Source organism: Hymenobacter psoromatis, assembly GCA_001596155.1.
Taxonomy (GTDB): Bacteria; Bacteroidota; Bacteroidia; order Cytophagales; family Hymenobacteraceae; genus Hymenobacter.
In genome coordinates, this window is sequence record CP014771.1 from 922740 (window position 1) to 980410 (window position 57671).

Annotated in this window: 47 protein-coding genes and 1 pseudogene (2 of these 48 cut by a window edge); 27 read left to right on the plus strand and 21 right to left on the minus strand. The window is 62.9% G+C overall.

Features of this window, described 5'->3' with window-relative positions; translation table 11 throughout:
- The 4 genes from A0257_03950 to A0257_03965 all read left to right on the plus strand — a co-directional run.
- Positions 1–38, plus strand: partial view of a hypothetical protein gene (locus A0257_03950; protein AMR26335.1) — the end only. The gene continues 823 nt to the left of window position 1, outside the view; the window shows 38 of its 861 coding nt (coding positions 824–861); the start codon falls outside the window, past its left edge; it ends in the stop codon at positions 36–38.
- Between the two features lie 255 nt (positions 39–293).
- Complete coding sequence (locus A0257_03955; protein AMR26336.1) at positions 294–1514, plus strand: hypothetical protein; 1221 nt, start codon at positions 294–296, stop codon at positions 1512–1514.
- Between the two features lie 11 nt (positions 1515–1525).
- Positions 1526–2968, plus strand: a complete 1443-nt coding sequence (locus A0257_03960; protein ID AMR26337.1) for a hypothetical protein — start codon at positions 1526–1528, stop codon at positions 2966–2968.
- Between the two features lie 38 nt (positions 2969–3006).
- Entirely contained in the window at positions 3007–7818 is a 4812-nt protein-coding gene (locus A0257_03965) for a hypothetical protein (protein ID AMR26338.1), read from the plus strand.
- Between the two features lie 62 nt (positions 7819–7880).
- On the opposite strand, the gene A0257_03970 is transcribed toward A0257_03965, so the two are convergent.
- Complete coding sequence (locus A0257_03970; GenBank protein ID AMR26339.1) at positions 7881–9149, minus strand: hypothetical protein; 1269 nt, start codon at positions 9147–9149, stop codon at positions 7881–7883.
- A gap of 315 nt (positions 9150–9464) precedes the next feature.
- On the opposite strand from A0257_03970, the gene A0257_03975 reads away from it, so the two are divergent.
- The 3 genes from A0257_03975 (at position 9465) to A0257_03985 (ending at position 12664) form a co-directional block, all read left to right on the plus strand.
- Positions 9465–10250: a GntR family transcriptional regulator gene (locus A0257_03975; protein ID AMR26340.1), complete on the plus strand. Its 786-nt coding sequence runs from the start codon at positions 9465–9467 to the stop codon at positions 10248–10250.
- Between the two features lie 108 nt (positions 10251–10358).
- A complete protein-coding gene (locus A0257_03980; GenBank protein ID AMR26341.1) occupies positions 10359–11324 on the plus strand; it encodes a pectin esterase in 966 nt (321 codons plus the stop codon).
- An 80-nt stretch (positions 11325–11404) separates the two neighbouring features.
- The gene (locus A0257_03985; GenBank protein AMR26342.1) at positions 11405–12664 is read left to right on the plus strand and encodes an aminotransferase; all 1260 of its coding nucleotides are present in this window, start codon (positions 11405–11407) and stop codon (positions 12662–12664) included.
- Positions 12665–13181: 517 nt separating this feature from the next.
- Here the strand turns inward: A0257_03985 and A0257_03990 are convergent.
- The gene (locus A0257_03990; protein ID AMR26343.1) at positions 13182–14183 is read right to left on the minus strand and encodes a short-chain dehydrogenase; all 1002 of its coding nucleotides are present in this window, start codon (positions 14181–14183) and stop codon (positions 13182–13184) included.
- Between the two features lie 141 nt (positions 14184–14324).
- On the opposite strand from A0257_03990, the gene A0257_03995 reads away from it, so the two are divergent.
- The 3 genes from A0257_03995 to A0257_04005 all read left to right on the plus strand — a co-directional run bounded on the left by A0257_03995 (position 14325) and on the right by A0257_04005 (position 17681).
- A complete protein-coding gene (locus tag A0257_03995; GenBank protein AMR26344.1) occupies positions 14325–15500 on the plus strand; it encodes a 1-deoxy-D-xylulose-5-phosphate reductoisomerase in 1176 nt (391 codons plus the stop codon).
- Positions 15501–15655: 155 nt separating this feature from the next.
- A complete protein-coding gene (locus A0257_04000; protein AMR26345.1) occupies positions 15656–16999 on the plus strand; it encodes an RIP metalloprotease RseP in 1344 nt (447 codons plus the stop codon).
- 202 nt (positions 17000–17201) lie between these two features.
- Complete coding sequence (locus A0257_04005) at positions 17202–17681, plus strand: hypothetical protein (GenBank protein AMR26346.1); 480 nt, start codon at positions 17202–17204, stop codon at positions 17679–17681.
- A 92-nt stretch (positions 17682–17773) separates the two neighbouring features.
- Here A0257_04005 and A0257_04010 read toward each other — a convergent pair whose 3' ends face one another.
- The 6 genes from A0257_04010 to A0257_04035 all read right to left on the minus strand — a co-directional run bounded on the left by A0257_04010 (position 17774) and on the right by A0257_04035 (position 25519).
- Positions 17774–20287 (minus strand): colicin receptor, encoded by a 2514-nt coding sequence (locus A0257_04010; GenBank protein ID AMR26347.1) that lies wholly within the window; start codon positions 20285–20287, stop codon positions 17774–17776.
- A 93-nt stretch (positions 20288–20380) separates the two neighbouring features.
- Positions 20381–21112 carry a ribulose-phosphate 3-epimerase gene (locus A0257_04015; protein ID AMR26348.1) on the minus strand — a complete coding sequence of 244 codons (732 nt, stop codon included), beginning with the start codon at positions 21110–21112 and terminating at the stop codon, positions 20381–20383.
- 188 nt (positions 21113–21300) lie between these two features.
- Positions 21301–21612, minus strand: coding sequence for a hypothetical protein (locus tag A0257_04020; GenBank protein ID AMR26349.1), 312 nt, complete (start codon positions 21610–21612; stop codon positions 21301–21303).
- A gap of 106 nt (positions 21613–21718) precedes the next feature.
- Positions 21719–23413: a hypothetical protein gene (locus A0257_04025; protein ID AMR26350.1), complete on the minus strand. Its 1695-nt coding sequence runs from the start codon at positions 23411–23413 to the stop codon at positions 21719–21721.
- 115 nt (positions 23414–23528) lie between these two features.
- Positions 23529–24278 (minus strand): hypothetical protein, encoded by a 750-nt coding sequence (locus A0257_04030; GenBank protein ID AMR26351.1) that lies wholly within the window; start codon positions 24276–24278, stop codon positions 23529–23531.
- Positions 24279–24400: 122 nt separating this feature from the next.
- The gene (locus A0257_04035) at positions 24401–25519 is read right to left on the minus strand and encodes a tRNA(5-methylaminomethyl-2-thiouridine)-methyltransferase (GenBank protein AMR29614.1); all 1119 of its coding nucleotides are present in this window, start codon (positions 25517–25519) and stop codon (positions 24401–24403) included.
- A gap of 253 nt (positions 25520–25772) precedes the next feature.
- Here A0257_04035 and A0257_04040 point away from each other — a divergent pair, with 253 nt between their 5' ends.
- The 5 genes from A0257_04040 to A0257_04060 all read left to right on the plus strand — a co-directional run bounded on the left by A0257_04040 (position 25773) and on the right by A0257_04060 (position 29168).
- Entirely contained in the window at positions 25773–26381 is a 609-nt protein-coding gene (locus A0257_04040) for a hypothetical protein (protein AMR26352.1), read from the plus strand.
- 785 nt (positions 26382–27166) lie between these two features.
- Complete coding sequence (locus A0257_04045) at positions 27167–27562, plus strand: peroxiredoxin (protein ID AMR29615.1); 396 nt, start codon at positions 27167–27169, stop codon at positions 27560–27562.
- A gap of 214 nt (positions 27563–27776) precedes the next feature.
- On the plus strand, positions 27777–28004 hold the full coding sequence (locus tag A0257_04050) for a hypothetical protein (protein AMR26353.1): 228 nt from the start codon (positions 27777–27779) through the stop codon (positions 28002–28004).
- The gene (locus A0257_04055; GenBank protein AMR26354.1) at positions 28001–28543 is read left to right on the plus strand and encodes a hypothetical protein; all 543 of its coding nucleotides are present in this window, start codon (positions 28001–28003) and stop codon (positions 28541–28543) included. Before A0257_04050 ends, A0257_04055 begins: the two co-directional genes overlap by 4 nt.
- A complete protein-coding gene (locus A0257_04060) occupies positions 28533–29168 on the plus strand; it encodes a hypothetical protein (protein ID AMR26355.1) in 636 nt (211 codons plus the stop codon). The genes A0257_04055 and A0257_04060 overlap by 11 nt, the downstream gene beginning before the upstream one ends.
- 20 nt (positions 29169–29188) lie before the next feature.
- Here A0257_04060 and A0257_04065 read toward each other — a convergent pair whose 3' ends face one another.
- From A0257_04065 to A0257_04110, 10 genes are all read right to left on the minus strand, one after another.
- Positions 29189–29854: a tRNA (guanine(46)-N(7))-methyltransferase gene (locus A0257_04065; GenBank protein ID AMR26356.1), complete on the minus strand. Its 666-nt coding sequence runs from the start codon at positions 29852–29854 to the stop codon at positions 29189–29191.
- 84 nt (positions 29855–29938) lie between these two features.
- On the minus strand, positions 29939–30622 hold the full coding sequence (locus A0257_04070) for a hypothetical protein (protein AMR26357.1): 684 nt from the start codon (positions 30620–30622) through the stop codon (positions 29939–29941).
- Between the two features lie 171 nt (positions 30623–30793).
- Positions 30794–32116, minus strand: coding sequence for a dihydrofolate synthase (locus A0257_04075; protein AMR26358.1), 1323 nt, complete (start codon positions 32114–32116; stop codon positions 30794–30796).
- Between the two features lie 130 nt (positions 32117–32246).
- Positions 32247–33167: a hypothetical protein gene (locus A0257_04080; protein AMR26359.1), complete on the minus strand. Its 921-nt coding sequence runs from the start codon at positions 33165–33167 to the stop codon at positions 32247–32249.
- Between the two features lie 155 nt (positions 33168–33322).
- A complete protein-coding gene (locus A0257_04085) occupies positions 33323–33733 on the minus strand; it encodes a biopolymer transporter ExbD (protein ID AMR26360.1) in 411 nt (136 codons plus the stop codon).
- Positions 33734–33815: 82 nt separating this feature from the next.
- Complete coding sequence (locus A0257_04090) at positions 33816–34523, minus strand: biopolymer transporter ExbB (protein ID AMR26361.1); 708 nt, start codon at positions 34521–34523, stop codon at positions 33816–33818.
- 116 nt (positions 34524–34639) lie between these two features.
- Entirely contained in the window at positions 34640–36322 is a 1683-nt protein-coding gene (locus A0257_04095) for a hypothetical protein (protein AMR26362.1), read from the minus strand.
- 120 nt (positions 36323–36442) lie between these two features.
- Positions 36443–38185 carry a hypothetical protein gene (locus A0257_04100; protein ID AMR26363.1) on the minus strand — a complete coding sequence of 581 codons (1743 nt, stop codon included), beginning with the start codon at positions 38183–38185 and terminating at the stop codon, positions 36443–36445.
- A gap of 50 nt (positions 38186–38235) precedes the next feature.
- Positions 38236–41451, minus strand: a complete 3216-nt coding sequence (locus A0257_04105) for a hypothetical protein (GenBank protein AMR26364.1) — start codon at positions 41449–41451, stop codon at positions 38236–38238.
- Between the two features lie 272 nt (positions 41452–41723).
- On the minus strand, positions 41724–42644 hold the full coding sequence (locus A0257_04110; GenBank protein AMR26365.1) for a hypothetical protein: 921 nt from the start codon (positions 42642–42644) through the stop codon (positions 41724–41726).
- A gap of 101 nt (positions 42645–42745) precedes the next feature.
- Here A0257_04110 and A0257_04115 point away from each other — a divergent pair, with 101 nt between their 5' ends.
- Genes A0257_04115 through A0257_04130 form a run of 4 tightly spaced genes read left to right on the plus strand, consistent with a single transcriptional unit; the run spans position 42746 to position 45834 of the window.
- Positions 42746–43678, plus strand: a complete 933-nt coding sequence (locus A0257_04115) for an AraC family transcriptional regulator (GenBank protein AMR26366.1) — start codon at positions 42746–42748, stop codon at positions 43676–43678.
- Positions 43679–43687: 9 nt separating this feature from the next.
- The gene (locus tag A0257_04120) at positions 43688–44425 is read left to right on the plus strand and encodes a short-chain dehydrogenase (protein AMR26367.1); all 738 of its coding nucleotides are present in this window, start codon (positions 43688–43690) and stop codon (positions 44423–44425) included.
- 45 nt (positions 44426–44470) lie between these two features.
- On the plus strand, positions 44471–45346 hold the full coding sequence (locus tag A0257_04125; protein ID AMR26368.1) for an NAD-dependent dehydratase: 876 nt from the start codon (positions 44471–44473) through the stop codon (positions 45344–45346).
- 47 nt (positions 45347–45393) lie between these two features.
- Positions 45394–45834 (plus strand): hypothetical protein, encoded by a 441-nt coding sequence (locus A0257_04130; protein AMR26369.1) that lies wholly within the window; start codon positions 45394–45396, stop codon positions 45832–45834.
- A 69-nt stretch (positions 45835–45903) separates the two neighbouring features.
- Here the strand turns inward: A0257_04130 and A0257_04135 are convergent, their stop codons facing one another.
- Positions 45904–46764 carry an oxidoreductase gene (locus A0257_04135; GenBank protein AMR26370.1) on the minus strand — a complete coding sequence of 287 codons (861 nt, stop codon included), beginning with the start codon at positions 46762–46764 and terminating at the stop codon, positions 45904–45906.
- Between the two features lie 282 nt (positions 46765–47046).
- Between A0257_04135 and A0257_04140 the strand changes: the two are divergent.
- The 5 genes and pseudogenes from A0257_04140 to A0257_04160 all read left to right on the plus strand — a co-directional run bounded on the left by A0257_04140 (position 47047) and on the right by A0257_04160 (position 51494).
- Positions 47047–47775, plus strand: a pseudogene (locus A0257_04140) (glycine/betaine ABC transporter ATP-binding protein).
- Positions 47776–48165: 390 nt separating this feature from the next.
- Entirely contained in the window at positions 48166–48795 is a 630-nt protein-coding gene (locus tag A0257_04145) for a chloramphenicol acetyltransferase (protein AMR26371.1), read from the plus strand.
- A gap of 162 nt (positions 48796–48957) precedes the next feature.
- A complete protein-coding gene (locus tag A0257_04150; protein AMR26372.1) occupies positions 48958–50529 on the plus strand; it encodes an ABC transporter permease in 1572 nt (523 codons plus the stop codon).
- A 192-nt stretch (positions 50530–50721) separates the two neighbouring features.
- Entirely contained in the window at positions 50722–51285 is a 564-nt protein-coding gene (locus A0257_04155) for a hypothetical protein (protein ID AMR26373.1), read from the plus strand.
- Complete coding sequence (locus tag A0257_04160; protein ID AMR26374.1) at positions 51282–51494, plus strand: transcriptional regulator; 213 nt, start codon at positions 51282–51284, stop codon at positions 51492–51494. The genes A0257_04155 and A0257_04160 overlap by 4 nt, the downstream gene beginning before the upstream one ends.
- Here A0257_04160 and A0257_04165 read toward each other — a convergent pair.
- The gene (locus A0257_04165; GenBank protein ID AMR26375.1) at positions 51491–52294 is read right to left on the minus strand and encodes a hypothetical protein; all 804 of its coding nucleotides are present in this window, start codon (positions 52292–52294) and stop codon (positions 51491–51493) included. The two genes, A0257_04160 and A0257_04165, sit on opposite strands and share 4 nt — an antisense overlap.
- Before the next feature lie 86 nt (positions 52295–52380).
- A complete protein-coding gene (locus A0257_04170) occupies positions 52381–53565 on the minus strand; it encodes a hypothetical protein (GenBank protein ID AMR26376.1) in 1185 nt (394 codons plus the stop codon).
- A gap of 452 nt (positions 53566–54017) precedes the next feature.
- Between A0257_04170 and A0257_04175 the strand changes: the two genes are divergently transcribed.
- The 3 genes from A0257_04175 to A0257_04185 form a co-directional block, all read left to right on the plus strand.
- Complete coding sequence (locus tag A0257_04175; protein AMR26377.1) at positions 54018–55367, plus strand: L-fucose transporter; 1350 nt, start codon at positions 54018–54020, stop codon at positions 55365–55367.
- Between the two features lie 83 nt (positions 55368–55450).
- Positions 55451–56044 (plus strand): hypothetical protein, encoded by a 594-nt coding sequence (locus A0257_04180; protein ID AMR26378.1) that lies wholly within the window; start codon positions 55451–55453, stop codon positions 56042–56044.
- Positions 56045–56209: 165 nt separating this feature from the next.
- Positions 56210–57671: the 5' portion of a sugar hydrolase gene (locus A0257_04185; protein ID AMR26379.1), read on the plus strand. It continues 842 nt past the right edge of the window; the window shows 1462 of its 2304 coding nt (coding positions 1–1462); its start codon is at positions 56210–56212; the stop codon falls past the right edge of the window.

Genomic DNA, 57671 nt, shown 5'->3' on the forward strand with positions numbered 1-57671 from the left:
CGGAACCGATTATATTGAATCAGCATCTGCTACTTTAGTAGGATTGCTACTTGCAGGCGCTAGTTACTGAGCTATTCTGAAACGGCGGGGCGTGTGGGAACATATATGCCAGCGCCCGCGACCAGCCCGAATTAGTAGCCGAATTACAAGCCGCCGCAGCGGCTGGGCAGCCGGTATTACTGGCCATTAATGAAGGGCCGTTGCGGCACTTATTGGCGACTGCACCCGACTTCATAGACCGGCCAACTTTACAAGCCGCCCTGGACCAGCCATTTGCCTACGTAGGGGCCGGGGTGCCGGCCGCCCTACCCGACCAACGCCCACTGGTACCGGCGGCCCTACTACTAAACCTGGGGGAACGCCAGGTACTAACGCACCGCTTTATGGCGCAGGCCCTGGACACTGCCCTCAACCAAGTAGAGTGGGAGAACGCACCAGATGAGGTGCAGACTAATTGCGCGGCGTTGCGCCAAACGTTGGTGCAAAACCGGCTTTACGAGTTGCTGACGGTGGTGCGTGAGGGGGGGCTACACGTAACCATGCACCAGTTGCTGGGGCTGCTGGCCCGCCTGCTTACGGGCGGCTACACTACCCACGAGCGGGCAAAAAAATATGCCCGGCCATACTACGAAACCGCCTTTGAGGAGCGGGCAGATAATGCCCTGGCGACCGCCCTGGCCGAACTTGACCCGGCCCGCCTACCCCACGCCCACCTCGACACGCACCAACTATGGGACGACCCGGCCGCGGTAGGCACTTGGCTACCCGGCCGCCGCCCCGACCAAAACACGCCTGGCCAAGCCTCCGATAAAAAAACGGCTATGCAGTGGTTCGAGCGCATTAAACGGCAGTTCTACTTTGAGAACCAGGACGGCGGGAAACTGCTGCAAGTGCTGCCTGCCGACCGATTCACGTTTAAATTACTGCTGGAAGAAGCCCGGGATGCCCCTGATACGGCACGGCGCAAGTTGCTGGGCGCACTGGCGCGGTTTGCCCACCAAACGGGCATGGCGGGCCGCGCCAGCCAACGGCCGGGGGCCTTGGCGACTACCGACCTGTATTTGTGGAGCGGACTACGCTATGATGCTGACCGCCCCCCGACGGTGCTGGTAGCCGGAGCCAGGGTAGCGGGCAAAGAACTGGCGGTTCAGTTGCCCGAATTGCTGCCGGCTGCTTACTACTTATTGGTGGGCGAAGACTATTCCCCCGACCATTTGCGGCTGGCCTGGGGCAACCCACCCGGCGAGCAAAGCCCAGCGTTGCGCATTGACCTGGATTTGTGGCGCGACCTGGAGAGTGTGCGGCGGGGGCTACCCGCCGAGCGGCGACCGGAGCAAGCCAGCCGGCGAATAGAGCGTTTTCTGGCGGCGTTAGCGGCGGCTCAGTCTGACGCGCCTACTTCCGAAATATGGATACTGAATATTGCCACCGGCCGAGCGGAGCTTATTCAGCTGGAAGCTAACGCGCAGGCACCCAATAAGCTCAAATACGTTTTGGCCGACCCTAACGCTTAATTAATTGTTTTATGGCTGAAAAGCATCCGTTTTACCCCATTGCTTATTTGGTTATTCAAGCGGCTTGGGGGTTTCGCCCCGACCGTGATATCAAGTCGGTGCATTTGGCTAATGGTTTTTTTCGTTATTTGTGTGACAGCGGACCTAGCGAAGTCAAGTTACTAAAAGAAGTGGTAGCCAGCCGGCGCGGTAATTCGCGCATTACGGCAAGCGATGTCTTGCGAATGCCCGCTTTCCGCAAGGTAATTGAAAACTCCGCTCCGCTACCAGTAGCGGAAGAAGCCACCGAGCGGCTACGGCTGGCCCTTGATGACGTGCTGAATCAGGATGGCGCATTTTATGCGGCTGCCCGTAATTCTACGCTCACCTTGACCCACCGCCAGCACCTGACTGACGACACCTATGACCAGGGCGCGGGCAGTTTATTAGCGCAGATACTGCTAGCCGCGCCCGACCAAACGGCTGTCGTGGCGCTTCGCACAGCACTCGACACCCCAGATAACACTACCTATCGGCTTACAGAACCTCTACTTACCCCACAAACGGGTAGTCTAGGAATATCCACCAAACAAGCAACGGCCGAGGTGCGCGAGCGGCTGGCGAAATCGTGTGTTTTGCCCGGTTGGCAAGCCAGCTTCACTACCCTGGCTGCCCACTACCTTGACCCCGCACCGGGTAAACCGCCGCTCGAAAAAACGGCTTTTCTGCAACGCGCCGTTAGTTTGGCCGGGCTGGGACTGCTGCTGCACCTTTATAACAGCGGCCCTGGCAACGGCTGCCAACCATTACTGCTGTGCGCCGATAACCCCCTGCCAACGGTACGGGAAGTGAGCCGTCATACGCTGGGGCTGGCCCGAGGGCGATTACGCGGGGCCTTTCAAGAAGCGCTACGTACTGAATTAGCGCGAAGTGGTGATGCTACTCGTAGCCCCGATGAGTATCAGGCGTGGGCTACTAGTTGGCTCCAGGAGAAAGAACGAGCGCAGTACTTGGATGCGCTGGCGCTGGAAAAGGCTCTTGGGACTTCTGATTTTGAAGCGGCGGTACGGGCTTTGACCGGGCCGGGACTAAAGGCGGCGGGGTCAAAATCGGCCGAGAGTTGCGCGTCAAGTTTAGGGCAGCGGCTAGGCATTCAATGGCCCCGGCGGCAAGGCGTTGGCCAGCCCTATCTATCGCCGGTCGCGGCCGTGTACGATGCCTTGGTAGGCGGCCTGCTAGCGCCGGGCCAGGTGGTGCCAATCGAGGACTTTTGGCAACTTGCTTATGAGCGTTTTGGCTTGCTGTGCGGGGCTTTACCGCTCGATGACCAGCGCCACCTGGGCAGCGTGGGCATCCTCAACTTGTCGCTCGATGACTTACAAGCCAATGCTCGCGCCGTGCTCGACGAATTGCGTCGCCTGGGCTATGCCCGCACCTACGCCGATGAGGTAACGCTCATCAGCGCGGGCTGGTAGGAGGCGGCTTTATTTTTTTACTGATTCTACGCCTTGTTATGCCGCTTGCTACTTTGTTTGACGAAGCCCTTCTTGCTACCCTGGAGGCGGCTTTTGAGGCGCTACCCCCCGGCATTATCATGGCCGGAATGCCGGCCGAGCCAACTGGTTGGCTGGCGCGTTTGGTAGCGGCTTTGCAACCGGACGAGCGGTACTACGTGAGCGTGGTTGGGGCTGATGCGGAACTGCGCGCCACGTTGCCCGCAGCAGCACCGGGCGACTTGCGTTTTGGGCTGGGCGCTACCCACGCGGTAGCGGTGCGCAATGCGGCCGAGGTGCCGACTACGGCCCGGCGCGTGGTAATCATGCTGCGCGCTGAAGCCCGCCTGCACTCGTTGCGCCAGCGCAATTACTTATCCTTCAGCCCGGCCGATGTAGTGCGGCACCTGGCGCAGCAGCAGGCTGGGATGGACCTTCCCCTACCTCAAAAACAGTTTTGGCAGTGTTTGGCGCAAGGTCAGCCGCCGGTAGCCCTGCTGGCCTTTCTGGATTTTTACCAAGCGGTAACCGGGGCGAGTCCGGCAGCCAGCCCCCGCGACGAGTTATACCGGCTGGGCTTGTTGCCCGACCCTTCCTTATTTAACGACAGCAAACCCCGCGGCGTAGCCGAACGCCTGGCCGAAAACGCCGACCTTACTCAAAAGCTCCTGCTGGGCGACCCGGCCCACCAGGAAACTGCTTATAAGCAGTACCAGGCCGCCGCCACCGTTGATACGCGCCTGGCCGAACGCTTACTAGCGGCATTCGCGGCCCTGCGCGCGATGGACCCGGCCGCGCCCCTGCCGCCGCAGTTGCAAGGGCTTGATTTGCCACTGGTGCGGCAACTTTTGGGCGGGCAGCTACCGACGACCGGGATTCTCACCAACCTGCCGGGCGGGTCCGCCAGCGTTCCAATCGCCGCGGGACCAGCGCCGGATTTTACGGGTACGAGCAACCCGGATGGGAGCGGGGCCGGCGCGGACAACTCTGGCGGCGCGGCTGACCCTGACGAAGAGGAGGACCCCGAACCAACCCCGGCTACCGGCGGGCGCTCGGGCGCGGCGGGCGGCCAGCGCGGCAGCACCGGCCCCAAAAAAAAGTATAATTTCGGCCTGGATGATGCCGTGGTGCATCTGGCTACCGGGGAGGTACCCGACCTGCCCGGCGGCTGGCAGGCCACGGCAACTAAGTTACTGGCCAAGTTGCGCATCCGGCTCGCTAAAACTCCCGAAGAAACCAAGCCGCTGGAAGTAGGCCGGGTGCAGGTAGTACATAGCAGTAATGCCGTGGCCCTGGCCCTCACCAATGGGTTACTAGGCCCCGAGCAATTGGGCGGCGTGCTTACCCTACCCCACCTAACCACGGCGGAGGAAGCGCTGGATGCCCTGACCGCCGACCAGCTACCCCCCGCCGCGCCGGCCTGGGATGCCGCTTGGCTGGCCGAGTTGCGGCGTTACCTGCGCACCGCCGATGGTTTGCTAGCCGGCCTGGATAGTGAACTCGCCCTGGAAGCCTACCTGACGGCACGGGCGGCACTACTGCCTTTCGGGGCGTTGCTGACTTCGGCTCCGCTCAGCGCGGTACTGCTCGATACCACCTTGCAAGCGGCCGCCGCGCAAGCCGTGGCTACCTACCACCACTTGCTGCGTACCGTGGCCGACCACTACGCCGACTTGCAGCGCCACAACAGCGCCGGGCAGCGCATTGCCAGTCTGCTGCTGCGCCTAGACGTGGTAGAAGTGCGGGCTGGCACCACCCACCGGGCCGCCCTGCTGGCTCCGTTGCACCCGCTGGCCCTTTGGAAATATCTGGAGTTGGCCCGCTTAGTCCTGGCTGGTCCTGCGCAGGCCCGCACCCTGCTCGACATTTTCACCGACCGGCGCGAGCTGACGCGCGAACCGTTGCGGGCCTTGGTGCTGCCGCCCGATGGCTCGTTTCCCACGGTGGCGTTGGCGCAGGCCGAGCGGCTGGGCGCGGCGTGGCCCGTGTACCGGCCCACGGGCCTGGTGCGCGTCACGGTTTCGGCGAAAATCCTGGTGCAGGCCGCTCGCAAGCTGGCGGTGCTGTACCCAGCGGTGCATCGCTGCCTGCGCGTATTCGTGCAGCACCCGGAGCACCTGGATACGGTGGCCGAAGCGCTGGAAGAACTACGGCACGAAACGAAGGACGACCGGGTAAAGTACGAGCGGTTTGAGGTGCTGATTGGCTTTTTGCCGGGCCGGCCGGTGTCGCTGCTACCCCTCGACCGGCTGCTGAATGAGGGCTTACTGACGCTGGAAACCCGCTTCGTAGCATCCGTAGCCGACGCGAGCGAGTGGCTGCGCGAGCAGCCGGTGCATTTGCTGGTGCTGGCAGGGCAGCGTCACCTGCACCCGCTGCCTATTGGGCGCGAGGCTACGCACCTGCACCCCTTGAGCCTACCCCAAGTGCTGGAGTATGACCAGTTCGACCCCGGCAATCCGCTGGTCCTGCGGCCCCGTGGCCAGCAGCCCAACCCCGACGATGAGGCCCTCAACCGACCGTTCGCGGCTTTCCATACGCTGGCCGCCGAGGTGGCCGGGCAGCCCGGCCGCGAGTGGTCGGGCAGCCGCAGCAAGCCCGCGCCCGATGGCACGCAGCCCGCGCTGCTGCCGCTGACGGTTTTCCTGCTCCTGTCGGCCGAAATCCCTACCTCGGCCGACCCCGACCACGTGTTGGTGCTGGCCCGGCAGGGCGGCCTCGGCGGCGATGCTGTGCTCACGCGCTGGAACCAGCGCTACGTAACCGGCGTGCGGGAGGCCGTCCTGAGCGGCCTCAACTACGCCAGCAATGCCGATGCCACCAAATTGCTGCGCCGCCTCGAAGCCACTGGTCACACCAACCTGCTACGGGCCATTAGCAATAAGAAGGAGGCTAAAAATGGCTTTTTGCCCACCGAACTCAACGGGCAGCTTGGTTTGGCCGTGGCCCTGCGCTGGTACGAAGACCAGGCCACTGACCATTTTCACCTCACCGTAAGCCTCGATTCGACGCTGGCAAGCCGCTGGCTGGCCCGCCGCGCTACCGGCCTGCGCCCCGACCTGCTGGGCATCCGCCGCCGGGCCAGCGATGGCGGCCTGAGCTTCGACCTTATCGAAGTGAAAGCCTACGCCGTGGCGGGCGACCTGGAGGCCCCCAACCAGCCCGGCCCCCAACTCCGGGCCGCCGCCCACGCCCTGCTCCCCATTCTCACCCAAACCGGCGGCGACTTATTTACCGACTGCCGCCGCGAGTTATTGCGCGAGCAAATTTTCCACGAGGGGAAACTGAGTCTGCCGCCCGGCGTAATTCCCGCGGAGTGGGCGGCCTGGGTTCAGCAAATCAGCACTGCCCTGGATGGAAAAACCAAGCCGGAAATCAACCTGCGACTGATTGAGGTAATCAAAGGCGAGTATTTCGAGCCCGACCCGCAGGAATCCTTTTCACCTGGTAATCCTACCGGCGATACCCTGGCCGAGCAGACTGGTATTCAGCGAACTAAGTTGGGTGAAAACAACATTCAGCAATACCTCAAGAACTCACCACCCCCTAGCCCGAGCACGGGCCGGCCGGTACCGCAAGTTCCTACGCCCCCACCAGGCCCGGCCGCTCCTGCTGAGCCTGTCTCATCTCCGGTGGCTATTTCACCGCAGAATACTACTACCCCTTCAATGCTGCCCGAAGCTTCGAGTCAGCCAACCTTGGCAGCCGCCGAACCCGCAGTTGCTGCGGTAACCGCCAGCGCTACCCCCGTCTTAACCCGGCCCGCTGACCTGGCCCAATTAGCGGGTGACTTATATGCCACGTTGCGGGATTTCAATATTCGCCTGGCCCGGCCCGTTGACCCGATGCTAGCCGATATAGGGCCGAGTTTGGTACGATTCAAAGTAGAACTAGCCAGAGGCCAGGGCGATAAGCCGGTGCGCAGTATGGCTTCGGATATCCAGCGGGGAATGCGGTTGCATTTTCTGCCTCGTATTGAGAACCTACCCGGCACGCAGTTCTTATTTGTAGAGGTACCGCGGGCCGACGCGCAGTTAGTACCCTTGCTGCCATTACTGGCGCACGAGGCCGCGCAGCCCTCCCGGCCCATTGGCTCGTTTCCGGCCGGTATGGCCCCCGATGGTACTATCCGCTGGCTCAACCTGCCTGATGTGCGCCACATGCTGGTAGGCGGCTCCAGTGGCTCGGGCAAGTCCATGTTTCTTAATGCCTTGATTGTCTCGCTAACAAGCCTTCAGCCGGCTACCCGGATGCAATTGATTTTAATTGACCCTAAGGGAGCTGAATTTACCTTTTTCAAACGCCTACCCCACCTGCGCACGCCCATCATCCGCGAGCCGTCATCGGCTATCGAAACCCTGGAGGCCCTTATGGCTGGCGAATACCTTCGGAGGCGCGACTTACTAGAGCAGTATCAGTGCCTCAATATTCAGGACTACTACCAAATTCAGCCCCCCGAAACCATGCCCCTCATCGCCGTGGTGGTTGATGAGTTGGAAACATTCCTGGGTTCCATGAACAAGGTTGACCGGGCAACCTTTGAAAACCTGCTTGGCAGTATTGCCCGGCTCACGCGCTACGTCGGTATTCATCTGGTAGTGGCTACCCAACGGCCCGATAGCAAGGTAATCTATGGAAACCTCAAGAATAACCTGGAGTGCCGGGTTGCCTTTAAGTTGGCTTCTAACGTTGATAGCCGGGTAGTACTTAACGAAGGCGGCGCGGAAAACCTAATGAAAAAGGGCGACATGCTACTGCAATTCGATAGCCACTTACAACGGTTGCAAGGCTTTTTCTTACATACTGAAGAACTACGTCAATTATTTAATTAATTTAATTCTTATTTTCTATTTATCTAAAGATAAGCGTAAATTTTAAATTATATATGTCTTAATTATGATTTTTCCGCTTTTAGCTCATCCAGTGCTTCTTGCGCTTCCTTCCTCTTCTTACGGTTTTTGGCTGAGTCTTTCTGCGCGTCTTCCGTAGCCTCCGTATAGCGGGCGGGCGGCGCGGAAGGCGGCGGGCCGGCGGCGAAGAACGCCAGGATATTGTGGCGCAGCGCGGGCGTCAGGTGCTCGTACTTGTGTTTCTGCAGCTCGCGCAGGAGGCGGTCATAGGTTTGGTCGGCCAGGATGTAGTCGGTGGGGTGGGTAGGGCGGCCGGTGTCGAGGTTGGTATTGGGCAGGTAGGCAGGGGCGGCGGTGGTGTCGGTGTGCTGCCGCAGGGCCAGCGTGCGGTAGCGGGCCAGCGCATCGCGGTAGCTGGCGCGAAAGCGGGCTTCATTGGCGGCGCTCGGCACCTGGAAAGCAAAAGGCTTGAGCGGGCCGATTTTGGGTAGAATACCCAGCACCGCCGATATGATGTGCGCGCCAAAGCCCGGCCGCTCGTGGTTGTTGCCAAACTCGCGCCGATACTGGCGGCGGCTCATGTGAAATATGTAGTCGCGGCGGCGCGCGCGCGGGCTGGTCTTGCGAATCTCCTTGCGCTTGTTGACCCAGGCGGCGCGCGCAGCAGCGGGCATTAGTTGATTGACGGTCAGCCGAAAAGCCGCTACCCCCGCATCCACATTGAATAGTACCTGGCCCAGCTCCAGGCCATAAGTTTGTAAAAAGGCGCGCTCCAGCACCGACTTACTCACTTGGAAGCCAATATACTTGTGGTAATCCTGCGAGCGGTAGCGGCCAGCCGCAATCTGCACCACGTCGAAGGAAAAATCAACTTCGGTGTGGTTGATGGGCGCCTGTTCGTAGGTCACAACCGGGCCAAACTCGGCCCGGCGCTTGGGATACACTTCGGGCAGGATGACGTTGGTAGCTTCGGGGTGGCCCACGTTGTCGGAGGTGTAGTGCGCCAGCGCGCCCAGGGCGAAGGCATATTCGTTGCGGTCGCGGGCCTCGCGCAGCAGATTGCGCACGAAATCGCCCGACCGCACGTAATGCGTGAGGTTGGTAAAAAACTCAGCACCAAGTGGGTAGTAGCCCATGTCCTGGATGATGGCGCCGCCGTAGGCGTAGCCTTTGGCTTCGTCCTGCTCGGCGGGGGTAGCGCCGGGGTAGCGCTGGCTGAGCAGCGGCAGCAGGGTTTTATTCCAGGTCGAGTCGATGACGGCCTGGTGAGTGAGCACCGAATAGGCCGCCGCCGGCACGGCCGGCGCGAGCAACGCGATGAAAAGGAGAGTTCGAAGAAAAGCACGCATGAAGTAGAAAGGCTCGGGGATGAAGCTGTGCCGTCAACGGAAAAAACGGCCGACCGTTTGGCTTAGGGGCGAATTAGGCAGGCGACCAAAGTCATTTTCCTACCCCTGCCTGAATGGACCGAGCGCAAGTAAGCCAGGTAGTTAGCGCGGCCGAAGGTCGGCAACGATTGCGTAGAAAAATCTGGTTCCGCGGCAGCCTGGCGAGTACGTTTGCCCCTTTCCGGGGCGGCCGCGAGTACGCGGCGCACTGGCGGCTACCTCTTTCCCCATCTTTTCCCAATGCTATCCCGACTAACAGCCGCCGTGGCGGCGCTGAGCCTGGGGGCCCTGCTGGCATTTGTGCCGGCTGCCCCCGGCAAGCGCAACGTGTATTTGATTGGCGATTCTACCATGTCGATAAAGCAGGTGAAAGCCTACCCCGAAACGGGTTGGGGAATGCCGTTTACGGCGTTTTTTGATGAATCGGTAACCGTGGACAACCGGGCGCAGAACGGGCGCAGCACCAAGTCATTTATCGCCGAAAACCGCTGGCAGCCCGTGGCCAGCGCCCTGCGGCCGGGCGATTACGTGTTTATTCAATTTGGGCACAACGACGAGGTACCAACCAAAAAGACCTACACGCCCGAGGCCGAGTTCACGGCCAACCTCAAGCGCTTCGTGGCTGAGACGCGCGCTCACCAGGCCCAACCGGTGCTGCTGACGCCGGTGGCCCGCCGCAAATTTGACGCCGCCGGCAAGGTGGAGGAAACCCACGCCGCCTACGCCGAGCTGGTGCGCGCCGTGGCCCGCGAAACTGCTACCCCCCTCATCGACCTCGACCGCAGCAGCCAGGCGCTGCTTCAGCAGTTTGGGCCGGAAAATTCCAAGCTCCTGTTCAACTACCTAGTGCCCGGCGAAAACCCCAATTACCCCGACGGCCGCGAGGATAACACGCACTTCAACGAGTTGGGCGCGCGCCGCATGGCCGAGCTGGTGCTGGCCGACATTCGGGCCTTGAAGCTGGGGCTGGCCGACCACATCGTGCAAGGCAAGGTGAAAGCTACCGTGGACGTGCAGGCCCGTTAGTGCCTGGTTACTACCTTCTTATTTTTATCCCATGCTGACTTCTATACTGACTAAAGTCGCGCCGCTAGCCCTGTTGGGCTGGCTGGCCGTGGTGCCCCCTACCCCCTGATGAAAGCCTTATTCTTACTCCTCGGCCTGAGCAGCGGCGCGTTGTTCAGCCAGGCCCAAACCACCGCTGCTACCGGCCCGCTTGTGGTGGCGGCCGATGGCAGCGGGCAGTTCCGCACGGTGCAGGCGGCCATTGATGCCGCGCCCAATCAGTCGGAAAAGCCGGTCGTTATTCAGCTCAAGCCCGGCACATACCACGAGAAAGTGCTGGTGCCGACCCTGAAAACGCACCTCGTGCTGCGCGGTGCCGGCGACGCGGCCGGCACGGTTATTACGTACAGCGACCATGTGGGGACGCCCGGCATCACTACCCCCTCCTCATACTCGGTGCTGGTGCAGGCCAATGATTTTACGGCGGAGAATGTGACCTTTGAGAATGCGGCGGGCTACGCGGCCGGCCAGGCGGTGGCGCTGAATGTGGAGGGCGACCGGGCCATTTTCCGGCGCTGCCGGCTGGTGGGCAACCAGGACGTGCTGCTGCTGGCCACCGGCGGCAGCCGGCAGTATTACCAGGATTGCTACATTGAGGGCACGACTGATTTTATTTTCGGGGCCGGCACCGGCGTGTTTGACCACTGCGTGATTAAGAGCAAGAAAAACTCGTTTGTGACGGCCGCTTCCACGCCGGCGGGGCAGGCGTTCGGCTTCGTGTTCATGGATTGCCAGCTGATAGCTGACACGGCGCTGGCCAAGAAAGTGTACCTGGGCCGGCCCTGGCGGCCCAATGCGCAGGTGGTGTACCTGCGCTGTGCGCTGGGCGGCCACATCGTGCCGGCCGGCTGGGACAACTGGAAAAACGCGGAGAACGAGAAAACCGCTTACTTCGCTGAGTATAAATCTAGCGGCCCCGGCGCCAACCCCGGTGCCCGCGTGCCGTGGAGCCATCAGCTCACGGCGCAGGAGGCCAAGAAATACACCTTGAAGCAAATTTTTGGGGGTAGGGAAGGCTGGGAGCCGAAGCGGTAGCGCCGCTAAACCGGCCAGCCACTGCAACAGTTGGTACCTTTGGGGGTCTTTAATGCTCTCCCTACCCTACCTCCTACCCCATGCGTATTTCCCGGCTGGCCGACCAGATGAGCGGCTCCGAAATTATTCGAATTGGCAACGCCGTGAGCGAACAGATTCGCCAGGGCGAAACCATTTGCAACCTCACCATCGGCGATTTTGACCCGAAGCTGTTCCCCATTCCGGCCGAGCTACGCGAGGGGGTAGTGGCCGCCTACCAAGCCGGCCAGACTAATTATCCACCCGCCGCCGGCACCGCCGACCTGCGCCAGGCGGCCGCCGATTTTTTAAAGAAGCAGCTGGGCCTCAGCTACTCGCCGGCCGATGAGTTTCTCGTTGCCGGCGGCTCGCGCCCGCTCATCTACGCGGCTTACCTGGCCCTGGTGGACCCCGGCGACCGCGTGGTATTCCCGGTGCCGTCGTGGAACAACAACCACTACTGCCACCTTTCGAGCGCCGAGGCGGTGATGGTGCCCACCCAGCCCGAAAACGACTTCATGCCTACCGCCGCCGAGCTGGCCCCGCAACTAAAAGGCGCGACGCTGCTGGCGCTGTGCTCGCCGCTCAACCCCACGGGCACGGTGTTTTCGAAGCAGGTTTTAGAAGAAATCTGCGACCTCGTGCTGGCCGAAAACCAGCGTCGCGGGCCGGATGAGAAGCCGCTCTACATTCTCTACGACCAGATTTATTGGCTGTTGACCTTCGGCCAGACCCAACATTTCGACCCGGTAAGCCTGCGGCCCGCCCTGCGTGACTACGTGGTGTATATCGACGGTATTTCGAAGTGCTTTGCCGCCACCGGCGTGCGCGTGGGCTACGCCTTCGGCCCCAAGTTGGTGCTCGATAAGATGAAAGCGCTGCTGGGCCACGTTGGGGCTTGGGCTCCCAAGGCCGAGCAGGTAGCCACCGCCAAGCTCCTACCCCAGGAAACGACCGTGAATAACTACCTTACGGGCTTCAAGGCCGGCCTGCAAGCCAGCCTCGAAGGCGCTTACCACGGCCTCAAGGACCTGCGCGCCCAGGGCTACCCCGTCGATGCCATCGTGCCGGCCGGCGCCATCTACCTCACCGCCAAAATCGACGTGCTGGGCCGCACCACGGCCACCGGCGAGGTGCTGGCCACGACCAAAGAAATCACGTCTTATCTGCTCACCGAGGCCGGGCTGGCGGTGGTGCCGTTCAGCGCCTTCGGCGCGTCGTCGTCGGAACCGTGGTTTCGCCTGTCGGTGGGAGCCGAGTCGCTGGCTTCCATTCAGGCAGCGCTGCCGCGCCTAAAGGCGGCTTTGGATAAGCTGACGTAGGCGATTTTATTCACTAAAAAGCCCCGATTGCGCCATGCAATCGGGGCTTTTTAGTGAATAAAAGCTGTCCGCTACTTACATAGTAGAAGTAGATTGGCTTTTTACTTTCATCTTGTGGCTTTTGCGCTTTTCCATCTTGTCGTCGCGCATTCCTTTTTTCATACTTGCCCGGTCTGCGGGGTTTGTTTGTTTCGCGGCGATATTAGACTGCGTTTCGATGGTGGCATCGGGTTTGCGAGCCGAAGTCGAGCCAGCGGGCGGCATTGTTCCCGAGGGGGGCGTGCCAGTGGGAGTTTGGGCAGCAGCGACACTAGCAGTACTCAGTACTAAGGCGCAGGCGAACAATAGGTTTTTCATGACGTGGAAAAATGACGTGAGGGTAGCGGTGCATTTGTTAAAGCATTTACTACCACCACGCTTTACGCAATTATTGGCGGCGAGTTAAACACAGAAACAAAATACTTGACAGCGCCCGCCATCAGGGCCTTAGCGCCCTACACGCCCAGACAGGCATAAACTATTTCCGACCCGTTAGCAACGCGATAGTGGCCCCCAGGCTGGCCGCCGCTATCACCCCCGCCACCACTGGGTGCAGGCGGGCGCGGGTGTAGAGGCTGGTTTGCATCACGTGGCCGGGGTTGTGGCCGTGCACTTTGGTGTGGGGGCCGTTGGGGCGGTGCAGCGAGCCGGCGGGGTCCACGGCGCGGGTACCGTCCTGCTTCTGCTGGGCCACGCCGGTTTTGGCCTCCATCCAGTCCATCACACCAGGAATATACTTATTGAGGCTGCTCATCACCTTGCCGCCGCCGCCCACGAAAATGTCGCGCATGGGCGTGGTGGCAGCGTGCAGGATGGCGTTGGCCACTTCCTCGGGCGCGTACACGGGCTGGGGCAGCTTGGGCTTTTCGGGCAGGTAGTTGCGGGCGTGCTCGGGAAAGGGTGTGTTGATGGCGGCGGGCTTGATGAGCGTGACCGACACGGGCGCTCGTTCATCGGCCAGCTCGATGCGTAGGGCATCGGTGAAGCCCTTCACGGCGTGCTTGCTGGAAGCGTACATGCCCTGGATGGGCACCGCCACGTCCGATACCACGCTGCCCAGGTTGATGAGCGCGCCGCCGTGCTTTTTGAGGTGCTTGATGGCTTCAAGCGACCCATTCACAATGCCCCAGAAGTTGGTGTCGTAGAGGCGCTTAAAGTCTTCGAGGTTACCTTGTTCGAGCTTGCCCCACATCCCTACCCCGGCATTATTGACCCACGTATCGAAGCCGCCAAAATGGGCGTGGGCCGCGTCGTGGATGCGGCGCACGGCGGCGGGGTCGGCCACGTCGGCGACCACGGTGGCCACGTGGTGGTTGCCGAGCTGCCGGGCCACGGCGTCGAGGTCGGCCTGCGAGCGGGCGGCCAGCACGAGTCGGGCACCGGCCTTGGCAGCGGCCTTCGCGGTGGCGAGGCCAATGCCGCTGGTGGCCCCGGTAATGACGATTATCTGCTGGTCGAGCGGTTTGAGCTTGATGGACATGGGGAAGGAACAGGGGGGTAGGAAGAAGAATAACCGGCAATGCCGGACTTGACTGTACGAACCAACTGCCCGAATGGATAGGCACCGACTGGACCCACCGGGCCGGCCTTACCTTTACAACTCTATTCCCAACCCTGCTTGATGACGGATTCTTTTTTACCTGATACTTCGCGAAAATCACTGGCGCTGCTGGGCTCCACGGGCTCCATTGGCACGCAGGCGCTGGAAGTGGTGCGCGAGCAGCCGGCCCAATTTCGGGTGGCGGTGCTCACGGCCGGGCGGCAGTGGCAGCTGCTGGTGCGGCAGGCGCTGGAGTTTCGGCCGGCGGCCGTGGTTATCGGCGATGCGTTTTACCAGGAAGTAAAGGCCGCCCTGGCCGGCCAGCCCGAAACCCAGGTGCTGGCTGGCGATACCGCCCTGCTCGAAGTGGTGCAGCGCCCCGACGTGAACGTGGTGCTCACGGCGCTGGTCGGCTACGCCGGCCTACCCCCCACCGTGGCCGCCATCCGGGCCGGCAAAGACATTGCGCTGGCCAACAAGGAAACGCTGGTGGTGGCTGGCGAGCTGATTACCAAGCTGGTGCAGGAGCACGGCGTGCGGCTGCTGCCCGTCGATTCGGAGCACTCGGCCATTTTTCAGTGCCTGGCGGGCGAAGCGGTGAACCCAATTGAGAAGGTCATTCTCACGGCCTCGGGCGGACCGTTTCGGGGGCGCAGCACCGCCGAGCTGGCCCACATTACCAAGGCACAGGCCCTGAAACACCCCAACTGGACGATGGGTACCAAAATCACCATCGACTCGGCCACGCTCATGAACAAGGGCCTGGAAGTGATTGAGGCTAAGTGGCTTTTTGACCTCACCAACGACCAAATCGACGTGGTGGTGCACCCCCAAAGCGTCGTGCACTCGCTGGTGCAGTTCCAGGATGGCTCGCTGAAGGCGCAGCTGGGCCTGCCTGATATGAAGCTGCCCATTCAGTACGCGCTGGGCTACCCGCGACGGCTGCGGAATGAATTTCCGCGATTTTCGTTTTTGGCCTACCCCACCCTCACCTTTGAAGCGCCCGACCTGGGCACGTTTCGCCACCTGCCGCTGGCTTTTGGGGCCATGCGGCGCGGCGGCACCGCGCCCTGCGTGCTCAACGCGGCCAACGAGGTGGCGGTGGCGGCATTTTTGCAGGATAAGGTGAGCTTCCTGGGCATGGCCGACGTGGTGGGCGAGTGCCTGGAAAGGGTGCCGTATCTTGCGGCCCCAACCCTGGCCGACTACGCCGCGACGGACGCCGAAGCGCGGCGCGTGGCGGCGGGGTTACTATAGCAGGCTACCTGAACGTCATGCTGAGCTTGCCGAAGCATCTTGCTCGCCTCGTTCAACGATTAGTTTACTACCCCACGCGAGATGCTTCGGCAAGCTCAGCATGACGTTCAGGTAGGGCGCGACGTACTTGTTTTTTCATTCCTCCTTTTTCTACTTTGGAAATTCTCATTATGATTGCTCAGCTAGTGCTGGGACTTTCGCTACTGGTTGGTTTACACGAGTTTGGGCACTTTGCCTTCGCGAAGCTGTTCAAGATAAAAGTCACGAAGTTTTACATCTTTTTTGACTTCCTCTTTCCCCTACCCCACGTCTGGAACTTCAGCCTGCTCAAGAAGAAAATAGGCGAGACGGAGTACGGCATTGGCTGGTTTCCGCTGGGTGGCTACGTGGCCATTCACGGCATGGTGGACGAAACGCAGGACGCCGACGCGCTGGCCGGCCCGCCGCAGCCCGACGAGTTTCGGGCCAAGCCGGCCTGGCAGCGCCTGTTGGTGATGCTGGGCGGCATTATCATGAACGTGATTACGGGCATCGTTATCTTCGCGGCGCTCACTTATAAGCTGGGCGAGAGCTACTTACCCGCCTCAGAAGCGCGCTACGGCGTGGTAACGACCAAGCTGGGCCGCGACATCGGTTTCCGCGACGGCGACCAGATTGTGAAAATCAACGGCCGGCCGTTCACTGAGTTCAATGAGGTGTACAATCCCGACGTGCTGCTCGGCAACGAGAGCTACTACACCGTGGAGCGCGGCGGGCAGCTCATCGACCTGCCCAAGCTGCCACGTACGTTTTTTGACCAGCTTAACCACCAGGGCGACAGCCTGTTCGTGGAGGCGCGCTCGCCCTTTACGCTGGCCGAGGTAGTGTCCGGCAACCCGGCCGCCAAGGCGGGCATCAAGGCCGGCGACCGCATTACCCAGATTGGCAGCGTGCCCATCAAGTACTACGACCAGCTGCTGCGCACCCTACCCCGCTTCAAGGGCCAGACGGTGCCCATCACGATTGAGCGCGACGGCCAGGCCCAGACGCTGCCCGTGGCGGTGAGCGCAGCCGGCAAAATCGGCGTGCGCCCCAAGCCGGAGCTGAATTTCAGCACCCGCTACTTCAACCTGGGCCAGTCGGTGCCGCAGGGTACCAAGCAGGCGTTCAGCGTTATCTCGCTGCAAGCCAAGGCGTTTGGCAAGATTTTGAAGCGCGAGGCGTCGGCGTCGGAAAGCCTGGGCGGCCCGGTCGAGATTGCCCAGCAGTTTGGCGGCGTTTGGAACTGGCCGCACTTCTGGAGCCTGGTGGGCACGCTGAGCATGGTGCTGGCGTTTATGAACCTGCTGCCCATCCCGGCTCTCGACGGCGGGCACGTGCTGTTCCTGCTCTACGAGATGATTTTGCGCCGCAAGCCGTCGGAGAAATTCCTCGAAGGCGCGCAACGCGTGGGTACGGTTCTTATTCTGGCTTTGATGGTGTATGTCATTGTCATCAAGCAAGTGATGAAGCTGTTCTAAGACTATTTTTGAGTAGATAATCGGCTGTCATTGCGAGCGTAACGAAGTGGAGCGCGGCAATCCTTCCTTCTTCGTTTGGAGTAGTAACCCTAACGTGAAGGAAAGATTGCCGCGCTTCACTTCGTTGCGCTCGCAATGACAACTGACTTTTGAGACTATCCTCTTATCAAGTACGATGCGACACTTAACCCTTCTCTTCTGTATGCTACTGGGGCTGCCGGGCGCAGCGGGCACGCGCCACGCCTACCACACCAGCATCCTGGAGCTGCGCCTCAACCCGCAGAAGCAGCAGGTGGAGCTGGCGCTGAAGGTATTTACCGACGACTTTACCCGCGCCCTCTCCCAAGGCCGGCCCAAGGCCGTGGACTTGCAGCAGCCCAGCGCCCTGCCCCTGACCGAGTTGTATCTGCACCAGCACCTCAAGCTCAGCATTCCGGCGGGGCCGCACCAGCCGCGCCTACCCCTCGATGTGCAGTTTATGGGCCTGCAAGCTGAAAAGGATGCTTACTGGCTCTACGCCAAAGTGCCCCTACCCCGCCCGACCAAGGAAATCCTCATCAACCAGGGAATGCTGCTGGAGCTGTTTTCGGACCAGATGAATATCGTGAACGCTGAGGGCAACGGCAAGAAAATCAGCGCGCTGCTGCGCAACGGCCACGAAGAAGAAGTGCTGAATTTTTAATAATTGCTGTTCCCTGGTTGTTGGTTGAGTTACCCCAGGGATGTGAAAATCATGCGCCAGGAGTAATCAGGGCAGCCTGTTAATATGCTTCCTCAAAACCGCGCGATGGCCCGCAGATTCACCACGCGCTGCGAGAGGTAGCTGGGCACGGCGTAGGTGCGGCCGCTCACGTCCTGCAGGTAGCTATAGCTAGCCACGTTGTTGGCTCCCAGGATGTTGAGGATTTCCAGGCTCAGCCACAGGCTTTCGAGCGAGCTCAGGTGCGGCTTGGGGGTAGCACGCAGGCTCACGACTTTTGAAAAGCCAATATCGACGCGCTGGTAGGGGGTAGTGAGCGCGCCCGCGCCGCGGTACTGGGGTAGGCCGGGCGGGCTGAAGGGCAGGCCGGTGCCAAACACCAGGTTCACGTAGCCGCGCACCGAGGGGTTGTCGGGCAGGTGGTCCTGGAAGAAGATGCTGGCCGTGACGCGCTGGTCCTGCGGGCGGCGGACGTAGCCCAGCGTTTCGTAGCCGGTGCGCTTGCCGTTGGTGTCGTACGTGGCGGTGGTGTCGCCCTTTTCCTGGGTCGTGAGCAAGCTAATGCTCAGCCACGATTCCACGCCCTTCACAAACTCGCCGCTCAGGCGCGTCTCGAAGCCGGCGGCGTAGGCCTTGTCACTGTTGGTGGCGTAGTAGCGCAGGCGCACGTTATCGACCTCGTAGGGAATGACGTCAGTCAGGTATTTATAATACGCCTCGGTATTGAGCCGGAACGGCCGGTTCATCAGATTCACCTGAATTTCGCGGCCCAGCACGAAGTGCAGCGACTTTTGGGCCCGCAGTTCGGGGTTGAGCTGGCCGCGCATATCGCGCAATTCGCGGTAAAAGGGCGGCTGGGCGTAGAGGCCGGCGGCCACTTTCCACACGCGTTCGGGGTGGCGGCGGCTGCGGGTGGCAAACTGGGCCCGCGGGCTGAGCACGAACTGCTTGTTCTCCGTCCAGTAGTGGCCGCGCAGGCCGTAGGTGAGGGTCGTGAGGCTATCGATTTGCCAGGTGTGTTGCACGTAGCCCTGGGTGCGGGTCGTGAGCAGGCTTAGGTCGGCGGCGAGGCGAGTGCGGCGGGCATCGGGCACGTAGTCGGCCGAGTCGGCGAAGCTGTACTCATCGAGCTGGTCGTGAATACTTTCGCGGCCCATCTTCACGCCCCAGCGAATTTGGTGCGGGCCCAGCGGGTCGCCGCCGGGGTTCCAGCGGCCGCGCAGCTCAGCCGTGAACACGCGGGCCGTGAGGTCGTTGCGGGCGTGATTGAAGCTGGAGCCGATGTTGCGCTGGCGCACCGCCTGGTTGAAATCGGGGCTGGTGGGGTCGGTATTAACGTCGGCGAAAGTATAGGCCGCCTCCACGTCGCGGAACTCAAACTCGCGGGTGCTCAGCGCCGACGCCAGCAGCTCAACTTGCAGGCCGGGGTGAAAATTATGCTTTAAATCGAGCCCCGCCTGGTAGGTGTCGTACTGCATGCGCTCGCGCCCATCGTAGTAGATATTGACCCGCGAAAACTGGTTGGTACCCGTCGAAAACGTCACTTGCCCACTCACCGGCACAAAGCGGTAGTCGTTGTGGGCCATCACACCCAGGATGCCCAGGCTGGTCTTTTGCAGGTCGCCGCCCTTCTTACCCAGCCCGATATTCACGTAAGCCTGGCCGTCGTAGAAGGTCGGATTGTAAGTACCCTGGTTTTGCTTGAGGGCGTTGAAGACGTACTGCGCATTCTTGTAGCGCACGCCGGCCAGGTAGCTCACCCGCTCGTCCGCCGAGCGCGCCTCCACGTGGGCCGCGCCGCCCACCAGACTGGCCGTGGCCGAGGCCGCGAACTTGGCCGGCTCCTTATACTGGATATCTAGCACCGATGAAAGCTTGTCGCCGTACTTGGGCTGCCAGCCGCCGGTGCTGAAATCGACCTTCTGCACCAAATCGGGGTTGATAAAGCTGAGGCCCTCCTGCTGCGCCTGCGTCACCAGAAACGGCCGGTACACCTCCATCCCGTTGACGTAGAGCAGGTTCTCATCGTAGTTGCCGCCGCGCACGTTGTAGGTGCTCGTCAGCTCGTTGTTGCTCACTACCCCCGGCAGCGTCTTCAGAATGGCACTGAAGTCGCCGAAGGGCGACGGGATGACCTTGGCCGTTTGCGGGTCGAGTTGAATGAGGCTGGCCTGCTCACGCTGGTCGGCCCCGGCGGCGCGGCCCCGCACAGTCACGCCGCCCAGCGCCTTGGTATCTACTTGTAAAACCAGGCTAAACGGCCCGATGGCGGGCAGCTGCACCACCTGGCGCAAGGGCTGATAGCCCAGGCGGCGGGCCACCAGCGCCACGGTGGCGTTGGGCCGCAGAAGGGGGGGTAGGCGCAACGCGAAGGTGCCCTGCGCGGTGGTCGTGGCACCGCCGGGCTGGCCTTCCAGGCTCACCACCACCAGCTCCAGGGGCTGGCCCTGGGCATCGCGCACGGTGCCGGTGAGCACGGCCGACAGGGCGGCAGCGGCCGGCGCGCCCGGCACCGACTGGGCCACCACGGGCCGCGCCAGCGGCAGAATACTTAAGACAAGGAGTAGTGGTAGAGGCTTCAAAGGCAGAGGCGGCGGAAACGAAAGTTAAAGCTACGCCACCGGCGCGGCGGGGCGTAGCTCGTCAACTCATCGGGGCGCGGTCGCAGTATTCGGCCGGGGCTATTTTTTGGCCTTTTTGTCTTTCGCCTGCTCTGGCCCGCGCAGCTGCGCCCGCAGGCCGGCCAGCGCCGCCACCGGTCCGCCCGGCGACTTAAACACGAAGCTGCCGGCCACCAGCACGTCGGCGCCGGCTTCTACCAGCGGGCCGGCGTTGGCCTGGGTCACGCCGCCATCAACCTCAATCAGGGCCGCCGAACCCGTATCGACCAGCATAGCTTTCAGGTCGGCTACTTTCTGCAACGTGTGCGGAATGAAGGACTGCCCGCCAAAGCCGGGGTTGACGGACATTACCAGCACCACATCGAGCTCCGTAATAATGTCCTGGAGCAGGATTATGGGCGTGGCCGGGTTCAGGGCTACCCCCGCCGTGCAGCCCAGGCTGCGAATTTGCTCCACCACCCGGTGCAGGTGCCGGCAGGCCTCGTAATGCACGGTAATATTGGTAGCGCCCGCTTCGCGGAAGGCCGTGAGATAGCGCTCGGGCTCCTCAATCATGAGGTGCACGTCGATGGGCTGGCGGGCATGAGGACGCAGGGCCTCCAGCACGGGCAGCCCGAAAGAGATATTAGGCACGAACCGCCCGTCCATTACATCAAAGTGCAGCCAGTCGGCTTCGGCCGTTGACAGAAGCTCGGCCGTGGCTTGCAGATTGGCCAGGTCGCTGGCCAGCAGCGAGGGAGCCAACAGGGGCTCGTGACGGGCCGCCCCGGCCGTCAAATAGGAAGTAGGCATCGAAGAACTCATCTTGGCAAAAGTACGAAGCCAAGCCGTCGGGTTCCATTCCGACACGTCATCGGTAGAAGAAATCATAGGTAAGCACTCCTAATCGGCACATCCTGCTTAGGGATGGCGGCGATAATACAATTAATAGGCCAGTTATGAGCCCATTACCTGTTATTATTACCATTTCGAAAAATGTGCTACTCGGCTTTTTTCTCAAACGCTCGCCAGTCCAGCTCGCCCGTGTCTTTGCGGCGCAAAAAGTAGCTTTGGTCATCGTCCTTGTTCTTGCCAAACGTGAGGTCGCCACGACACGACAGGCACTTAACGGAAGTATACTTGAACTTACCCTGAGCCACGCGGCTGGTCAGGTCGAGGTTATCGGAGCCGCACAGGCCGCAGGCCGCCACGTCGGGGAAGCTCAGGCGGTCGTACTCGGCCACGGTTTCGTGGAGGTTGCTACCCTGCACCGTGAAGTGAAACTGGCGGCGCCCGATGCGCTTGGTGGTCATCATCTGTAACATAAAAAAGAGCGTCTGTTTGACGGCTTAAAGGTACGACAACTGCACCGAATACCCAATTATATTAGCTGAGTTTCGCCAAATTTATTAGCAATAGTTACTGCCGCACGAAGCGCACGGTTTGCACCGCGCCCCCGGCCACGGGCTGCACCTGGCACAGGTAGGTGCCGGGTGCCAGGTGCGCGGCGGGCAGCCGCAAGGCCACCGTGGCGGCCGCGCTGGCGGGCACCAGCTGTTCGCTCAGCGTGGCACCGCGCACGTCGAGCAGGCGCACGCGCAGCGCTTGCCCGCACAGGCGGGGGGGTAGGGACAACATCAGCTCATCGAGGTGGCTGGGGTTGGGGAAAATAGCCAGGTCGGCACCAGCCGCGCTGGCCGGCACGGCGGCCAGCGGCGTGCCGGGGTGCAACAGATTATAAGCGGCGGCAAAATTGACGATGCCGTAGCCCAGCGTGTTATCCGGGCTTTGGGCCTGGGAAGCGCCATTTTTGAGCGCCGCGATAACCTGCTGAGCGCTCAGCGTGGGGTTGGCCTGCCAGAAACCGGCTACGAGGCCGGCCAGCTCGGGACAGGCGTAGGAGGTGCCGCTGCCACGCACCACTACCCCGGCCGGCGTGAGCACGGCCGAGACGACGCCCATCGCGGCAAGCGTGGGCTTGATGCGGCCGTCGGCGGTGGGGCCGTAGGAGCTGAAGCCAGCGTGATTGCGCAGCGAATCGACGGCCCCGACCGAGATAATGCTGTCGGCATCGGCCGGCACGCCGATGTAGTGCCAGTTGTTGTTACCGTCGTTGCCGGCCGAGTTCACGACCACCATGCCCGCGCGGGCCGCCCCGAGCGCGGCCCGGCTGCTGATGGCCGTGCGCCCGTTGAGGTCGGCGTAGGTGTGCGACAGGGCCATATCGTCGAAGGTATTATAGCCCAGCGATGAGCTGATGACGTCCACCCCTACCGAGTCGGCGTACTCGGCGGCGGCCAGCCAGTTGGCTTCTTCCACCGGCGATTCGCTGCTCACGTCCTCCGTAATGCAGAGGTGGAAAGTGGCGTGCGGGGCCGTACCCACGTAGTAGCCCGGCAGCTCGCCCGCGATAAGGCCCAGGGTGGCCGTGCCGTGGCCGTTGCGCAGGTACACGCTGCGGCCGCCATCCACGAAGTTGCGGGTGCTGGCCACGCGGCCCTGCTGCTGCACGGCTTGCAGCGCCGCGAGCCGGTCGGCCCCCGGAAAGCCGGCATCGAACACGGCAATCTGCATGCCCTCGCCGCGGTAGCCGGCGTCGTGCATGGCCACGGCCCCAATAAGCTGGTTCTGGGCGTAGGCCGGGCCGTAGGTAGCGCGGGGCGTGAGGGGGGTAGGCGGCGTGGCAACGGTGGCCACCGCGCCGGCCGCCGCCGGGGCCTGGGGCGGCACCAGGCTCAGCAGCTGGGTGCTGGCCACGGCGGGCAATTCCCGCACCCGCACCAGGGTGAGCGAGTCGCAGGCCAGCACCGCGCCGTTGAGCCAGCGCGAGGCGTAGAGAACTTGCGGGCTGCCGCTCACGGCGCGCACCTGGGCCAGGTAGGCGGGGCTCACGGGCAGGTCGCGGGCGCGCACCGCGATGCCCTGGCGCGAGCGCCGGGCCAGCGCCCGCGCCGACAAAAACTGCTGCGGCTGGCTCACGGTGAAGGGCGTGCCGGCCTTATCCTTGAAAAAAACGAAGTAGCGGTGAACGCCAGCCGTTTGAGCCTGGGCCACCGGCGCGGCACCCAGCAGAAGAGCCAGCAGCGCGGCAGCCGGCCAGAAGAGGATTTTCATCATGTAAAAGCAAGGACGGCGAACGCAAGCAGCCGGGCCCTACCCCACCCTTTTGCGACGAAGGGGCCCCGGAAAATTCGACCGGCGACTGATTCGCACCTGACACCCGCGGGGCTTAAATCGTGCCCGTCTCAATGAGCGTTTCGCGGCGGGAAGCCCCCATCTGAATAATGCCGAGTGTCTGGGTTTGCGACCCATCCGGGTTGGTAATGTTGGTATAGTAGCTGTAGCGCCGCCGCAGTATCCGGCCTATACCCTGCGCATATACTTGCAAGTAGCCACTGCTACGTAGCCTGCCATCATTATCCTGAGCCGAAAATAAATCATACGCCCCCACTGTGACAGGATACGTTTTAGCCGCCTGGCTGCCCGTCGCCGCGGTAGTATACGGCACCCCAACGGCCGCCGTGTAGAAGCGCGAGAGGCTGATAATGGTATCAGGAGAAGCGTTAAAGGCGTTTTTATTCCAACCTTTATTGGCCCTGGGCGGATAGATAAGCTCCACGGTACGCAGATTGCTAGCGGTTTGCAGCACAGCCTGGGGCAGTACCTGCACCACCAGCACGCTATCGTCAACCCAAGCGGCGCTAGCATCCGCGCGTTTGGAGCGCACCAAGCGGTAAGCCGGCTGGCCCGCCGCGTCAGCATACTGCTCCGTCACGCGCTCGCGAAACTGATAATTATTGACTGTCACTACCCGATTCGTCCAGCTTGAATCGGCCACGGCGTAGGTGCGGTACGTGCCCACGACCACCGGGAAATAATCGGTGAGGGGCACCGGCACCACCGAATCGTGGCGGCAGCCCGCTAAAAATAACAGTCCCAGGGCCGCGGCGGCGGTGAGAGAGCGGTAGTCCTTTAACAACTTAGCGGAGCGAAAACGTAGATTCATATAAGAAAAACCAGCCAAACAGCTACCTTGCCGGCAGCGCGGCGCGGCTGCCAGCAAGGTACTAACGGTCAGAGATAATTACCTGGTAGGCGGGCTTAGGCTGCCGCCGTGGCCAGGGCCGGCTCCGGCACTTCGCCGATGACGTGGCGGGTAATCCAGCCGCCGCCCAACACGTCGTCGCCGTCGTAGAACACGGCCGCCTGGCCGGGCGTGATGGCGTGGACCGGCTCGGTGAAGTAGATGTTAATCGTATCGCCGACTTGCTCCAGAAAGGCCGGGGAGCCGGCGTGGTGGTAGCGCACCTTCACTACGGCCGGCACCAGGCCGCGGCCTTCGAGGCCGGCCAGTTTGCCCATGTTGAGCTTGTGGACGGTGGTGCGGGTGCTGGCCAGCTCGTCGTAATTCCCCAAAACCACCTCGTTCGTATCGGGCCGGATGGCCGTGACGTAGGCCGGGAAGCCCAGCGCGATGCCCAGCCCCTTGCGCTGCCCAATGGTGTAGAAGGGGTAGCCTTCGTGCGCGCCCAGGTCGAGGCCGTCGCGGTCCACGAAGCGGCCGCCGGCCACGCGCGCCTCCAGGCCCGGCACGCGCCGACGCAGAAAGCCCCGGTAGTCGTTGTCCGGAATAAAGCAGATTTCGTAGCTCTCGGGCTTGTTGACCAGGGCGGTGAAGCCGCGGCGGCGCGCCTCGTCGTAAATCTCGGTTTTGCGCATGGCGCCCAGAGGAAACAGCGTGCGGCTCAGGCTCTGCTGCGTCACGCCCCAGAGAGCATAGCTCTGGTCCTTGTTTTCGTCGAGGCCTTTGCTCACGATGAAGCGGCCGGAGTCGGCATCCTGGCGGATTTGGGCGTAGTGGCCGGTGGCGATGAACTCGCAGCCGAGCTGGTCGGCGCGGCGCAGCAGGGCATCCCATTTGATGTGGGTGTTGCAGAGCACGCAGGGGTTCGGGGTGCGGCCAGCCAGGTATTCTTCGGTGAAATTGTCGATGACAAAATCGCCAAATTCTTCCCTAATGTCGATAATGTAGTGCGGGAAGCCGAGGCGCACGGCAATGTCGCGGGCATCGTTAATAGAGTCCAGCGAGCAGCAGCCGGTTTCTTTTTTGGAGCCGCCGGCCGTGGCGTAGTCCCAGGTTTTCATCGTCATGCCGACGACTTCGTAGCCGGCTTCGTGCAGCAGCACGGCGGCCACCGACGAGTCGATGCCGCCGCTCATGGCCACGAGTACGCGGCCCTTGGTGGGGGTAGGGTTCATTATAGCGGCATACCACCTAGAGAGTGAATGTTCTAGCTGGTGCTAATGACAAAGTTAAGAGTTAAAAATTATGAGTTAAGAGTTGGGACTATCAGCGCGACCTTTGCTGCACTACCTCTTAACTGATGTTACGCGGAGGGGGCGATGCCAGCTGCGTAACATCAACTCTTAACTCAGCACTTTTAATTCTTAACTTATAATGCTTGCTCTTCCCGTGCTCGTGCGCGGCATCAATAACCTGTCCGACGCCCGCTACTGCGCCGGCATGGGCGCTCAAGGCCTCATTTTCACGCTCGATGCCAACCTGCCCGGTGCCGTGGATGCGGCCACGGCTCGCGAATTGGCCGGCTGGGTGGCCGGCGTCGATATCATTGGCGAGTTTGGCCACGTGGCGGGCCCCGAAATCAACCGCCTGGTCGAAGAATGCGGCCTGACGGGCGTGCTGTTGCGCCTCGACCGCGACCGCCAGGCCTGGCCCGAGGGCCTGGCCGTGCCCGCGCTGGTGGAGGTGCCCCAAACCGTCGTTATCAATCAAGCGCACTACGCGGCCGCCGTGGCCGACCTCACCGCCTCCCTACCCCAGGGTTTCGCTTTGTTTACGCTGGCACCCCGCCCCTACCCCGCCGACTACGCCTACTGGCACAACCTGGCGCGCCAGGTGCCGCTGTGGCTGGCCGGCCCCACCGACCCCACCGAGGCGGCCGACCTGGCCCAGCAGGTGCATCCGGCCGGCCTCATCCTGGCCGGGGGCGACGAAATAAAGCCCGGCCTGCGCGACTTCACCGAACTGGAAGCCGTGTTTGAGGCGCTGGAGGAGGTGTAAAAAGACGTGGCCATACTGTGTTGACTATCAGCTACTTATTTCGGATACTGCGCTTAAACTCGGATGAAATTTTCCGGATTAAATCCTGCTGTTTTTTCGGTTGACTAAACCCAGCATGCTTAGGCAATCGTTTCCTAACTGCCTGAATTATGGCTTCTTTCAAATAGACTTTCGCTCAGTTCACCCATTGCTGGGCTGCGTTGGGCGAGCGCCAGGCCATTTGCGGGGGGTAGGGGCAAACCGACGGCCGAACGCCAGGCGTAGGTCGGCGGCATTCTTGCCGGTAGAGTCACCTTTCAGCTGGCAAGCCTGCGTTTCCTATGCGCTATTTCTTTACGCTGCTGCTGCCTTGCGTGGCTACCCTGGCCGGGCAGGCCCAGGCTTCTAAACCTAGCCAAGCTGCTCCCTTGCTGGCCATGCAGCTGCCGCCGGCTGCCCCGGCCGCGCCCAACGTTTATCACCTCACGGGCCGCGTATTCGACCCGCTGGGCCGCCCGCTGCCGGGCGCTACGCTTACCGTTAAAGGGGCCGCGGCCACCACGGTGAGCACCGATGCCAATGGTCGCTTTACGCTCGACCTGCCCGCCAAAAGCACTAACATCCTGGTGGTTGGCTACGCCGGCTACGCCGACCAAACCATTAAGCTCACGCCCAACCAGCCGGCGCTCACCGTGAGCCTGCGCCCGGTTTCGACCTATAACACGAAGGCGGCCAAGGGCACGACGCACGCCCTGCAAACCGGCGACCTGGCCCCCGATTTTGCCCTGCCCACCACGACGGGCAGCATGTTCAAGCTCAGCGAGCACCGGGGCCACCCGGTGGTGCTGTATTTTTATCCGAAGGATGGCTCCTCGGGCTGCACCAAGGAAGCCTGCTCGTTTCGGGACCAGTACCAGGATTTTACTGACCTCGGGGCGGAAGTCATCGGCATCAGCTCCGACGATGAGCAGTCGCACCAGCAGTTCACCCAGAAGTATCAACTGCCCTTCCCGCTGCTGAGCGATGCCAACGGCCAACTGCGCAAGCAATACGCCGTGCCCCGCGCCGTGCTGGGCCTCATTCCGGGCCGCGTCACCTACGTGCTCGACGGCGAAGGCCGCGTGCGCTACGTGTTCAACTCCCTCAACGAAGCCACCAGCCACGTGCTGAATGCCAGGGATATCCTGCGCGACATGAAGTAGGCTGCGCGACTTCACCGGGCTGGAAGCCGTGTTTGGAGGCGCTGGCAGCGGAATAGAACGGAAGGATTGCTTGCCGTGAGCTTAAAGCTACTAGTTTTGCTGACAGCAAAGTACCGCGAACTACACTACAGGTTGTTGCTCACTGCCAGCCGACTGCGTTCCAGTTTTCTGGCTTGCTACCCTTGCCATGCGTCTGCGCCTGCTCTGACTCTTTTTGGGGCTGCTTTTTTCCCGGTCGGGCTTCGGCCAGATTAACGAGGCCGATACTACCCGCTGGCAGTATCGGGTGGCGGCGACGGGCATTTTGCTCAGCGGCAACGTGAATGACTTTATCACGTCGGCGCGGGCCGAGGTAGCGGAGAACGGCCCGCGCTGGGCCTGTTCTCGGGCACTTCCTACGTGTATAAACGGCGTGAAGATGAGCTGGTTACCAGCGATGTGACCTCGCGCAACATTCTCTACTACGGGCAGCGGCACCGAGTGTACCCGTTTCTGGAAGGGGCCGTGGCCAAGAGCCTGCAACGCGGCATTGCCTTTCGCTACCAGGTGGGGCCGGGGGTAGCGTATCGCATTTATGCCAACCGGCGCAGCTACCTGCGCCTGGGCGCGGCTACCCTTTATGAACAAAGCCGCTTTGAGGGCCACGAGTTTGAGAACTACGCCGGCACTTCGGCGGTCATCACCAAGTGGCGGGAGCAGCTGTTTCTGGCCGGCACCCAGGTGGTGCCCGATGGCCGCCTGCGCCTCAACTACGAGCTGAATTACCAGCCGGCTTTTCAGGGCCATAATCTGCTGCTGGCCGCCGTGGGGGGCCTAGAGCTGCCGGTAGGCCGCTACGTGGCCCTGCGCACCAATTTCCAGTATTCTTACGAAACCGTGGTGCTAACCGGGAAGCAGCAGGGCGACCTGCTGGTTACCTTCGGCTTTACTATTACCAATATATTCAAGCCCGAAAAAGAAGCCAGCGAAGATGAAGACTGACGAACCCGCCGCGCCCGTGCTGGAAGAAGGCACCGGCCGCCTGGAAGCCTTTAGCGACGGCATTTTTGGCGTGGCCATCACCCTGCTGGCCATCGACCTCAAGGCCCCGGCCCTGGCCCCCGTATCTAACCATAACCTGCTGGCGGCCCTGCTGGAGCGGTGGCCCGACTACCTGGCCGTGCTCAACAGCTTCGCCTCGGTGCTGCTGATATGGATGGCGCACCACGCCATGTTTCGGCTGCTGCGCAAAACCGACGTGCCCGTGATGCTGGCCAACGGCCTGCTGCTGCTGGTGGTGGGAGTGCCCTACCCGGCCAGCGTGCTGGCCCGCTACATGCTGTCGCCGGCCGCGTCCTACGGGGTGATTTTTTACTGCGGCTATTTCGTGGCCGTCAACCTGAGCTTCAATCTGCTCTGGCTCGTTATCCGCCACCGGGGCCACCGCCAGAAGAGCGGGATAACGCCGACCATGCTCGCGCCTTTCAACTACCTCTGGGTGTCGGCGTTGCTCTACATAGGCATTGCAGCCGTGGCCCTGGTATCGCCCTTCGGGGCCGTTTTCCTCACCAATGCCATGTGGATTTACTGGGGCGTAACTTCCGTGAAGATGCACCGGCCGGCCTGAGCGTCCCTACCCCTACCCCCTCAGCCCAGCCGGAAGCGCACGTACTTAATCGGCACGCCCTGGGCGCGGTACTTACCCTCGAAGTGCGTCTGGATGGCCTGGGCGGCGGCAAAGGCGGGGTCGGTTTCGGCGTAAAGGTCGCGGGTCAGCACCTCGACGTGCGCGCCGGGCCGGGCGGCCAGCGTTTCGAGCGTGTAGTCGAAGAGGTCCGCGCTGTCGGTTTTGAGCTGGGCTACCCCCCCGGCGGCCAGCAGCGTTTGGTACATGTTGAGGAAGCGCGGCGAGGTGAGGCGGCGCTTGATGTCGCGGTCGCGGGGGCGCGGGTCGGGAAAGGTTATCCAGATTTCGCTCAGCTCGCCGGGCGCGAAATGCTCGGTGAGTTGGTGGGCCATGAGACGCAGGAAGCCCACGTTGGCGAGGCCTAACGCCTCGGCGCGGGTGCTGCCGCGCCAAATACGCTCACCCTTGATGTCGAGGCCCAGGAAGTTCTGGTCGGGCTGCCGTTGGGCCAGGCCCACGGTGTATTCGCCCTTGCCGCAGCCCACTTCGAGCACGAGCGGATTATCCTGCTGAAAGAAATCGGTCCGCCAGCGACCGGCTAGGTGGCCGAAAGCAGGTTTGCCCGGCTCCACGATGTCGGGGCGGGTAGCGTTGTCGGCGAAGCGGTGGAGTTTGACGCGGGGCACGGGTTTTCACTTAACAGGTAACAAGCCGTCGTTATCACGCGGCTTGCCTTTGGGGGTAAAGGGCCGCAAAACTACGGCCGTGCCCTACTTTTTCGGCAGGTTATCCTCTACTTCCTGTATCGCGCCGCCGATATATTTACCCACGATGACACTGATAACGAACACGTCGTAGAAGTGGCCCAGCAGCCCGAGCAGGATGGTGGCTTTGCGGGCCACATTGCTCAGGGGCACGATGTCGCCGTAGCCCACGGTGAGCAGCGTTACGAAGCTGAAGTAGTTGAGGCTCTGTAAGCTGCCCGCGCCCGGCGGCACATTAGCAAACGCGCCCGGCCACACCAAATCAATAATCACGAATACGAAAGTGCCCACCATGCCCAGCAGCACGAAGCCGCACATGGTGGCCGCCAGCAGCTCCGTAGTGACGCGCCCGGCCCCCAACACCTTGCGCAGAATCCGCAGCGTGATGGCAAAGCAAAACACGCTGTACACTACCCCCGTGTAGCCGCGCACCGTGTCCCAGCTCCAGATTTGGGCCGCGCCTTCCAGCCCCAGCACGGCCAGCCCGCAGGCCAGCAGCAGCAGCGGCCGCTCTTCCCAAAACACGAGAACGCCTACCGCCATATTTTGCAGCAGCAGCGCCGCGAACAGGCGCGGGTCGGCGGCCGCCGGCGCGAAGCCCGAACCCAGCACCAGCATCAGCAGGCTGCCCAGCAGCAGTGTGTAACGGTGCCGGACCAGCTTCGGGTAGTGGCGGCTCAGGTAGCTCATGCGGTGAGTGATTGAAATGGTAAGTGAAAGAGAACGTCATGCTGAGCGCAGTGAAGCATCTCTACCGCATTACTCACTCCAAGCGTCAGGATTACTTACGCGGCAAAGATGCTTCGCTGCGTTCAGCATGACGTTCTCTTTTGTTCTTCAATCCACTTAATCACTAGCTCGCTAACTTACATATAGTTCATCTACCTCGGCCACCACGAAGGTGCTACCGCCGATAAATACTACGTCGTCGGGGCCGCCCGCCGCCCGCGCCGCCGCCACGGCCGCCGGCACCGGCCCGTAGGCCCGGCCCGTGAGCCCGGCCGCCGTGGCCTGGGCGGCCAGCTCTTCGGCGGGTAGGGCCCGCAGAATGCTGGCCTGGCAGAAATAATAGGTGGCCGCACGTGGCAGCAGGGCCAGCACTTGGGTCACGTCCTTGTCATTTACTACCCCCAGCACGAAGTGCAGGTGCTGGTGCGGCACCCGCGCCAACTGGGCCAGCACCAGGCGCAGGCCGGCCTCGTTGTGGGCCGTGTCGGCTACCACTAGCGGGTGATGGCCGATGATGCTCCAGCGCCCGCGCAGGCCGGTGAGGCGCGTTACGTCACGCAGGCCTGCCCGCAAGGCGGCTTCGGGCACGTCGAAGCCTTGGCTCCCCAGCTTTTCCAGCACCGATAGCACCCCAGGCAGATTCAGGCGCTGATAGTCGCCGGGCAGCCCTAAGTCCACGGCCTTCATCCAGGGCCGGTGCTCGCGGGTGATGTCCACTACCTGGCTGGCCGCGCCGGTCAGGGCCGGGTCGGGCTGGGTAGGACTGAGCGTGGCTTCCCAGCTCAGGTCGGCAAAAACCAGCGGGCTGCCCTCCTGCCGGGCTTTTTGCTTGAAAACATCGGCCACTTCAGGCTGGCTCTGGCTGACGACCACCAGCACGCCCGGCTTAATAATGCCCGCTTTTTCGGCCGCGATTTCGGGCAGCGTGTTGCCCAGCAGCGCCTGGTGGTCGTAGCTGATGTTGGTGATGAGCGAGACGAACGGCGTGATGATATTGGTGGAGTCGAGCCGGCCGCCCAGGCCCACTTCCACCACGGCCACGTCCACGCGCTCGGCGGCGAAGTAGTCGAAGGCCAGCGCCACGCACATCTCAAAAAACGAGGGCTCGATGGTAGCAAACAGATTTTGGTGCTTTGCCACCCAACTCACCAGGTAGTCGGGGGCCAGCTCCTGACCGTTCACCCGGATGCGCTCGGTGAACTCGCGCAGGTGCGGCGAGGTGTAGAGGCCCACTTTGTAGCCCGCGCTTTGCAGCACCGCCGCCAGCAGGTGCGAGCTGCTACCCTTGCCGTTGGTGCCCGCCACGTGGACGCTGCGGAACCGGGTTTCGGGATGGCCCAGGGCCGCCGCCAGCGCCTCCGTATTACCTAAGCCTTTCTTGAAGCCCGCTGCCCCTACCCGCTGATACATGGGCAGTTGTGCATAAAGCCAGGCGAGCGTTTCGGGATAAGTCATTTTCTTAGGAAGAAATGAATTCGTCAGTGCGAGCAACGTGAAGCAATCGCACCCGAACGATTCAACAACGAGTTGTTCGGGTGCGATTGCTTCGCGTTGCTCGCCCTGACAAGTTTGCTTTTTTGCTTTTTTACTTCACTGTGAAGCGGAAGGTATAGAAGCCCGTGGCACCGCCCGCGCCGGCGTTGGTCTTCACGAAATTAGCGTTGAGCAGCTTGTCGCGACAAAGCTTTTCCTGCGACGGCGACACGTTGCCCGACACCTTGCTGACGGACTCGACCTCGCCATCATCGGAGATTTTAATCTTGAAGCGAATCACGCCGGGGTTGTCGTCCAGGGCTTCCACCACGGGCGTGTTGTCGAAGCGCCAACCGCTCATTTCGAGGCCGCCGCCGCCGCCACTGCCGGGGCGCGAGCCGCTGCCGCCGCTGCCCGGCTCGCCGTAGAGGGCCTTGGCGTTGAGCGAGCCGCGGGGGTCGCCCTGGTCGCCCACGGTGCCGGGGTGGTCGCCGTTGCTGTTGCCGGTGGGCGCGCTGCTGGTGCCGTTGGTGCCATTGCCGCCGGCCACGCCGCTGGCACTGCCCTTGGGCGTGTAGAGCGTGCGGGGCTGTTCGCGGGGCTTAGGGGGGGTAGGCGTCTCGCGCACGGGCTCCACTATTTTGGGGGTAGGCTTGGTTACGGGCGGGATGGTGGTGCCGGCGTCTTCCGCGTCGCTGGTAATCACCTTCGCCTGGGCTTGGGGCTGGGGCGCGGGGGTAGGCTCCGGGCGCGGCTGGGTGGGCTGGGGCGTGGGCCGCGGCTGGGTGGCGGCGGGCGGGCGCGAATCCTCGCGGTTTTTCGAAGCGTTGGCGGTAGCCATCGTCTGGATGTCGCCCCCGCCGGCCGCGTCGAGGCCGTAGTTCAGCTCCACGCCGTCGCCGCCCAGGGTGGTCAGGGGTGGGTTGGGGCCGTTGAATTTCAGAAAGAAACACACGAGCGCCAGCAGCAGCACGATGGCCGCCGTAATGGCCAGGGCTTCGCGCCGGTGCTCTTCGGGATAGTCGAGGGCCATTGTTTTTGAGTTAAGAGTTAAGAGTTAACAAGAACGTCATGCTGACGAAGGAAGCATCTCTACCGCGTAACTAACCTTAAAATGTCAGATTTACTTGCGCGGTAGAGATGCTTCCTTCGTCAGCATGACGTTCTTGTTAACTCTTCAACTTGAAATTATTTCTGCGACTGGGTGGCCATTACCATCTTCATTTTGAGGCGGTTGCCGATTTCCAGCACATCTACCAGCTTCTGCACGTTCAGGCCCGCATCGACGCGCAGCACCACGGTAGGCTGGCTTTCGGGGGTAGCGCCGGCGGGCAGTAGCGCCCGCAACTCGGGCTCCAGGGTGGCGGCCGTGACGGGCTTTTTATTTACAAAATACTCGCCCGCCGCGTTGATACTCACGGTAATGGGCTGCTTCATTACTTGCTTGCTGCTCTTGGCATTGGGCAATAAGAGCTTGATAACGTTGGGGTTCACCATCGTGGACACAATCAGGAAGAACAGCATCAGGAAGAACATGATGTCGTTCATCGAGCTGGTCTCGACGTGCGAAGAGGCGTGGCGGCGGCGGGAGAGGTTCACTACGTTTGAATTATGAATTAAAAATTATGAATTATGAATTGAGCCCGCCGTTACGACAGAACCAATTCATAATTCATAATTCTTAATTATCCTGGAGGATATCCATGAACTCGATGGCCGAGTTTTCCATGCGGAACACCATACGCTCGACCAGAATGCTGAGCCAGTGATAGCCGATGTGGGCGATGATGCCCACGATGAGGCCGGCCGCCGAGGTCACCATCTTAGTGTAGAGACCGCCGGCAATCTGGGTAATGCCAAACTCGCCGCTGCTGGAAATGGCGTAGAAGATTTTGATAACGCCGATAATCGTACCTACGAAGCCCAGCATGGGCGCAATGCCGGCGATGATGCCCAGGATGCTGATGTTTTTTTCGAGGCGCGCAATCTCAATCTTGCCCACGTTTTCGACGCTGGCCTCAATCTCGGTGATGGGCAGGCCGATGCGGCGCAGGCCTTTTTCGACCATGCGGGCCAGCGGCGAGGGGTTTTGGGCGCAGTAGAGCTTGGCCCCCTGCAAGTCGCCCTTCACCATGAGCGCCCGGATGCCGGTCATGAAGCTCTCGGGGTTGCCGCCTGCGCTGCGGATGGTGAGGTAGCGCTCGGCGATGATGTAAATCGAGACGATGAGCAGCAGAAAGATGGGGAGCATTACCCAGCCGCCTTTCAGAATCAGGTCGATAAGGGAAAGGCCGGGCGCGGCGTTGGCTATCGCGTTGGCGTGGGCGGCGGCCGTATCAGTGGCCAACTCTGTAACGGCGGGGCCGACTTGCAGCAGGAAAACGAACATTCAGCGGGAAGAGAGTTGAGAGTTAAGAGTTGAGGGTTAAGAGTTAAGGGTTGGTAAAACCTCCGCGAGTTGGCAGACAGTTTTCAACTTTTAACTCGTAACTCTTACTGCTTAACTTAATAAGGAAAAACTGTCAGGCCGTTGTCAACGCGCGGGTTTTTGCGCAGTTGAGTGGCCGCTAGCTGGGCCGCGGGGCGGTCGGCATAATCGGCGGCCGACAGGCGGTAGTGGCGGGTGCCGGGGTAGGGCATGATAATCTTGGCGTTGGCGTGGCCGGCATGCAGTAGGTTGCGCCGACCCTGCTCGGCGCGAGCCCTGGAATCATAGGCGGCCACCACTACGTAGTAACGACCCGTGCGCGCATTAATTGCCCCTTCCACAGCGAGCGCGGCTGGTGCCACCACTTTTTTGGCCGCCATCGGTGCCAACGTTTTGGCTTTAGCTACAATAGGTGCGGCGGGTTTGGCTTTGGCAGCCACGGTCCAGGTAGCGCGGGCCGGTTTTTTGGCCGGGGCTACCCACTTTACTTTGGCCGGAGCTACTACTTTAGACGCAATTGCTTTGGGGGCAACGACCACTTTCGGCGCGGCGGCCACCGGAGCTGAGTGGGCGGGCGCGGCGGCCGGGCTGGCCGGGGCGGGCAGCGGGGCCGCGTTGCGGGCCGCCGCGTAGGACGTAGTTACCATTGTGGGCGTGCCCGCCTTGCGCAGCGCCATTGGGATGGGCCGGGCAATATTGCTTTCATTGGCAACCGCGATGGCGGCGGCGGCGGGCAGCTTGCGCGCCCGGCCCCGCGCCCGTGGAGCAATCGGGCTGGGCAGGGGGGCACGCTGGCTCAGCATGGCATTCACGGGGTCCACGGTCCGGGGAGGTGCCGTTTGCAAGGGCGTGGCCGCGAGGGCTACGGACGTGGGTGCCAGGGCAGTCAGGTCAGCCGGCGCAGGGACTTCGGCTAGCTGCTCAAACGGCTGGGCTTGGGCGGGGGTAGTAGCTAGTTCCTTAGCGGGGGCGCTGGCTGGAGCTACGGGGGCAGCATCCCAGCTAGCATCAGCTGCTACCGACTCCTTTACTGCTACTACTTCGGCCGGGGGCACAGCGGGCGCAGCGGTGGGCAGCGTGAAGCTGGGCTGGGCCAGCGCCGCCTGTTGCGGGGCGGCCGAGCGGCTGGTTTGCTCCCAGCGCGGCACGTGGCTTTGCCAGGCGGCGGGCAGCATAGTCGGGTGCAGATTAAATAAATAGAGGCCGGCCACGGTCAGGCCGGCCAGCAGGCCGATGGCCGTAGCCGGCACCACGCGCCGCAACCGCAGGCCGCGCCCCGCCGAGCGCAGGCGCGGCCCCAGCTGCGCCTGCTGTTCGCGGGCCAGCCGGGCATCGATAACCGACACAGGCAGCACCGTCAGCTCGGGCAGGCCAAACACGGCGGGCAGCAGGTCGTTGGCCCCGGTGTACTCAAACTGCAGGCCCCGGCCGGCCAGCTGCCGAAACACGCCAATGCCAGGCAGCTCCGTGCGCTGCTGGTCGTGGAGGTCGTGGTAGAGGGCGGCTACGGCCTGGCGCAGGGCCTCGCGGGCCTCGGCGGCGGGCAGGCCGAGGTGCTGGCACAGCGCATCGACGAGCAGGCCGTCGTTGCGCGTAAGGGCCTGGTTGAAAGCCACCTGCCGGGTGGGCGGACTCAAGTGGTGCCTACCCCCCGGCTGCACCCTGGCGGGCACATACGCGGCCACCAGGCCCCCGAAATCCGGAATTATCACGCAATCGTGGTCGCGGAGTAACGGGCGTAGGTGGTCAGCTAGATTCATCACGGAGAGATAGTTGGGCGGGCAGGCAGTTAAGTAGTTATGCGGCTAAAGTTAGGGCAGGAAAAAGCCAATTTCGGCATCCCTACCCCACTCATTCGCGCCCATCACTTTCTCAGCTGCTTAGAATGAGTAAGTTAACCCGCCAATAACATTGATTCCCTGGCTTTGATAATTCAGGTAGCGCTGGTAATGGCGGTTGGTCAGGTTGTTCCCCATCGCAAAGATGCTGAATTTTGGGGTAAGACGGTAATCGGCCCGCAAGCTGAGGTCAATTACGGAATTGGTCTGGCGGTCAATTTCTACGCGCGGTGCCGGTACGGGTAGTGTAAGCCCTTGTGCATAGCCTACCCCATAATTGGCCGAGTAGTAGTACAGATTAGCGCCCAGCAGCAGCTTGTCAAACACATTATACGTGGCGTAAAGCGTACCCAGGAACGCCGGCCGGCCGTAGGCCTGCGCCAACGACTTGACACCGTAGTGGTTGTAATCAGCCTTTAAGCCGACCCGCACCTTTTCCGAAGCACTGTACAGCGCTTCGGCGTGCACGTTCACCACGTTGATGGTGGTGCTGTCATACACGAGGTCAAACTTGCTGGTATCGGCCCGCGAGTTGCGGTAGAAGTACAAATTGCGCGCCCGGCCGAAGGTGGCGCGGGCGGCCAGTTCCAGCCCGCTCACCGGCGTCGAGGTAAAGCCGCCATATATAGTGGGGCCGGCGTGGGTATCGAGCACGGTCTGGCCCGCGCCCAGCCAGGGATTTTCCTGGCTCAAATCGTAGCGCGTGACGCGCTGAATGGCGCCGCCCAGGCCGCCGTACACCACGAATTTTTCGGGCACCACAGCGTAGCCCAGCCGCACGGCGGGGTTAATCATGCCCTTGCCAGCCCCGTAAAAGGCATCGCTGCTGTAACCCAACGTAGCGCCTAGCGTGAGGGTGAGGCCGGTTTTGCCGGTCAGCACGTAGGCGGGGGTAGCCTGAAAGAAATTGCGGGTGCGGGCAGTGCCTATCGGCTGCTTATCTGAAATAAGCGAACCTTGCGCGTCGAGGGTGATGCGGCTGGTTTCGCTCAGCGCGTAGCCGGCTTTGGCATCGAGCAACAGGTTGTTCTCGCTCACGCCGAAGTAGTCGCTAAAGCGCCGGTACCCTACCCCCACCTCGTAGGTCAGCGGCGCGTCGGGGGCGCGGTTGCGGGCGTAGGCCCGCAAGCCGAAGCGGTTGAACGTTTGCTTGAGGGCATCGCTTTCGGGCGTGGCGGCCAGCTTGCTGGCGTCGTAGCCGTAGAAATTATAGCGGTCGTGGGCGTAGTCGAGGCTGGCCCCGAGGGCAGTGGCACCCAGGTAATACTCGCCGGTGAGGGCGGCGCTGGTCTGGCTGGCCCCCGAATTCCGGCCATCGACGGGGCCGGTGCGCGAGCTGTTTTGGCGCACGTCGAGACCGTAGCTGTACTGCTCGTTGCGCACCGAGTGCAGATGGGCGCGGCCATACACGCTGCCGTAGTTGCCGAAACCCAGCTTGAGGTAGTTGCCGGTGAGGGGCTCCAATTCTTCCTGCGCCACGGTCAGCACCTGCACCGAAGGGCTGAGGCGGGTGGCGGGCAGCCGGAAATCGGGGTAGGTATAGGTGACCTGGCGGGTGGGCTTGGGCGGCGGCGCGAGCCGGATTTTCTCGAAGTTGCGGGTGGCCTCGGGCAGCGTGTTCACCCGGTCCTTCACAATCTCAATCTCGGCATCCTGGATGGTGCCGCGCGCCTTGCCCTTGCCGGGCTGGCCCTGCGCGTGGGCACCCAATGCCAGCGCGCCACTCAGGCCGGCGGCCAGCAGCAGCGGCCGCCTAACAACGGTAGTAAAGCTTGATTTTATCACCTGTAAACGATTCATTGCAACGAGATTATAGCAGCAGACTACTAAGCGTACTAGGGACGAGCGGCCGGCTTGCGTACGGGCGTAGGTCGGGCGGGCGCGGCTTTGGCCGGGGCCGGGGGGGTAGGCTTAGGAGCGGTGGCCGGCTTGCCTTTGGCCGGAACCTCGGCGGCCGGGGCGGGCGCGTCGTCGTTAGCGGGCAGGGCCTTGAGGCGCTGGCGGGCACCCTCCACCACTTCGGCCACCGGGAATTTGTTGTCGATAATCGAGTTGAGGGTAGCGCGGGCCTGGAAGATATCGCGCTGGGCCGTGTACACATCAGCCAGCAGCAAAAAGGCCCGGCCCTGCCACTGCTCGTAGGCACTGTAATTGGAGTTAACCTTGAAGGCTTCGGCGATGGCCTCGTCGTATTTCTTCTGCTTGAAAAGCACCTCGGCCAGCGTGTACTGGGCCTCGGCACCGTTCACGTCGCTGGGCGCGGCGGCCACGGTGGCGGCCAATTCGGTAGCGGCCTGGTCGAGGTTGCCGAGCTGGAAATCGGCCTTGCCCTGGTAGAGCAGCGCGGTGTTGGTGGCGTTGGCGGTGGCCCCGGCCAGGGTGCTGAGGTCGGTGGCGGTGGCGCGCGCCTTGGCGTAGTCGCCGCCCTCATAATACGCCTTGAGCAGGCCCAGCGTGGCGGTGGCTACCTCGCGGCGGTTGCTGGAGGCTTGGCGCAGGCGGTCGTAATACTTAGCGGCCTCAGAGTAGTTCTTGTTTTCCAGCTCCAGGTCGGCGACGCGGCCCACGGCGCGGTTCACGAATTCGCTCTTGTTTTCGACCACCACAGCTTTGAGCAGGGGTAGGGATTTGGCTTTGTCACCGGTACGCAAATAAGAATCGGCCAAGATGAAGCGGGCGTCCGGGGCCAGGGCATTATCGGGGTACTGCTGCAAATAGGCCTGCACGCGGGGCAGGGCCTGGGCGTATTTCTCGGCCAGGTACAGCGACTTGGCGGCCTCAAACTCGACGCTCTCGGTGGCCTTGCTGTTCGGATTTTGGGCCTTGAAATTGGCCAATGCCTGGTCAAACTCCTCGTTGCGGCCCAGGGCGGCGAGGCTTTCCTGCAAGCCGTAGAGCGCCCGCTGCGCGGCGGGCGTGCGGGGGTAGTCGGCCAGTACTTTCTGGAAATCGAGCACGGCCTTGTCCTGCTGCTCCAAGTTGGCGTAAGCCACGCCGCGGCGCTGGTAGGCGTCGGGCAGCAGGCTGGACGTGGGCCGGTTCTGGATGAGGCGGGTGTAGCCATCCACGGCGGGCTGGTAGTCGCCGGCCTGGAAAGCCAGCTGCGCCTGCTGAAACACCGCCTGCTCGGCATAGCGCGAGTTGGGGTTGCTCTGGAGCAGCGTAGCCAGCGTCTGGTCGGCCTCGGCCTGGCGGCCGAGCAGGCCCAGCGTCACGCCCTTCTGGTAGTAAGCGTAGTCCTTGTCGGGCGCGTTGGCCTGAATCACCTTGTCGTACTGCGCCAGGGCCAGGTTATAGTCCTTGGCCACGTAGTAGGTATCGCCAAGGCGCAGCGCGGCGTCGTAGTAGTTTGGGTCTGAGGGCTTGGCCGCCGCATCATTCAAGTAAGCCTGAAACTGCGGCTGGGCCTTGGTGTACTGCTGGGTATTATAATAAGCGTAGCCCAGGCCGTAGCGGGCTAGCTGCACGTACTGCGTTTCCTCGTCGCTGACGCCGCCTTGCCGGGCCGAGCGCGCGGCGGCGGCGTAGGCCGTAATAGCCTCGGGGTACTGCTGACCCACGGAGTAGATTTCGCCGCGCAGCACCTGGGCGGCGGCGCGCAGGCCATCGTCCTGGGGGTAGCGCAACGACTTGTCGAGCAGGGGTAGGGCCTGGCTATACTGCCCGTCGTTGTAGAGCGTCGCGGCCTGGGCGTAGGCCACGCGCTGGTAGGTGCCATTAAGAGTAGTGCCGCGGTCGTCGCCAAGGCCGTCGAGGTAAGTGAGCGCCTGCTGGTAGTCGGTGCTCGACAGGAAGCCGTCGCTGAGCAGCTGGTCCACCACCGGCTGGCTTTTCGAGCGCGGATACTTGCGGCGGAAGTCGCGCAGGGCAGCAATCACCTCCGGCATATTACCCAATTCGTATTCGACCTGGGCATACTTGAGGGTCGCGTTTTCCGACAGGTTTTTCTCAATAGTGCTCTGGCGGGCGGCGTCGAAGGCGGCCAGCGCCTGGGGCTTCTGGCCGGCCTGCAAGTAGCTCAGGCCGAGGTGATAAGCGGCATTCTGGCCCAGCGAGTCGCGGCGGGTGGCCACGTTGCGCAGGTTGGTGATGGCGCTGGCGTAGTCGCCCTGCTTGTAATTAGCAAAGCCGATTTTATACTGCAAGCTGGGCTCAATCTTGCCCTTGTGCGCAGCGGCGTACTTGTCGAAGTAGGTGCCGGCCTGCTTATAGTCCTGCTTCTGGTAGTAGGCGTCGCCGGTCAGCAGCTGAATTTCGTCGGCGCTCTGGGGCGGCGGGGTTTGCTGCAAGGCCTTGGTGGCGTAGGCGATAAGGCCATCGTAGTCGCCCTCCTTGTAGTAAATCTGGGTCATCACGGCCGGCACTACCCCCCGGTAGGCGTCGTTTTCAGCGGCCACGGTCAAATCCTGGCGGGCGGCGGCGTAGTCCCCGGCGCGGTAGGCCAGGTAGCCGGCGTAGTAGGAGCTGGCGTAGCGGTACTGGCTGTTTTCCTTCTTATTACGGTCGAATAAAATGCGGGCCGGCTCGTATTCTTTCAGCTCGAAGTGACTGTAACCCAGCTTGAAATCGGACTCGGCCCGCTGACTGGCGTTGAGATTAGCCGGGGCTACCTTCTGGAAATAAGTACTGGCCTGGGCGTAGTTCTGCCGGTCGAAGTAAAACTTGGCCAGCTCGAAGTAGGCCACGGCGGCGCGCGGGTGGGCCGGGTGGCGCGCGGCAAAATCCAGGATGAGCCCCTCGGCATCGGGGTGCAACAGGTAGAGGCCACTCACGGCGTAGTAGTATTCGGCATCGGCCAGGCGCTCCTGCCGGCCCGTGATGGCGGCCGGCCCGCTCTGCTCGCCCACGCGGGCGGGAGCCGCTTGTATATACTGCTGCATGGCCTGCTGGGCCGCGCCATACTGCTTTTTATCAAACAGGTCGAGGCCTTCCTGGTAGTAGCGCTCGGCGGCGGTATTGGTCTGGGTGAGCTGAGCGTGGGCAAGCTGGGGCGCGGCGGCGGCCGGGCCCAGCAGGGCGGCGGCCAGCGTGAGCCGGGGGGGTAGCTTCATGGAGGGCGGCGGTTCGGTGGGCAGGCGGGCCAGTTGCGGACGCGCCCGAATTCGGTCAAAAGTAGCGAGAAAACGCGGGTTGGGGCATTTGGCCCGCCGGGTGGGGGGTAGGGAACGCGGGCCGGGGTGGGTTTGGTACGTGGCGGGGGGAAGCGGCCAGCCGCTTCCGCGTTGGTCGCCGGGCGTGCGCGTCAGGCAGGAGCTTGCCCTACCTGCTTTTCCCTTGCCACTGAGGCCAACTGCTACTTTCCGACTGCCCCTACCCCCACCCGCTAGGCCGACTGCCGGAATTCGGCCGGAGTAAGCCCGATTTTATCCTTGAACAAGCGGCTGAAGTATGACGGGTGCTCGAAGCCCAGGTGAAAGGCGGTCTCGCGAATGCTCCAGGACGTGCTCAGCAGCAGTTGCTTAGCTTTTTCCAGGAGCGCGTAGTGCAGGTGCTGCTGCGCGCTCTGGCCGGTGTGGGTGCGCAGTATTTCGCCCAGGTAGGCCGGCGACACGTGCAGGGCCTCGGCAAAGTGCTGCACGCTGGGCAGCGGCTGCTCGGCGGCGCGGTCCAGGTAGGCGGCCAGCAGCTCTTCGAAGCGGCTAAGCAGGTCGGGGCCGCTGGCCGGCAACGCGGGAAATTGCCGGTGGTAGGCCCGGCGGGCGTGTTGAAGCAGTACGTCGAGCTGCGTGCTCAGCAGCTCCTGGCTGAAAGCGTCGGCGGGCTGCTCGCTTTCCTGCCGCAGGCTGGCTACGGCGGTGGTCAGCCGCTGCTCTTCGCCGGCCGAGAGAGCCAGGGCTTGCTGCACGCGGTAAGCAAAAAACGGGTAATTGCCCGGAAACGGGCCGGCCGGGCGGCGGGCCAGCAAATCGGGGTGAAACACAACCAGCCAGCCCTGCGGCGCGGCCGGCGCGGGGCCTTCGGCCGCCGGGCAAAACCGCACGGGCTGGCCGGGTGCGAAAAACCCCAGGGTGCCCTGCCGGTAGTCGTACTGCTGCTGCCCGTAGGGAAGCTGCCCGTGAAAGTGCCGCTTCAGCAAAATAAGGTAGAGGTGGCGCAGGGCGGGCTTCTGCGGAAAGTCGGCCACCGGATACTGCGCCAAATCAATAACGGCCAGCAGCGGGTGGGTAGGCGCGGCAAAGCCGTAGTGCCGCGTAAAATCGGCGACGGTATCCAGGACGGCGAAGGGGGTGGCGGCAGGTTTCATCGTGCGCGGATAAGCCGGAAAGCCCCTGCCTTGTTTGCGGCCGGGCAAACCCTCCCCTTCCGCCGTGGTTGTAGGAGCAAACTCTCCCCTACTTCTTGCTCATGCCCACGCTCCTTCGGCAGCCCCTGGTCCCTACCCACCCCTTTGAGCCCGACGCGGCGGCGGGCTTCGGGGCCTTCACGCTGGCCCGCTACGAAGGGAACCTGAGCTACGAGGCCGACGTGCTGCTGCCGCACCGCAAGGCGTACTTTATGCTGATATTCGTGCAACACAGCCAGGGCCGGCACTGGGTGGATGGGCGGCCCTACGACCGGCAGGACAACCACCTGTATTTCAGCACGCCGGGCCAGGTGCTGGTGAAGGAAGAGCCGACGCCGTTCTGGGGCACCCGCCTCTCGTTTACCAGCGAGCTGCTGGCCCTGGAGCAACACGCGGCCCTGCGCCAGCTGCCCCTCATCGCCAACCCGCAAAATGAGCACGCGCTGCGCCTGGACGCGGCCGACACGGCGCTGGTAGACGAGCAGCTGGCCCGGCTGGCCGCCGAGTACCACCGCCCCGGCCCGTGGCAGCTGCCCCTGCTGAGTGCCCACCTCACGGTGCTGCTCACGTACCTGAGCCGGCTCTACACGGAGCAGTTTCCGGCCGCCGTGCCCTCGGCCGATAAGCTGCTGCTCCGCGCCTACCAGGCCCGGATTGAAGCGTGCTTCCGCGAGCAGCACGAGGTAGGCGCGTATGCGGCGCAGCTGCACCTCTCGGCGGGGCACCTGAGCGAGGTGGTGAAGGCGCAGAGCGGCAAGCCGGCCATCAAGCACCTGCACGAGCGCCTGGTGCTGGAAGCCCGCCGCCTGCTGGTATACACCCCGCTCTCGCACAAGGAAATAGCCTTCGACCTGGGCTTTGCCGAGCCGTCTTATTTCAGCCGCTTCTTCAAGCGCGAAACCGGCCTGTCGCCGGCGCAGTACCGCCGCCGCAGCCGCGAAATGTACCTGACAGACCGGGAAATGGATACCAATGGCGCTCCCTACGCCCGGTAATTTTGCCTGATGAAAAAAGCCCTCATCACGGGTGCCAATAAAAGCATTGGCCTCGAAACCGCCCGGCAACTCTTACGCCTCGGCTACTACGTGTACCTGGGCAGCCGCGACCTGCCAAACGGCCAGCGGGCCGCCGACCAGCTCCGGGCCGAAGGGCTCGACCAGGTAGAACCCCTTCAGTTGGACGTAACGGACCACGCCTCCATCGCGGCCGCCCGGCAGGCGCTGGGCCAGCGCACCGACGTGCTGGACGTGCTCATCAACAACGCCGGCATCAGCGGCGGCTACCCGCAGCCGGCCCTCACCACCGATATCAGCGTGATTAAGGAGGTATTTGAAACCAACGTGTTTGGGGTAATTGCAGTAACGCAGGCGTTTATCGACCTGCTGCGGCCGTCGCCGGAGCCCCGGATTGTCAACGTCACTTCGGGCCTGGGCTCGCTGACGCTGCACAATGACCCGTCCTGGAAATATTACGCCGTTAAGCAAGCCGCTTATCCGGCGTCCAAAGCAGCGCTGAATGCCTATACCATTATGCTGGCCTACGAGCTGCGCGACACGCCCTTCAAAGTGAACGCCGTGGACCCCGGCTACACCGCCACCGACTTTAATCACCACAGCGGCCCCGGCAGCTTGCCCGATGCCGCCGCCCGCGTCGTAAAAGCCGCCGTACTCGGCTCCAATGGCCCCACCAGCCAGTTTTTCAGCGATGATAATGCCCCCGAAACGGGCATCAGCCCCTGGTAAATCCGGCCGGCCGGGCATTTTAGCAACTTGCAACCAAAAACACCCATGAAAATTATCCTCACCGGCTCCCTGGGCCACATCAGCCAGCCGCTGGCCCGCACGCTCGTGGGGCAGGGCCACGCGGTTACGGTTATCAGCAGCAGCCCCGGCCGCCGAGCCGCCATCGAGGCGCTGGGGGCCACGGCCGCCATCGGCTCCGTGGCTGACGCGGGCTTTCTGGCCGCTGCCTTCGCCGGGGCCGACGCCGTGTACGCGATGGTGCCGCCCAATATGGCCGCGCCCGACGTGCTGGCCTACTACCAGGGGGTAGGCCGTAGCTACGCCCAGGCCATCGGGCAGGCCGGGGTGCGCCGGGTAGTGCACCTCAGCAGCTGGGGGGCCGACCTCGACCACGGCACCGGCCCCATTCTGGGCTCGCACCAAGTCGAAGGCATATTAAATGAGCTGCCCAATGTGGCCCTCACGCACTTGCGGCCCGGCTCGTTCTACTACAACCTCTACGGCTTCGCGGGCCTGATAAAGCACCAGGGCATTATTGGCTCGAACTACGGCGGCGACGACGTGGTGGTGCTGTCGGCCCCCGCCGACATTGCCGCCGCCGCCGCCCAGGAGCTGACGGCCCCCACCGGCCCGGCCGTGCGCTACCTGGCCAGCGACGTGCGCACCTGCACCGAAATCGCACGGGCCCTGGGCACCGCCCTCGGCCGCCCCGAGCTGCCGTGGCTGACTTTCAGTGATGAGCAAACTCAGCAGGGCCTGGAGCAAAACGGCATCCCGGCCAGCGTGGCCGCGTTGCTGGTTGAGATAGGAGCCAGCATTCACAACGACTCCATGCGGCAGGGCTACCTGCAAAATCCGCCTTTGGCCCTGGGCCAGGTGAAAGTAGCCGATTTCGCCCGCGAGTTTGCGGCGGCGTTTTAGGCCCCACCGCGTTACGTATTTCCTACCCCTCCCTTATTCTCCTGCCCATGACTCTCGCTGAAAAAGGCCCCCTGGCCCCGGTGCCCACGCTGGGCGCGCTGCTCGAACCCGTTTCCCAGGCCGTGCAGGGCTGGCCCGGCATCGTGGCCGCCACGCACTGGGACTTATTTCGGGTGGGTGAAAAAGTGGACGGGGCCGATTTTTACGTCGGTGACTACGAGTTGGGCCACCTGCACCTCGACGGCGAGGCGCACCTGGCCACCAGCCCGGCGCTGGGGCGGGCGCTGGTGGCCCACGGCCTGGCCCGGCCGCTGCGCTGGGGCGGCGCGGCCTACCGGGGCTGGACGGAGTTCAGCATCCGCACCGCCGCCGACGCGGCGCACGCCGCCTGGCTCTTCCGGCTGAACTACCAGCGCCTGAAAGGCCGCCCCGAAGCCGAACTGGTGGCGGAAATAGCCAGCCGCCACCCAGCGCAGGCGGCTGCTTAAGGGGCCGGGGGTGAAAGCTGGTGGCGAAAGCTAAAAAAGGCGGTTTCTTGTGAAACCGCCTTTTCCGTTTTAGCTCAGCGCGTTCAGCTCCTGCATGTCCTGGGTGGTCAGGCGCACGGCGGCCGCCTGCACATTTTCTTCGAGATGCGCCAGGCTGGCCGTGCCCGGAATGGGCAGGATATTGGGCGCGTGGTGCAGCAGCCAGCTCAGGGCCACCTGCCTCGCCGACACCTGGTGCCGCGCCGCTACCTGCTCCATGTGGTTCATATCCTGCACCAGGCCCCCGCCGATGGGAAACCACGGAATAAAGGCAATGCCCTGCGCCCGGCAGTAGTCCAGCACGGGCTCGTGCTCGCGGTCGAAGAGGCTGTAGCGGTTCTGTACCGAGGCCACCGGGAAGTGCTGCTGCGCCAGCTTAATGTCATCTACCGACACTTCCGACAAGCCCAGGTGCCGCACCAGGCCCTGCTGCCGGGCCTCGGCCAGAAAAGCAAACGTGCGCTCGGCGGGCACGCGGGGGTCAATGCGGTGCAGCTGGTAGAGGTCGAAGCGCGCCAGCCGGAGGCGGCGCAGGCTGCCGTGCAGGGCGTCGTGCAGATGCTGCGGCGTGCCGTCGAGCAGCACGCCCTCGCGGCCGGGGCCGAAGCTCACGGCCCCGCCCTTGGTGCCAATCACCAGCCCGGCGGCGTAGGGATGCAGGGCCTCGGCAATCAGCTCTTCCGACACGAAGGGGCCGTACATGTCGGCCGTATCAATAAAATTGACGCCCAGCTCTACCACCCGGCGCAGCAGCGCGAGCATGGCCGGGCGGTCGGTGGGCGGCCCAAAAATGCCGGGGCCGGTCAGGCGCATCGCGCCAAAGCCCAGGCGGTTGACGGGCAAATCGCCGCCCAGCAAGAAAGCGGTTTCCATTGGCAATTCGTTGGCCATGAGTGAAATATATTTAGTAATGAGTCGCCGTCCCAACCGGGTAGCGGGCAGCACAAAGGTCCGCCGCCCGGCCGCCGGCCGCGTTACACGAATTCCGGTTTGTGTGCCACAAATCGCGGAACCGGCCTGCTAAAACAGTTTGACCGCCCGGCGCGGGGTAGGGTGCGGGGCTTGCCCCCGCCCGTCGTTGAACAAAAGCAGCCCGAGTCGTTCAACGACGGGCGGGGACAAGCCCCGCACCCTACAAATGACAAGCCGTACATTGCCGCCCCTTTCGCCCTGATGCCCGCCCCTACCCCCCCGCCTGCCCTGCGCGTCGCGCACCTCACCAAGCGCTACGGCGCGCAGCTCATCCTGAACGATATAAGCTTTGAGGTGGCCGCGGGCGAAACCCTGGTGCTGCTCGGCCCCAGCGGCTGCGGCAAAACCACGCTGCTCAAAACCCTAAACCGCCTCATCGAGCCCGACGGCGGCACCATTGAAATCAACGGCCGCGACGTGCGCCAGCAAGCGCCCGAGGCGCTGCGGCGCGGCATCGGCTACGTCATTCAGCAGGTGGGCTTGCTTCCTCATTACACGGTGGCCCAAAATGTGGGGGTAGTGCCCGGCCTGCTGGGCCGCCCGGCCGCCGAAACGGCCGCCCGCACCACCGAATTATTGGCGCGCCTGCACCTGCCGGCCGCCCGCTTTGCCCATATGCTGCCGGCCCAGCTCTCGGGCGGGCAGGCCCAGCGCGTGGGGCTGGCCCGCGCCCTGGCCGCCGACCCGCCCGTGATTCTGCTCGATGAGCCCTTCGGCGCGCTCGACCCCCTCACGCGGGCCGCCGTGCGCCGCGACTTCCGCGAGCTGGATGAGCTGCGCCGCAAAACGATGGTGCTCGTGACCCACGACGTGCAGGAAGCCTTCGAGCTGGCCGACCGCATCATGCTACTTCACGAGGGGCGGATTCAGCAGCTGGGGCCGCCGCGCGAGTTGCTGCTGCGGCCCGCCAACGACTTCGTGCGCAGCTTCTTCCGGGCCGAGCGCCTGGCCTTGCAGCTGCGCGTAACCACGCTGGCCGAGGTAGCACCCTTCCTGGTTTTTGAGCAGGAGGGCGCGCCGCCCGGCACGCCTTCCCTACGCCCCACCGCCAGCGTGCAGGCGGCCATAGACCTGCTGGCCGCCACGCCCGCCGGGCGCTTTTGCCTGGCCGGCGCGCCGCAGCCGGTGGCGCTGGGGCCGCTGCTGGCGGCTTTCGGACAAGCGGTGTGAGGGAATCCGGAGTTAGGAATTTCAACAAGCCAGGACCTGCCTAAACGGGATTTCGCGTACCGTGCGCAAGTCCTGCAAACGTGATTTTTCATTCCAGCCAAGGCGGCTCCGCACCGGAGCCAAGCCCCGAAAGCCCCGAACTTGCAGCCCATGAAGCAGCTGATTGACCTGGCCACCTGGCCCCGCCGCGAACATTTCGAGTTTTTTTCCGCCTTTGAGGAGCCCTTTTTTGGCCTCGTGGCCGAGGTGGACTGCACCCACGCCCAGGCCGAGGCCAAGCGGCTGGGGGTGTCGTTCTTCCTCTACTACCTGCACCACGCGCTGCAGGCTGCCAACCAGGTCGAGGCCTTCCGCTACCGCATCGAGGCGGGGCAGGTGTACTGCTACGACCACGTGCACGCCTCGGCCACCATCGGGCGGCCCGACCACACGTTCAGCTTTTCCTTCCTCGAGCAGCACGCCGACCTGGCCGAGTTCGTGGCCGGGGCTGAGGTTGAAATCGCGGCCGTGCGCCAGACCAGCGGCCTGGGCCTGAGCGAACGCACCGGCCGGCCCGACGTCCTTCACTGCTCGGCCATTCCGTGGGTGCGCTTCACGGGCCTGACCCACGCCCGCAGCTTCCGGCACCCCGACAGCTGCCCCAAAATCTCCTTTGGCCAGGTGTACCACGACGGTGCCGCCCGGCGCATGGCCGTGTCCGTCAACGTGCACCACGGCCTGGCCGATGGCTACCATGTGGGCCAGTTTCTGGACATTTTCCAGCAACGCCTTGGAGCGTAGGGTAAGCTTCAGCTTGCCGGGGAAAATGTGCGGTAAGTTTTAGCCTGCCGTTTTAGCATTTGCGAACTACTGCCGGCAAGCCTACCCCCCCCCTATTCCCGGCAAGCTGAAGCTTACCGCATATTCTCCCCCGGCAAGCTAAAGCTTACCCTACGCGCTTTTATGCAGCTTCTTACCGAACTCTTCGCCTTCTGGCACGCGCAGGCCGGCAAGCTGGGCCAGCAAACCCTTCAGCACATCGCCCTCACGGCCGCCGCGCTGCTGCTGGGCGTGGCTGTGGGCGTGCCGGTGGGGCTGTGGCTCACGCGCCGGCCGCGCTACGCGCCGGCGGTGCTGGGGGCGGCGGGCATATTGCAAACCGTGCCCAGCATTGCGCTGCTAGGCTTTCTGATTCCGGTGATGGGCATTGGGGCCGCGCCGGCCATCCTGGCGCTGCTGCTGTACTCGCTGCTGCCCATTATTCGCAACACGGTGGCCGGCATCCAGGGCGTGCCGCCGGCCGTGGTGGAGGCGGCTAAAGGGCTGGGCTTCACCGATGGCCAAATTCTGCGGCGGGTCGAATTGCCGCTGGCCCTACCCGTGCTCATGGCCGGCATCCGCACGGCTACGGTCATCAATGTGGGGGTGGCCACGCTGGCGGCCTACGTGGCGGCGGGCGGCCTGGGTGAGTTCATCTTCGGCGGCATCGCCCTCAATAACCCGGTGATGATACTGGCCGGGGCCATTCCGGCCGCCGGGCTGGCGCTGACGTTCGATTTTGGCCTGGGCTTCGTGGAGAAGCTTTCGGCGCGGCGGCTACGCCAGGTGGGCGGCGGGCTGCTGCTGGCCCTGCCCCTGCTGGCGGCCGGCTACTGGCTGCCGCAGGCCAGCGGGCGGCTGCGGGCGGGTTTCAGCCCCGAGTTTATCGGGCGGGCCGACTGCCTGCCGGGCCTCACCCAGGCCTACGGCCTCACGCATTTGCCCAACGTGGTGCTGGCCCCGGCGCTCGTGTACGAGGCCGCCCGCAACGGCCACGTCGATGTCATCGACGGCTACTCGACCGATGGGCGCATCCGGGCCTATGGCCTGCGCGTGCTGCGCGACGACCGCCACGCCCTACCCCCCTACTTTGCCGCGCCCGTGCTGCGGCCCGCCCTGCTGCGCGCCCACCCCGAACTGGGGCCGGTGCTCGACCAGCTCAGCGGCCAGCTCTCTGATTCGGCCATGACCACCCTCAACTACCAGGTCGATTATCTGCACCGCGAGCCGAAAGAGGTGGCCCTGGCCTGGCTGCGCCGCAAGCACTTATGGAAGTCCCCGCGCCCCCTACCCCCCGGCGCGGCCACGGTGCGGCTGGGCTCCAAAATTTTTGCCGAGCAATATATTTTAGTAGAGATGTACGCCGCCCTCATTCGGGGTAATACGGACCTGGCGGTGACCACCAAAACCGGCCTGGGCGGCACCACCATTTGCTTCGAGGCCCTGCGCGGCGGGCAGATTGACATGTATCCCGAATATACGGGCACCGGCTTGCAGGTGCTTTTGCAGCCCTCGGCGGCGGTGCTCGACTCGCTGGGCGGCCGCCCGGCGGCGGTTTATCAGTATGTGCGTCAGCAGTTTGCGCGGCGCTACGGCCTGGAGTGGCGCGCGCCGCTGGGCTTCAACAATGCCTATTGCCTGCTCATGCGCCAGCGCCAGGCCAGGCAGCTGGGCATCGCCAGCATCTCGCAGTTGGGGCACTATTTAGAACGCTGAGCTTATGCTGACTTGCCGCGCCTATTAGTTAAATTATCCGCTACCCTTATCGATTATCGATAAGACTTGCTATCTTCGGCGCATCACAACTAGTTAGCCATAAATAGTATGTCTTCCTCCCCACTTTACCCTGTGGCCAGCCCTGCCTTTAACGCGCAATCCATCCGCCGTATTTCTGCCATGCTACTATGGATGGGCCTGGGGCAGCTGGGGCTATGGCTATATTACTGCCTCACGAATTTTTACGGCGGTGCGCGCGCAATTTTGCTACCCGTGCACGCCGGGCTGAAATTTGGGATGGCTCACCCCCAGATTGGCCAGATGCTGGCCTCGCCGGCGGGCTACTTCTCGACAAGCAGCCGGGGCGAGCTACTCTACCACACGGCTTCGCTGTGGGATTATTTGCTGTTTTTCACTATTGGCGACCTCACCATCGCAGATGCGCTGTTTTTGGCCGGGCTGGGCTACTTCCTATACCGGGCCCTGCGCCGGCTGCCGGCGGGCCGCGAGTTTACCCCGGCCGCCAGCCGGGTTATTGAGGGCTCAGGCATAGCTTTATCCTGCATGTTTGTGCTGAAAATGATGTTTAGTGCCTGCGCCGTTGAAGTTTTCAAGGCCAAAACCCAGGGCTTGTTTCAGTTGGCTTACCCCGCTAACAGTACCCTCTATGTAGTGGCCGGGCTGCTGCTGACGCTGTGCGCCAATTTTCTTCGCCGGGGCCAGCAGCTGCAACAAGAGGCTGACCTGACTATCTGAGGCCAGTTATCGTGCGCCTGGATGCGCTGCTGGCCCAGCGCAACCTGAACCCAACCGAACTTAGCGAACGGGTCGGCAGCACCATTGCCAACCTGAGCGTCTTGAAAAGCGGCCGGGCGCGGGCTATTCGCTTCTCCACGCTGGCGGCGCTGTGTCAGGCGCTGGCCAGCCAGCCGGGCAAGCTATTAGCCTACGTGCCCGATAGTTAGTGAGAGCGCCGTCGGCCCAGCCCCAGCAGTATATCTTTTATCAGCGGCACGCGGTAGGCGAAGTTGCGCAGCCCGGCCCGCACCCGCGCCCCTTGAGAGGGATAGCCCGTTGCCACGAGCCGCTGAAACTCCTCCAGCCCGCAGGCGGCCGTGAGTTCCAGCCGGGGTAGGCGGCGCGGGTCGCAGGCCGAAGTAGCCGGGCCGCCGTGCACCGAAAAGCCCGCCTCATACCCCGCCGGGGCCAGCGCGCGCAGCGTGTGGCGGTCGTAGCTGCCGTAGGGAAACGCCACGTAGCGCGCCGCGCATCCCAAATGCTGCGCAATGGCGGCGCGGCTGCTCCGCAGCTCCTTGGCCAGCGCGGCGGGGGGTAGGCCGGCCAGCGCCCGGTGGCTGGCCCCGTGCGCCTCGATGGTCCAATCGGCGGCTTGCAGCGCCCGCAGCTCGGGCCAGTTCAGGGGGCGGTCGCCGGCCGGGGCCGATTGGGCAAACTCGCCCTGGCCGGCGTAGCTGGGCTCGCCCACCGCGTCGGTAGTGAGAAACAGCGTAGCGGCAAAGCCGTAGCGCTGCAAAATGGGCCGGGCCTGGGCGTAGAGGGAATAGTAGCCGTCGTCGAACGTAATTGCCACGGCGGGCAGCGCGCCGCTGGCGGAGGTGCCGGCCAGCACGGCCGGCACCTCCGCCAGCGCGACAACCCGGTGCCCGGAGGCCGCCAGCCACGCCATTTGCTCGGCAAAACGGGCGGCCTCCACGTGCACGGCGGCCATGTAGGGCTCGTGCCGCTCAACCAGCGCGTGATACATCAGAATATGAACTTGCGGACGCGCCATAGGGGCAAATGAAGCGGGTAGCACGCTAGCCGTGCGTCTCGGTCGATGCGGCGCACGGGCTAGCGCGTGGCCTTCCAGTCCTTCTCCTTATAGCCAACTAAAATCAGCATGACGGACCTGGCCACGTCGGCCACCAGCCGGGCACCGGAAAACAGCGCCAGAAAGTGCCGCGGCGCGGCACCGACCAGTTTCAGCCCCAAGGCACCGTAGGCCAGCAGGCAAGTAGCCAGGCCTAGCCATACCCACATACTTACCAAGGACCAGCTACCCGCCAATCCGGCCACGGCCCCAAAAATTACCGCGGCTATCAACAGGCACGAGCGTGGCGGCTGGAGCAGGTCGCAGGCAAAATCGAGCTGCGACAGGCGGCCCCGCCGCAGGCCCTGGGCCAGCATGAGCAGCCCGTGGGCCCGCGCCGAGGCAAACTGCCCCGCCAGCCACCGCTGCCGCTGCCGGCGAAAGGCGGCCCCGTCGCTCACCGTTTGGTAGCTCACGCTAGCCGTGGCGCAATAGGCCACCGGCACCTCGGCAGCCGCCAGATAAGCCTTCCATTCCTTGTCCTCGGCCAGCGAGATAATGGGCTGGGCCATCAGGTGGGCAAAAACCTCGGCCCGCAGGCAGCAGCCCAGGCCGTAGATAAAGGCCTCCAGGCCCAGGAGCTGGCGAGTCCCCAGCAGCACCTGCTGGCGCATGGCCTCGGCAGCGGCATCGAGCACGGTCACGTCCGACTCGAACGCGTTGGCTACCCGCCGGTTGCACTGCACCACGGGGGCCGCGCCGGGTTGGGCAAAATGGCAGTCGAGCTCGGCCAGAAACTGCGGGTCGAGGCGGCAATCGGCGTCGAGCACGCACACTACGGCGGCCGGGCAGGGTAGCCCAAAGCCCGGCTGCCCGGCGGCGTGGCGCAAGGCCTGCGACTTATTGGAGGGGTAGGCGGTGGTGCGTTCCAAGCACTCGGCACCAGCCTGCCGGGCTAGCAGCGCCGTGCTATCGGTGCAGTTGTCGGCCACCACTATCGTCCGAAACCGGCCCGCTGGGTAGTTGAGCCGCCCAATGCTGGCCAGCAGACCAGGCAACAGCTCGGCTTCATTGTGGGCCGGCACCAGCAAAATAAAATCGGTTTGGGCCGCCCCCCCGGCCGTGGCCCGTGGCCGGAACAATTGCCGAATGCGAGCAGCAAAAAACAGGTAAAAAATAACCGGCACGAACACGTACACGCAAAATAACAGCACGTAAGCCTGCAACGCAAGGCATCCTCCTAAAGCCAATCGGCCAATAAAATCTGCATTGAATAGATTAGACATTATACTCAAATAATTATTATAACAACGCAGAAATGATGGCGCTGACCATTGGTACACCTTGGCAAGTTCGCTAGCGGAAAGGATATTTTTTATCGGAAATCATTTTTTTATCTAATTTTTCAATTTATTCTCTTCTTAAAACAATTTGAGAGGCTGCGCCTTAGCAAAGCAATCATACTGCTTGGCCCCAACTTCTCTCATTAGCTGCACCCATCACCTGGATTACCCAACTGCCCAGCTTTCTATCTAAAGTCCTTTTTATAGGTTGTAGAGGCAGCTTTCACTTAGCCGTTGGGTAGCCGGAGTAGCGCAGCCGTGTTTCTACCCCTTGTAGCGAGGGCTGTTCCGGCGGCCACATCCTTTTTTAATTTATTTTTTCCTGTTCTGCCTTGATGCAAACTGCTACTACCCGGCCCCTGGCCCCTACCCCCCCACCCTTCACCGAACGACGCTACGTACTCACGCTTTGCTTTGTGGTGTCGCTATTTATGCTCTGGGGCCTGGGCGTGACGATGGCCGACGTGCTCAACAAGCACTTTCAGGAGGTGCTGCATATAAGCAAGGCCAACTCGGCCTACGTGCAGGCCGCCACATTCGGGGCCTACTTCGTGATGGGCCTGCCCGCTGGCTGGTTCATGAAGCGTTTTGGCTACCAGAAAGGCGTTATCCTAGGTCTAAGTCTGTATGCCACCGGGGCGTTTTTGATGATACCGGCGGCCAACGCGGCTTCGTTCACGCTCCTGCTCGGGGCCTTGTTTGTGCTGGCCTGCGGCCTGGGCACGCTGGAGGCCGTGGCGCACCCGTTTCTGGATGGCCTGGGCGACCCCGGCAGCTCCGACCGGCGCATCACTTTTTCGCACGCCATCAACGGTATCGGGGCGGTGTCGGGGCCGCTGGTGGGGGGCTATTTTATCCTGCGGGGTACGCACGCGGCCGGCGACTTGTCCTCGATAAAGGTGCTCTACGCCATCATCGGCACAGTGGTGGGTAGCGTGGGGCTGGCTTTCGCCTTCGTTAAAGTGCCGCCGCTCAACGCCGAGCACACGCCCGAAACGCGCCTGGGCGCGCCCAATGAGTCGCCCACCGACCTGGCGGCCGACAAAAGCCTGTTTCAACACAAGCATTTTGTGTGGGCCTGCGTGGCGCAGCTCTTCAACACGGCGGCGCAGGGCGGCACCTGGGCCTATTTCATCAACTATGGCACCGACTACATGGCCTTGCGGCCGGGGCCGGCCATCCAGGGGTTCTGGCAGGTGGGAACGCTCCTCAGCCGCACCGTGGGCCTGGTGCCGGGGCTGCCGCACCTGGCCAACGACGTAGCGGCTTACTTCTTCTCCCTGAGCCTGGTGGGCATGATGCTGGGTCGTTTTCTGGGCACCTACCTCATGCAGTTCATTGCCCCCAACCGGCTGCTGGCCTTCGCCGCCCTGGCCAACATCGGCATGTGCCTTATCGTGGCGCAGCACTGGGGCTGGGTGTCGTTCGGGGCGCTTATTGGCCTCAATTTCTTCTTCAGTATTATGTTTCCCACCATTTATAGCTTGGGACTCAAGGATTTGGGCAGGCACAAGCAGCTGGCTTCGTCGTTCATCGTGATGGGCGTGGTGGGCGCGGCGCTGTTTCCGCGCTTCGTGATGGGGCAGGTGGCCAATACCAGCGTGGCGCACGCTTATTATTTGCCCATTATCTGCTACGCGGTAGTATTTCTATACGGGATAAGGTTTTACAAAGTGCAGCGGTAGCTGAAAAGGTCAGCGCGCAACTAGCCCCGCGCCGGGGCGTACAGTCAGTACCTTTCTATAACTGGCTTATTTCTCTGCGCGTCATGAACAGCCCTGCCAATTCTTCTGCTCCCGCCCTACCCCCCCGGCTGGGCATCGCCGCGGCCAACTGGTGGATTTTCGCCCTCACCGGCCTGCTGCTCATCGGACTGAGCCTGTGGGCGTTCCGTAATCCCGGCGAGGCGTTTTTGGGGCTGACCATCTATTTCGCCGCCATCATTCTGTTCAACGGGGTCGGCGGCCTCATCTTCGCCCTCACCAACCGCGCCCACCTGCCCGGCTGGGGCTGGCTGGCTGGCATCGGCATAATGGAAATCGTTTTCGGGTTTTACCTGCTCAACTCGCCTCTTATCGCGGCCGAGGCGCTGATTTTCTTCATCGGCATCTGGCTGCTGCTGCGCGGCGGCGCGACCGTTGCCAACGCTTTCGTGCTTCGCCACCTGGGCTACCGCAGCTGGGGCTGGACGCTGGCGCTGGGACTGCTGGGCTTCGCGCTGGCCGCCCTGGTGCTAGCCGACCCTACCGTGATGGCCCTGACCACCACCGTGTGGCTGGCGCTGGCCCTGCTGGTGTTGGGTGCTGCCTTGCTCTGGCTGGGCCTGCGCCTGCGCCGCGCCGCGCCGGCGAGGGTTGAGTAGGCTTACGTAAAGTTATTTGTCATGGCGAGCGCAGCGCGGCAATCGCACCTAAACGACAGACGAACGACTAGCGTAGGTATCGTTCAAGTGCGATTGCCGCGCTGCGCTCGCCATGACGAACGGTGCGTTCCGTAAATCCCTTCCCCCGGCGGCTTACTTTGCCGCATGAAGCATTTGCTGTGCGCCCTACCCCTGCTGCCGCTGCTGGCGGCGGCCCAATCCGCTGCCCCCACCGAAAACCTGGTGCAGTACGCCCACCCGCTGGTGGGCACCGCCAAGATGGGCCATACCTATCCGGGGGCAACGGTGCCCTTCGGCTCGGTGCAGCTCTCGCCCGATACGGATACCATCAGCTACGAGCAAAACGGCAAGTACAACCCCGAAGTGTACTCGTACTGCGCGGGTTACCGCTACCAGGACCCGACTATCGTGGGCTTCTCGCACACCCACTTCAGCGGGACGGGCCACTCCGATTTGGGCGATTTTCTGGTAATGCCCACCACCGGGCCGCTCCAGCTGAACCCCGGTACGGCCGATAAGCCGCTGAGCGGCTACCGTTCGGCCTATTCGCACGCCACGGAAGTGGCCGAGCCGGCTTATTATAAAGTGCGGCTGGCCGATAACGATATTCTGGCCGAGCTGACGGCCACGACCAGGGTAGGGATTCACCAGTACACGTTTCCTAAAGCGGACGAGTCGCACGTTATCCTGGATATGATGGCCGGGATTTATAACTATCCCGATAAGAACGTGTGGACGTTCGTAAGGGTCGAAAACGACTCGCTCGTGACCGGCTACCGCCAAACCAACGGCTGGGGCCGCACCCGCACGGTGTATTTCGCGCTGAGTTTTTCCAGGCCCTTCAAGACCTACGGCAGCCGGAATTACGATAAAAAGGAAGTGTACCACGGCTTCTGGGGCCGCTTCGACCAGCAGCACAACTGGCCCGACCTGGCCGCCCACCAGCTACGCCTGCACTTCGACTTCGGCCCTACCACAGCCGGCGAGCAAGTCAAGCTAAAAATGGCTATTTCGCCGGTGAGCACGGCCGGCGCGCTGGCCAACCTGCGGGCCGAAGCGCCGGGCTGGAACTTCGCCGACTACCGGCAACGGGGCCAGGCGCAGTGGCAGCAGGAGCTGAGCAAAATCGTGATTCAGTCGCCGCGCCGGGTGGATAAGGAGAACTTCTACACGGCCATGTACCACGCCTTTATCGGCGTGACCACCTACCAGGACGTGGACGGGCAGTTTCGCGGCCTCGACCAGAACAACCACCTGGCCAAGGACTTCACCCACTACACCACCTTCTCGCTCTGGGATACCTACCGGGCCTTGCACCCGCTCTACAACCTGGTGCAGCCGCAGCGAAATGCGGATATGGCCCGGAGTATGCTCACGCACTTCGACCTCAGCGCCGAGCACATGCTGCCCGTGTGGGTCCACTACGCCAACGAAAACTGGTGCATGATTGGCTACCACGCGGTGCCGGTACTCTGCGATGCCATCGTGCTCGGTAACGCGCCTTTCGACCAGAACCACGCCCTCGATGCCTGCGTAACCACCGCCCGCCAGCGCTGGTACGACGGCCTGGGCGACTACATCGACAAGGGCTACGTGCCGGAGGACA

What these genes read in the sequence shown, in the direction of transcription:
- A0257_03980 (AMR26341.1), top strand. Translation starts at nt 10,359, where the DNA reads ATGAAAGCCTTATTCTTACTCCTCGGCCTGAGCAGCGGCGCGTTGTTC.
- A0257_04070 (AMR26357.1), bottom strand. Translation starts at nt 30,622, where the DNA reads ATGAGCTACCTGAGCCGCCACTACCCGAAGCTGGTCCGGCACCGTTAC.
- A0257_04080 (AMR26359.1), bottom strand. Translation starts at nt 33,167, where the DNA reads ATGGCCCTCGACTATCCCGAAGAGCACCGGCGCGAAGCCCTGGCCATT.
- A0257_03975 (AMR26340.1), top strand. Translation starts at nt 9,465, where the DNA reads ATGCTATCCCGACTAACAGCCGCCGTGGCGGCGCTGAGCCTGGGGGCC.
- A0257_04110 (AMR26365.1), bottom strand. Translation starts at nt 42,644, where the DNA reads ATGAAACCTGCCGCCACCCCCTTCGCCGTCCTGGATACCGTCGCCGAT.
- A0257_04090 (AMR26361.1), bottom strand. Translation starts at nt 34,523, where the DNA reads ATGTTCGTTTTCCTGCTGCAAGTCGGCCCCGCCGTTACAGAGTTGGCC.
- A0257_04145 (AMR26371.1), top strand. Translation starts at nt 48,166, where the DNA reads ATGAAGCAGCTGATTGACCTGGCCACCTGGCCCCGCCGCGAACATTTC.
- A0257_04130 (AMR26369.1), top strand. Translation starts at nt 45,394, where the DNA reads ATGACTCTCGCTGAAAAAGGCCCCCTGGCCCCGGTGCCCACGCTGGGC.
- A0257_04045 (AMR29615.1), top strand. Translation starts at nt 27,167, where the DNA reads ATGTTCAAGCTCAGCGAGCACCGGGGCCACCCGGTGGTGCTGTATTTT.
- A0257_04035 (AMR29614.1), bottom strand. Translation starts at nt 25,519, where the DNA reads ATGAGCGGCGGCATCGACTCGTCGGTGGCCGCCGTGCTGCTGCACGAA.
- A0257_04125 (AMR26368.1), top strand. Translation starts at nt 44,471, where the DNA reads ATGAAAATTATCCTCACCGGCTCCCTGGGCCACATCAGCCAGCCGCTG.
- A0257_04155 (AMR26373.1), top strand. Translation starts at nt 50,722, where the DNA reads ATGGGCCTGGGGCAGCTGGGGCTATGGCTATATTACTGCCTCACGAAT.
- A0257_04120 (AMR26367.1), top strand. Translation starts at nt 43,688, where the DNA reads ATGAAAAAAGCCCTCATCACGGGTGCCAATAAAAGCATTGGCCTCGAA.
- A0257_04165 (AMR26375.1), bottom strand. Translation starts at nt 52,294, where the DNA reads ATGTATCACGCGCTGGTTGAGCGGCACGAGCCCTACATGGCCGCCGTG.
- A0257_03985 (AMR26342.1), top strand. Translation starts at nt 11,405, where the DNA reads ATGCGTATTTCCCGGCTGGCCGACCAGATGAGCGGCTCCGAAATTATT.
- A0257_04150 (AMR26372.1), top strand. Translation starts at nt 48,958, where the DNA reads ATGCAGCTTCTTACCGAACTCTTCGCCTTCTGGCACGCGCAGGCCGGC.
- A0257_04180 (AMR26378.1), top strand. Translation starts at nt 55,451, where the DNA reads ATGAACAGCCCTGCCAATTCTTCTGCTCCCGCCCTACCCCCCCGGCTG.
- A0257_04095 (AMR26362.1), bottom strand. Translation starts at nt 36,322, where the DNA reads ATGAATCTAGCTGACCACCTACGCCCGTTACTCCGCGACCACGATTGC.
- A0257_04075 (AMR26358.1), bottom strand. Translation starts at nt 32,116, where the DNA reads ATGACTTATCCCGAAACGCTCGCCTGGCTTTATGCACAACTGCCCATG.
- A0257_04175 (AMR26377.1), top strand. Translation starts at nt 54,018, where the DNA reads ATGCAAACTGCTACTACCCGGCCCCTGGCCCCTACCCCCCCACCCTTC.
- A0257_04015 (AMR26348.1), bottom strand. Translation starts at nt 21,112, where the DNA reads ATGCCTACTTCCTATTTGACGGCCGGGGCGGCCCGTCACGAGCCCCTG.
- A0257_04020 (AMR26349.1), bottom strand. Translation starts at nt 21,612, where the DNA reads ATGACCACCAAGCGCATCGGGCGCCGCCAGTTTCACTTCACGGTGCAG.
- A0257_03995 (AMR26344.1), top strand. Translation starts at nt 14,325, where the DNA reads ATGACGGATTCTTTTTTACCTGATACTTCGCGAAAATCACTGGCGCTG.
- A0257_04105 (AMR26364.1), bottom strand. Translation starts at nt 41,451, where the DNA reads ATGAAGCTACCCCCCCGGCTCACGCTGGCCGCCGCCCTGCTGGGCCCG.
- A0257_04005 (AMR26346.1), top strand. Translation starts at nt 17,202, where the DNA reads ATGCTACTGGGGCTGCCGGGCGCAGCGGGCACGCGCCACGCCTACCAC.
- A0257_03990 (AMR26343.1), bottom strand. Translation starts at nt 14,183, where the DNA reads ATGTCCATCAAGCTCAAACCGCTCGACCAGCAGATAATCGTCATTACC.
- A0257_04025 (AMR26350.1), bottom strand. Translation starts at nt 23,413, where the DNA reads ATGAAAATCCTCTTCTGGCCGGCTGCCGCGCTGCTGGCTCTTCTGCTG.
- A0257_04135 (AMR26370.1), bottom strand. Translation starts at nt 46,764, where the DNA reads ATGGCCAACGAATTGCCAATGGAAACCGCTTTCTTGCTGGGCGGCGAT.
- A0257_03965 (AMR26338.1), top strand. Translation starts at nt 3,007, where the DNA reads ATGCCGCTTGCTACTTTGTTTGACGAAGCCCTTCTTGCTACCCTGGAG.
- A0257_03960 (AMR26337.1), top strand. Translation starts at nt 1,526, where the DNA reads ATGGCTGAAAAGCATCCGTTTTACCCCATTGCTTATTTGGTTATTCAA.
- A0257_04115 (AMR26366.1), top strand. Translation starts at nt 42,746, where the DNA reads ATGCCCACGCTCCTTCGGCAGCCCCTGGTCCCTACCCACCCCTTTGAG.
- A0257_04060 (AMR26355.1), top strand. Translation starts at nt 28,533, where the DNA reads ATGAAGACTGACGAACCCGCCGCGCCCGTGCTGGAAGAAGGCACCGGC.